General features: G+C 68.9%; 51 protein-coding genes (2 of these 51 only partly in view). 26 read left to right on the top strand and 25 right to left on the bottom strand.

All coding sequences use genetic code 11. The features are described 5' to 3' along the window. Nucleotides 1-188 carry the beginning of a uroporphyrinogen decarboxylase gene (gene hemE, locus PV762_RS12575; protein WP_421035347.1) on the bottom strand. 907 nt of this gene lie to the left of the window's left edge, so the window shows 188 of its 1,095 coding nt (coding positions 1-188); its start codon is at nt 186-188; the stop codon falls past the left edge of the window. Between the two features lie 186 nt (nt 189-374). On the opposite strand from hemE, the gene PV762_RS12570 reads away from it, so the two are divergent. Genes PV762_RS12570 through PV762_RS12560 form a run of 3 tightly spaced genes read left to right on the top strand, consistent with a single transcriptional unit; the run spans nt 375 to nt 2,516 of the window. Next, nucleotides 375-992 (top strand): LemA family protein, encoded by a 618-nt coding sequence (locus tag PV762_RS12570; RefSeq protein ID WP_421035365.1) that lies wholly within the window; start codon nt 375-377, stop codon nt 990-992. Nucleotides 993-1,002: 10 nt separating this feature from the next. Beyond that, nucleotides 1,003-1,968: a TPM domain-containing protein gene (locus PV762_RS12565; RefSeq protein ID WP_421035346.1), complete on the top strand. Its 966-nt coding sequence runs from the start codon at nt 1,003-1,005 to the stop codon at nt 1,966-1,968. After that, on the top strand, nt 1,968-2,516 hold the full coding sequence (locus PV762_RS12560) for a TPM domain-containing protein (RefSeq protein WP_421035345.1): 549 nt from the start codon (nt 1,968-1,970) through the stop codon (nt 2,514-2,516). The genes PV762_RS12565 and PV762_RS12560 overlap by 1 nt, the downstream gene beginning before the upstream one ends. A gap of 146 nt (nt 2,517-2,662) precedes the next feature. Here PV762_RS12560 and PV762_RS12555 read toward each other — a convergent pair whose 3' ends face one another. From PV762_RS12555 to PV762_RS12530, 6 genes are all read right to left on the bottom strand, one after another. Beyond that, nucleotides 2,663-3,499, bottom strand: a complete 837-nt coding sequence (locus PV762_RS12555; RefSeq protein WP_421035344.1) for a LytR/AlgR family response regulator transcription factor — start codon at nt 3,497-3,499, stop codon at nt 2,663-2,665. A 54-nt stretch (nt 3,500-3,553) separates the two neighbouring features. Beyond that, nucleotides 3,554-4,015: a hypothetical protein gene (locus PV762_RS12550; protein ID WP_421035343.1), complete on the bottom strand. Its 462-nt coding sequence runs from the start codon at nt 4,013-4,015 to the stop codon at nt 3,554-3,556. Then, nucleotides 4,012-5,547 (bottom strand): sensor histidine kinase, encoded by a 1,536-nt coding sequence (locus tag PV762_RS12545; protein ID WP_421035342.1) that lies wholly within the window; start codon nt 5,545-5,547, stop codon nt 4,012-4,014. Before PV762_RS12545 ends, PV762_RS12550 begins: the two co-directional genes overlap by 4 nt. Nucleotides 5,548-5,781: 234 nt before the next feature. Beyond that, nucleotides 5,782-6,351, bottom strand: a complete 570-nt coding sequence (locus PV762_RS12540) for a YceI family protein (protein WP_421035364.1) — start codon at nt 6,349-6,351, stop codon at nt 5,782-5,784. Between the two features lie 128 nt (nt 6,352-6,479). Next, nucleotides 6,480-7,115 carry a YceI family protein gene (locus PV762_RS12535; RefSeq protein ID WP_421035341.1) on the bottom strand — a complete coding sequence of 212 codons (636 nt, stop codon included), beginning with the start codon at nt 7,113-7,115 and terminating at the stop codon, nt 6,480-6,482. A 107-nt stretch (nt 7,116-7,222) separates the two neighbouring features. After that, entirely contained in the window at nt 7,223-7,807 is a 585-nt protein-coding gene (locus tag PV762_RS12530) for a cytochrome b (protein WP_421035363.1), read from the bottom strand. A gap of 322 nt (nt 7,808-8,129) precedes the next feature. Here PV762_RS12530 and PV762_RS12525 point away from each other — a divergent pair, with 322 nt between their 5' ends. The 6 genes from PV762_RS12525 (at nt 8,130) to PV762_RS12500 (ending at nt 19,081) form a co-directional block, all read left to right on the top strand. Next, nucleotides 8,130-8,708: an HD domain-containing protein gene (locus PV762_RS12525; RefSeq protein ID WP_421035340.1), complete on the top strand. Its 579-nt coding sequence runs from the start codon at nt 8,130-8,132 to the stop codon at nt 8,706-8,708. Between the two features lie 325 nt (nt 8,709-9,033). Continuing rightward, complete coding sequence (locus PV762_RS12520; protein ID WP_421035339.1) at nt 9,034-10,836, top strand: hybrid sensor histidine kinase/response regulator; 1,803 nt, start codon at nt 9,034-9,036, stop codon at nt 10,834-10,836. Further along, nucleotides 10,796-14,977: an alpha/beta fold hydrolase gene (locus PV762_RS12515; protein WP_421035338.1), complete on the top strand. Its 4,182-nt coding sequence runs from the start codon at nt 10,796-10,798 to the stop codon at nt 14,975-14,977. Before PV762_RS12520 ends, PV762_RS12515 begins: the two co-directional genes overlap by 41 nt. Beyond that, the gene (locus PV762_RS12510) at nt 14,974-16,806 is read left to right on the top strand and encodes an alkaline phosphatase D family protein (RefSeq protein ID WP_421035337.1); all 1,833 of its coding nucleotides are present in this window, start codon (nt 14,974-14,976) and stop codon (nt 16,804-16,806) included. Before PV762_RS12515 ends, PV762_RS12510 begins: the two co-directional genes overlap by 4 nt. A gap of 54 nt (nt 16,807-16,860) precedes the next feature. Continuing rightward, nucleotides 16,861-18,459, top strand: coding sequence for an inorganic triphosphatase (locus tag PV762_RS12505; RefSeq protein ID WP_421035336.1), 1,599 nt, complete (start codon nt 16,861-16,863; stop codon nt 18,457-18,459). Between the two features lie 97 nt (nt 18,460-18,556). Continuing rightward, nucleotides 18,557-19,081 carry a hypothetical protein gene (locus tag PV762_RS12500; RefSeq protein WP_421035335.1) on the top strand — a complete coding sequence of 175 codons (525 nt, stop codon included), beginning with the start codon at nt 18,557-18,559 and terminating at the stop codon, nt 19,079-19,081. Between the two features lie 21 nt (nt 19,082-19,102). Here the strand turns inward: PV762_RS12500 and PV762_RS12495 are convergent, their stop codons facing one another. From PV762_RS12495 to PV762_RS12485, 3 genes are all read right to left on the bottom strand, one after another. Then, nucleotides 19,103-19,837, bottom strand: coding sequence for a site-2 protease family protein (locus PV762_RS12495; protein ID WP_421035334.1), 735 nt, complete (start codon nt 19,835-19,837; stop codon nt 19,103-19,105). Nucleotides 19,838-19,841: 4 nt separating this feature from the next. Then, entirely contained in the window at nt 19,842-20,759 is a 918-nt protein-coding gene (locus PV762_RS12490; RefSeq protein WP_421035333.1) for a DUF2167 domain-containing protein, read from the bottom strand. Between the two features lie 334 nt (nt 20,760-21,093). Continuing rightward, a complete protein-coding gene (locus PV762_RS12485; protein WP_421035332.1) occupies nt 21,094-24,654 on the bottom strand; it encodes an indolepyruvate ferredoxin oxidoreductase family protein in 3,561 nt (1,186 codons plus the stop codon). A 278-nt stretch (nt 24,655-24,932) separates the two neighbouring features. Between PV762_RS12485 and PV762_RS12480 the strand changes: the two genes are divergently transcribed. Next, entirely contained in the window at nt 24,933-25,481 is a 549-nt protein-coding gene (locus PV762_RS12480) for an Lrp/AsnC family transcriptional regulator (protein WP_421035362.1), read from the top strand. A 217-nt stretch (nt 25,482-25,698) separates the two neighbouring features. Here PV762_RS12480 and PV762_RS12475 read toward each other — a convergent pair whose 3' ends face one another. Continuing rightward, nucleotides 25,699-25,986 (bottom strand): hypothetical protein, encoded by a 288-nt coding sequence (locus PV762_RS12475; RefSeq protein WP_421035331.1) that lies wholly within the window; start codon nt 25,984-25,986, stop codon nt 25,699-25,701. Between the two features lie 68 nt (nt 25,987-26,054). Next, nucleotides 26,055-26,255, bottom strand: coding sequence for a hypothetical protein (locus PV762_RS12470; RefSeq protein WP_421035330.1), 201 nt, complete (start codon nt 26,253-26,255; stop codon nt 26,055-26,057). 354 nt (nt 26,256-26,609) lie between these two features. Here PV762_RS12470 and PV762_RS12465 point away from each other — a divergent pair, with 354 nt between their 5' ends. From PV762_RS12465 to PV762_RS12430, 8 genes are all read left to right on the top strand, one after another. Continuing rightward, a complete protein-coding gene (locus tag PV762_RS12465; protein WP_421035329.1) occupies nt 26,610-27,500 on the top strand; it encodes an EamA family transporter in 891 nt (296 codons plus the stop codon). Between the two features lie 26 nt (nt 27,501-27,526). After that, nucleotides 27,527-28,252, top strand: coding sequence for a hypothetical protein (locus PV762_RS12460; protein ID WP_421035328.1), 726 nt, complete (start codon nt 27,527-27,529; stop codon nt 28,250-28,252). A 70-nt stretch (nt 28,253-28,322) separates the two neighbouring features. Next, nucleotides 28,323-29,030: a hypothetical protein gene (locus PV762_RS12455; protein WP_421035327.1), complete on the top strand. Its 708-nt coding sequence runs from the start codon at nt 28,323-28,325 to the stop codon at nt 29,028-29,030. Between the two features lie 116 nt (nt 29,031-29,146). Next, complete coding sequence (locus PV762_RS12450) at nt 29,147-30,502, top strand: glycoside hydrolase family 18 protein (protein WP_421035326.1); 1,356 nt, start codon at nt 29,147-29,149, stop codon at nt 30,500-30,502. Nucleotides 30,503-30,661: 159 nt separating this feature from the next. Beyond that, the gene (locus PV762_RS12445) at nt 30,662-31,009 is read left to right on the top strand and encodes a methylglyoxal synthase (protein ID WP_421035361.1); all 348 of its coding nucleotides are present in this window, start codon (nt 30,662-30,664) and stop codon (nt 31,007-31,009) included. 59 nt (nt 31,010-31,068) lie between these two features. Next, nucleotides 31,069-31,755: a YciI family protein gene (locus PV762_RS12440; protein ID WP_421035325.1), complete on the top strand. Its 687-nt coding sequence runs from the start codon at nt 31,069-31,071 to the stop codon at nt 31,753-31,755. 67 nt (nt 31,756-31,822) lie between these two features. Beyond that, entirely contained in the window at nt 31,823-32,518 is a 696-nt protein-coding gene (locus tag PV762_RS12435) for a helix-turn-helix transcriptional regulator (protein WP_421035324.1), read from the top strand. Continuing rightward, nucleotides 32,515-33,075, top strand: a complete 561-nt coding sequence (locus PV762_RS12430) for a DUF6036 family nucleotidyltransferase (RefSeq protein WP_421035323.1) — start codon at nt 32,515-32,517, stop codon at nt 33,073-33,075. The genes PV762_RS12435 and PV762_RS12430 overlap by 4 nt, the downstream gene beginning before the upstream one ends. Nucleotides 33,076-33,096: 21 nt before the next feature. Here PV762_RS12430 and PV762_RS12425 read toward each other — a convergent pair whose 3' ends face one another. Together PV762_RS12425 and PV762_RS12420 are read right to left on the bottom strand one after the other, a co-directional pair. After that, nucleotides 33,097-34,590 carry a M28 family peptidase gene (locus tag PV762_RS12425; RefSeq protein ID WP_421035322.1) on the bottom strand — a complete coding sequence of 498 codons (1,494 nt, stop codon included), beginning with the start codon at nt 34,588-34,590 and terminating at the stop codon, nt 33,097-33,099. Nucleotides 34,591-34,618: 28 nt separating this feature from the next. Beyond that, the gene (locus PV762_RS12420; protein WP_421035321.1) at nt 34,619-35,281 is read right to left on the bottom strand and encodes a dienelactone hydrolase family protein; all 663 of its coding nucleotides are present in this window, start codon (nt 35,279-35,281) and stop codon (nt 34,619-34,621) included. 121 nt (nt 35,282-35,402) lie between these two features. Between PV762_RS12420 and PV762_RS12415 the strand changes: the two genes are divergently transcribed. Continuing rightward, nucleotides 35,403-36,353 carry a DUF2157 domain-containing protein gene (locus tag PV762_RS12415; protein WP_421035320.1) on the top strand — a complete coding sequence of 317 codons (951 nt, stop codon included), beginning with the start codon at nt 35,403-35,405 and terminating at the stop codon, nt 36,351-36,353. Continuing rightward, a complete protein-coding gene (locus tag PV762_RS12410) occupies nt 36,350-38,014 on the top strand; it encodes a GDYXXLXY domain-containing protein (RefSeq protein WP_421035319.1) in 1,665 nt (554 codons plus the stop codon). The genes PV762_RS12415 and PV762_RS12410 overlap by 4 nt, the downstream gene beginning before the upstream one ends. A gap of 4 nt (nt 38,015-38,018) precedes the next feature. On the opposite strand, the gene PV762_RS12405 is transcribed toward PV762_RS12410, so the two are convergent. Both PV762_RS12405 and PV762_RS12400 read right to left on the bottom strand, forming a co-directional pair. Continuing rightward, entirely contained in the window at nt 38,019-39,131 is a 1,113-nt protein-coding gene (locus PV762_RS12405; protein ID WP_421035318.1) for a Fic family protein, read from the bottom strand. Nucleotides 39,132-39,138: 7 nt separating this feature from the next. Then, nucleotides 39,139-39,363, bottom strand: coding sequence for a hypothetical protein (locus tag PV762_RS12400; RefSeq protein WP_421035317.1), 225 nt, complete (start codon nt 39,361-39,363; stop codon nt 39,139-39,141). Nucleotides 39,364-39,416: 53 nt separating this feature from the next. Between PV762_RS12400 and PV762_RS12395 the strand changes: the two genes are divergently transcribed. After that, on the top strand, nt 39,417-39,698 hold the full coding sequence (locus tag PV762_RS12395) for a DUF427 domain-containing protein (RefSeq protein WP_067279015.1): 282 nt from the start codon (nt 39,417-39,419) through the stop codon (nt 39,696-39,698). A gap of 90 nt (nt 39,699-39,788) precedes the next feature. Here the strand turns inward: PV762_RS12395 and PV762_RS12390 are convergent, their stop codons facing one another. The 4 genes from PV762_RS12390 to apaG all read right to left on the bottom strand — a co-directional run bounded on the left by PV762_RS12390 (nt 39,789) and on the right by apaG (nt 44,646). After that, the gene (locus PV762_RS12390) at nt 39,789-40,769 is read right to left on the bottom strand and encodes a HEAT repeat domain-containing protein (protein WP_421035316.1); all 981 of its coding nucleotides are present in this window, start codon (nt 40,767-40,769) and stop codon (nt 39,789-39,791) included. A gap of 138 nt (nt 40,770-40,907) precedes the next feature. Continuing rightward, nucleotides 40,908-42,110, bottom strand: coding sequence for a murein transglycosylase A (locus PV762_RS12385; protein ID WP_421035315.1), 1,203 nt, complete (start codon nt 42,108-42,110; stop codon nt 40,908-40,910). A gap of 143 nt (nt 42,111-42,253) precedes the next feature. After that, nucleotides 42,254-44,272, bottom strand: coding sequence for a site-specific recombinase (locus PV762_RS12380; protein ID WP_421035314.1), 2,019 nt, complete (start codon nt 44,270-44,272; stop codon nt 42,254-42,256). Further along, nucleotides 44,272-44,646 carry a Co2+/Mg2+ efflux protein ApaG gene (gene apaG / locus PV762_RS12375; protein ID WP_421035313.1) on the bottom strand — a complete coding sequence of 125 codons (375 nt, stop codon included), beginning with the start codon at nt 44,644-44,646 and terminating at the stop codon, nt 44,272-44,274. Before apaG ends, PV762_RS12380 begins: the two co-directional genes overlap by 1 nt. Before the next feature lie 179 nt (nt 44,647-44,825). On the opposite strand from apaG, the gene PV762_RS12370 reads away from it, so the two are divergent. The 4 genes from PV762_RS12370 (at nt 44,826) to PV762_RS12355 (ending at nt 47,545) form a co-directional block, all read left to right on the top strand. Further along, on the top strand, nt 44,826-45,650 hold the full coding sequence (locus tag PV762_RS12370; RefSeq protein WP_421035312.1) for a substrate-binding periplasmic protein: 825 nt from the start codon (nt 44,826-44,828) through the stop codon (nt 45,648-45,650). 75 nt (nt 45,651-45,725) lie between these two features. Further along, entirely contained in the window at nt 45,726-46,412 is a 687-nt protein-coding gene (gene rpe / locus PV762_RS12365) for a ribulose-phosphate 3-epimerase (protein WP_421035311.1), read from the top strand. Nucleotides 46,413-46,440: 28 nt separating this feature from the next. After that, nucleotides 46,441-46,914, top strand: a complete 474-nt coding sequence (locus PV762_RS12360) for a low molecular weight protein-tyrosine-phosphatase (protein ID WP_421035310.1) — start codon at nt 46,441-46,443, stop codon at nt 46,912-46,914. A gap of 22 nt (nt 46,915-46,936) precedes the next feature. Beyond that, entirely contained in the window at nt 46,937-47,545 is a 609-nt protein-coding gene (locus tag PV762_RS12355) for a DNA-3-methyladenine glycosylase I (protein ID WP_421035309.1), read from the top strand. 12 nt (nt 47,546-47,557) lie between these two features. Here PV762_RS12355 and PV762_RS12350 read toward each other — a convergent pair whose 3' ends face one another. The 5 genes from PV762_RS12350 to PV762_RS12330 all read right to left on the bottom strand — a co-directional run bounded on the left by PV762_RS12350 (nt 47,558) and on the right by PV762_RS12330 (nt 55,440). Then, complete coding sequence (locus PV762_RS12350; protein ID WP_421035308.1) at nt 47,558-48,730, bottom strand: hypothetical protein; 1,173 nt, start codon at nt 48,728-48,730, stop codon at nt 47,558-47,560. Between the two features lie 88 nt (nt 48,731-48,818). Beyond that, on the bottom strand, nt 48,819-51,950 hold the full coding sequence (locus PV762_RS12345; protein WP_421035306.1) for an efflux RND transporter permease subunit: 3,132 nt from the start codon (nt 51,948-51,950) through the stop codon (nt 48,819-48,821). A 1-nt stretch (nt 51,951) separates the two neighbouring features. Continuing rightward, a complete protein-coding gene (locus PV762_RS12340; protein WP_421035305.1) occupies nt 51,952-53,253 on the bottom strand; it encodes an efflux RND transporter periplasmic adaptor subunit in 1,302 nt (433 codons plus the stop codon). A gap of 121 nt (nt 53,254-53,374) precedes the next feature. Beyond that, a complete protein-coding gene (locus PV762_RS12335) occupies nt 53,375-54,307 on the bottom strand; it encodes a pseudouridine-5'-phosphate glycosidase (RefSeq protein ID WP_421035304.1) in 933 nt (310 codons plus the stop codon). Between the two features lie 32 nt (nt 54,308-54,339). Further along, entirely contained in the window at nt 54,340-55,440 is a 1,101-nt protein-coding gene (locus PV762_RS12330) for a carbohydrate kinase (RefSeq protein WP_421035303.1), read from the bottom strand. A 198-nt stretch (nt 55,441-55,638) separates the two neighbouring features. Here PV762_RS12330 and PV762_RS12325 point away from each other — a divergent pair, with 198 nt between their 5' ends. Then, nucleotides 55,639-56,506, top strand: partial view of a methyl-accepting chemotaxis protein gene (locus PV762_RS12325; RefSeq protein WP_421035302.1) — the 5' portion only. 683 nt of this gene lie beyond the right edge of the window; 868 of the gene's 1,551 nt are visible here — the first part of the coding sequence; its start codon is at nt 55,639-55,641; its stop codon lies off the right edge, out of view.

Genomic DNA, 56,506 nt, shown 5'->3' with positions numbered 1-56,506 from the left:
TGGAGGGTGACCTCGGTCGCGTAGTCCCGGTTGGTGGCCAGCCCCATGAAGCTGCCGGCCCTGGCGCGGGTGTCGCGGTACTCGGGCAGGTAGCGGCCGGCCTGGCGCATCAGCCAGACGGGCGTGTACTCGGTGGGCTCGCGCAGGCAGGCGCGCAGGAAGACGTCGTTCTGAAGGGGGGCGCTCATGGGGAGGGGATTATGCTCGGACCCTCTTGCCCTTGAATTCCGGGACCCGGCACACGATATGCCGCTGCGCACAAGGAGGATCCGCTGATGATTTCGACACTGTCCCGTCCGTTCAACACCGTTGGCTCGTCGCTTCGCGCGTCCCTTCGCACCACGGCGGCCGCCGCCTTGATCGTGGGCGCGCCGATGGCGCTCACCGGCTGCGGCTACAACGAGTTCCAGAGCCTGGACGAGCAGGTCAACGCGAGCTGGTCCGAAGTGCTCAGCCAGTACCAGCGTCGCAGCGACCTGATCCCGAACATCGTCAACACGGTGAAGGGCGAAGCCAGTTTCGAGCAGGACACGCTGACCAAGGTCGTCGAGGCCCGCGCCAAGGCCACCAGCATCCAGGTCACGCCCGAGCTGGCGCGCGACCCCGCCGCGCTGCAGAAGTTCCAGGCCGCGCAGGGTGAGTTGTCCGGCGCGCTGAGCCGGCTGATGGTGGTCAGCGAGCGTTATCCGCAGCTGCAGGCCAACCAGGGCTTCCGGGACCTGCGCGTGCAGCTGGAAGGCACCGAGAACCGCATCACCGTTGCGCGCAACCGTTACATCAAGTCGGTGCAGGATTACAACGTGCTGACCCGCCGGTTCCCATCGAACCTGACGGCGAAGATCTTCGGCTACGACACCAAGCCGAACTTCACCGTGCAGAACGAGGCCGCGATCTCCGCGCCGCCGACGGTGAGCTTCGACAAGCCGGCCGTGCCCGCCGGGACGGCTCCCGCCACGACGCCGGCACCGGCGGCCTCGCCCGCGTCGAACTGAGGTCCCGCGCATGCGGGCCGTCCGACTCCTGGCGCTGGTCTTCTTCGGCCTGTTGATGAGCGTCGGCCTGCTGCCGCGGGCGCGCGCGCAGGACGTCCAGCCGGTGCCGCCGCTCAGCGGCCGCGTCATCGACCAGACCGCGACGCTCAGTGCCGCGCAGCGCGAGGCGCTCGAGGCGAAGCTCGCCGCGTTCGAGCGCGAAGCCGGCCCGCAGATCGTCGTCCTGATGGTGCGCACGACCGCGCCGGAGGACATCGCCGCCTTCGCGCAGCGCCTCGGCGACCAGTGGAAGATCGGACGGCGCGATGTCGGCGACGGGCTGCTGATCGTCGTCGCGAAGGACGACCGGCGCATCAACATCCAGACGGCCAAGGCGCTTGAAGGGGCGGTGCCGGACCTCGCCGCGCGGCAGATCATCGAGCGCGACATCACGCCCGCCTTCAAGGCGGGCGACTATGCCGGCGGGCTGAACCGCGCGATCGATTCGCTGCAGGCGCGCATCCGCGGTGAACACCTGCCGGCGCCGGCGCAGCGGCCCGCGAGATCCGGCGGCGGCCACAACATCGACATCGGCGAGATCGCCATGATCGCGTTCCTCGCCGTGCCGCTGATGGGCGCGGTGCTGACGTCCATGTTCGGACGCAAGATCGGCAGCCTGTTCACCGGCGTCGGCGCGGGCGCCGTCGGCTGGGGGCTGAGCAACAGCCTGCTGCTGGGCGCGGGCGCGGCGGTCGCGTCGCTGATCCTGGTCGGGGTGCTCGGCATCGGCGCGGCGCGACGGCGCAGCGCAAGCCCGTCCTACGGCGGTTATCGGCGCAGCGCGCACCGGTCGGGCGGCATCGCGCCGCCCATCATCTGGGGCGGCGGCGGCGGCGGTGGCAATGGCGGCGGGAGTTGGGGCGGCAGCGACGGCGGTGGGTTCTCCTCCGGCGGCGGCGGCGACTTCGGCGGCGGCGGCGCCTCGGGAGACTGGTGATGGAACGTCCGACCGATCACGAGATCCGCCGCGCCGGCGACACGAGCCGGCTGGGGCGCTTCTTCCGGCATCGTTTCTGGGATGAGGCCGACGTGCGGCGCGTGCTGCCGGCCGCAGCGCTGGCGCGCCTGTCCGCGCGCGTCACCGAGAGCGAATCGAGCCATGCCGGCGAGATCCGCCTGTGCGTGGAGGCGAGCCTGCCCATCAGCTATCTGTGGCGCGGATTGACGGCGCGGCAACGGGCGCTGGCGCTGTTCGGCAAGCTGCGCGTGTGGGATACGGAGCACAACAATGGTGTGCTCATCTATCTGCTGCTGGCGGAGCACGCCATCGAGATCGTCGCGGACCGCGGACTGAACCGGCGCGTCAGCGCGACGCAGTGGCAACCCATCGTCGAGGGCCTGCGGCAGTCGCTGCGCGGCGGACAGTTCGAGCAGGGGCTGGTGGAGGCGATCCGCGCCGTCGAGGCGCTGCTGGCCCAGCACTTCCCGCCCGAGGCCGGCACCGTGCCGCGCAATGAGTTGCCGGACGCGGTGGTGGTGCTGTAGCGCTGGGGCGCTTCGGTGGCGGACTGCCGCGGACGCCGTCCCTCACCCCCACCCTCTCCGGCAAGCGGGAGAGGGAGCAAGCGTGCACCGAGCCGATGGGATGGCCCGCACTGCGGGAGAGGGTAGGGGTGAGGGTCGTGGAAGCGCTACATGCCCTTGAAGAGGTGTGTGTAGCTGCGGCTGACTTCGAGCTTCTCTTCGAGGCCGCGCACGCCCACGAGCTGGCGGCCGCGGAAGTCGCGGCTGATGCCGTTGATGGCCTTGACGTTGACCAGCGTCGAGCGGTGGATCTGCCAGAACAGCTTGGGATCCAGCTCGTCGACCAGCTCCTTGATCGGCTTGCGGATCAGCGCCTCGACGGTCGGCGTCTGGACGCGCGTGTACTTCTCGTCGCTGATGAAGAACAGCACGTCCTCGACCGGGATCATCTGGATGGTCTGGCCAACCGAGGCCTGGATCCACTGGAGGTACTGCGGCGCCCCGCCGGTGTTGTTCACCCGCGCCGACAGCGAATGCAGCAGCTGCTGCAAGGTGCCGGTGCTCGGGCCTTCCGGCTCGGCCTCGCCGCTGCGCAGCGCCAGACGCTTCTTGATGCGCTCGACGGTGACCAGCAGGCGCTCGCGTTCCGCGGGCTTGAGCACGTAGTCGCACACGCCCTGCTCGAAGGCCTCGACCGCGTACTGGTCGTAGGCCGTGATGAAGACGATCTCCGGCAGCAGCCAGTCGTCATCGTCGGGCAACTGCGCGATCTGCTTGGCCGCCTCGACGCCGGTCAGGCCCGGCATGCGGATGTCGAGGAAGACCAGGTCCGGCCGGTGCTCCTTGACCAGCTCGACCGCCTCCAGGCCGTTCTTGGCCTCGGCCACGATCTGCAGCTCGGGCCAGACCTCGGCGATGCGGCTGCGCAGTTGCTCGCGCATCAGGCGTTCGTCGTCCGCGAGGATGGCGCGCGGGCCTTGGGGGGTGTCACTGGTGTCGCTCATGGGGGGCGATGTTAGGGCAGGTGAAGGGCGGTTCAGGCGGGGATCAGGCGGGGATCAGGCGTGGAGGGACGGCTCGGCCGGCGAGGCCCCCAGGGCCGGCGCACTCGGCGCGGCGGCGGTCTGGACGCGCGGCGCCTTGCGCGGCTTGTCGCGCACGATCAGCCAGACGACCAGGCCGATGAGCAGCAGCGGCGAGCCGACCACGGCGCCGACGCCCGCCAGCGCGGCCAGCGCCACGAGCGCCACCGCGCCCAGGATGAGCAGCGGCAGGCCGAGGCCGAGCAGCAGCACCAGCGGCACGATCAGGCACACCACGACGAAGGCGAGGATCAGGCCGACGCCGGCGCCGAACGCGTCGGCCAGGCCCATGCCGCTGAGGATGACTTCTTCGCCGTCGACGGTGAGGTGCACGCCCGGGACGTCGCCGAGCAGATGGAACACGCCCCAGCCGAGCAGCACCGCGCCGCCGACGAGAACGAAACCGAGGATGAGCAGGGTCTTGAACAGCGTTTTCATGCGTGTGCTCCTTGCGGCCCGGGTTCGGGCGCGTGGTGGGCGGACGTCCGGTACGGGACGGTGATGATCACGACGGTGCCGGAGGGCTGGTTCTCGGCGACGGTGACGCTGGCGGCCTTGCCGTAGAGCAGCGAGAGCCGTTCGCGGATGTTGGCCAGGCCGACGCCGGTGCCCGAGGTCGCGGCGCGGCCGAAGCCCAGGCCGGTGTCGGCGACGGTGACCTGCAGCTTGCCGTGGACGATCTCGGCCTTGAGCAGCAGGCTGCCGCCTTCGGCCTTGGGTTCGAGGCCGTGCTTGATGGCGTTCTCGACCAGGCTCTGGATCATCATGGGCGGGAATTCGGCGGAGAGCAGGCCGTCGGGCACCTCGATGCGCGACACCAGGCGCTCTTCCATGCGGACCTGCAGGATCTCCAGGTAAGGCCGGATCACGGCCATCTCGCGGCCCAGGTCGCGCACGCCGCCGTTGGCGTTGGCCTCGCGCATCGTCGGCATCGAGGCCCGCAGCAGCGCGATCAGGTTCTTCTGCATCTGCGAGGCGCGCGGCGGGTCGGTCTCGATCAGGTGGTCGATGGACGCCAGCGTGTTGAACAGGAAGTGGGGCTCGACCTGCGCCTGCATCGCGGCCATGCGGGCCTCGACGACCTGGCGGCGCAGCGATTCGGCCTCCGCGGTCTCGGTGGCCTTGGCGGCCTTCACTTCGGCCTGCAGCCGGCCCTTGTAGGTGGCCTTCAGCAGCGCCGAGGCCAGCACCACCAGGATGGCGAGCTTGTCGAGGAAATCGCCCAGGTGCACGGTGCGGTACCGGGTCTTGCGGGAGGTCTCGCGCTGGACCTGTTCGAGCTCGTCGCGCGCTTCTTCGGCGTCGGCCTTGGCCTGGCGCGCTTCTTCGGCGGCTTCCTCGAGCGCGCGTCTGGCTTCGGCCGCGGCTGACTTCACCGCCTCCTTGATGGCCTCGCGCTGCTTCTCGTTGGGGATGCGGATGTCGACCGAGGGCAGGGTGGGATCGACGGCCCCTTCGGCATCGGCCGCGGAAGCGGCGCTGGCCGCGGCAGCGACCGGATGGCGCGGCACGATGCGCACGCCGCGGCTGTCGATCTGGACTTCATAACGCAGGCCTTCGCCTTCGACCGCCTCGGACGCGCCGTGCGCGGCCTGGGAACCGGCCTCTTCGGCGTCGGCGGGTCTCGTGGCCTTCTCGACCTTCTTCTGCGCCTCGGCCACCTTCTTCTCGACCTCCGCGGCGCGCTGCTTGTCGCGGCGGTCGCGTTCCGCGTCGCGATCGCGGCGCAGGTCCTTGGGCGGATGGATGGTCTCGGTCGTCTCCACCGGCAGTTGCCAGCTGAAGGAGAAGGGCGGCAGCGTCTGGAGGATGTTGGCGCCGATGACCAGCATCACCGCCAGCAGCGTGAAGCGCTTCCAGGTGATGGTCACCAGCCAGCTGCCGTAGGCGTGGAAGACCTGCTCGGCAGTCTTCATGAAGCTCTGCCAGCGCTGGCGAGGGGTGGGGGAGGCGGGAGTCGGCGCGTTCATGGGAGGACCTGTCGTATGCCTCGCACTGTACGCAAGAGCCCGGCACCCCCGGGGCAGCGGGCGACGTGCCGTGCGGACGGCGGGATGGACTGCACCGATCGGCGACAGGCCGGAAGCCCGAACTGACCATGCGCACCGGATCGGGGCGGAAGCCACGGAACGCCACGGATGCCGGAAACGCGAAAGGCCCGCTTTCGCGGGCCTTTCAGCATTGGCGCGAGGAATCGGCGGGGATTACTGCTTGATCGCCTCGACCTGGATCACGACCTTCACGTCCTTGGGGAAGCCGTAGGACACGCCGTAGTCGGCGCCGAACTGGACGCGGTCGAAGGTGGTCTCGAAGTCGCCGCCGCAGACTTCGCGCTTGAGCATCGGGTTCTCGTAGCAGTTGAAGTTCACCGCCTTCAGGGACACCGGCGCGGTCTTGCCCTTCAGCGTCAGGTTGCCGTCGATCGACGTGACCTTGTCACCGCTGAAGTTGAACTTGGTGCTCTCGAACTTGGCGCTGGGGAACTTGGCCGAGTCGAAGATCTCCGCGCTCTTCAGGTGGCTGTCGAACTTCGAGAAACCGGTGTCGATGCTGTTCATGTCGATGGTGATCTCGACCTTGCCCGTCTTGGCGGCCTTGTCCAGCTGCACGGTGCCTTCCTTCTTGTCGAAGCGGCCGCGGTTCGTCGAGGTGCCGAAGTGGCGCATCTCGAAGGTGGCGTAGGTGTGCGTCGGGTCGATCGCGTAGGTCGCGGTCTCGGCTTGCGCCAGGCCGGCGACGGCGATCAGGGAGGCGAGCAGCAGGGCTTTCTTCATCATGGTGGTGGGTCCTTGTGGAACAGTGATGGAACCGCGGCGGGTACCGCGGCGGGGAAGGAACCGGGCGAAGGACCCGGACCGGTCGGAGAAATCGGGGGAAGCGGGTGATCCGCGGCGACGTCGGCTTACAGCGGGCCCATGCCGGTGACGGCGAGCTTGAACTTCACCTGGACGTCGTTGGCGACGATGGAGGTGTCCTTCCATTCGCCCTCGCCGATCTTGAGGTCCAGGCGCTTCATCGCGAAGGCGCCGGTCGCCGTCGTCGTCCCGCCGGCCTGGGCCAGGGCGAACGGCACGACCACGTCCTTGGGCTGGCCCTTGATCGTCAGCTTTCCGGTGGCTTCGAACTTGCCGCCGCCCAGCGCCTTGATCGCCGTGCTCTGGAAGGTCGCCGCCGGGATCTTCTTCGCATCGAACCACTCGGGCTTGACCAGCTCGGCGTCGGTGGCGGCGTCGCCGATGGTTGCGCTGGCCAGCTCGATGGAGAGGCTCACCTTGCCGGCCGCGGCGTTCTTCGGATCGAAGGCCAGTTGCGCGTCGAACTTCTTGAAGTGGCCGTCCACCGGCACGCCCATCTGGCGGAAGGTGAAGGCGATGTCGCTCTGGGCGGGCACCAGCTTCGGCGCCGCCGTCGCGGCCGCCGTGGCAGCGGGCGCGGCCGCCGGCTTGGTCTGCGCCATCGCCGGAGCGGCCAGGAACAGGGCGGCACTCAGCACCGACAGGGCGGTGATCGAGAGATGGGTGGCCATGCGTGCGGTCATGAAGTCCTCTGGAGGTGGTCGTTGTTCGGGGTCAGGCCTTGCCGGCCGGGATGTCGAAGGTGCCTCGGGGGTCCCGTTCTTGGGGAGGTCCGATGGAGCCGAGCCGCTCAGGCGCGGCCCGGGAGCATGCGCCGCAGCAGGCCGTCCTTGTCGAGGACCACATGCTTGACCACGGCGCCAAGGTGGGCAAGGACCAGCAGGCCCAGGCCATAGGCGAAGCACTGGTGCAGCTGCTTCAGCGATTCGGCCAGTTCCTTGTCCTTGCCGACGAAGTCCGGCAGCGGGAGCACGCCGAACCACACGATCGGGAAGCCCGCGGCGGAGCTGTAGGCCCAGCCGCTCAGCGGCACCGCGAAGAAGGCCGCGTAGAGCAGCCAGTGCACCGCATGGGCGCCGAACTTCTGCCAGCCCGGCATCGGCAGGTCCGCCGGCGGACGGTGCGTCAGGCGCCACAGCAGCCGCAGCGCGGACAGCGCCAGGATGGTCACGCCGGCCCACTTGTGCCAGTTGAACAGCTTCAGCCGCGTCAGCGAGAACGGCAGGTCGGCCATGTACCAGCCTACCGAGAAAGTGCCGATGATCGCGATCGCCAGCACCCAGTGGAAAAGCATCGCCAGGCCGTCGTACCGGGTCTTGCCCACGGCGATGACCGCCGCCGGGGGAGCGGAGGCCACGGGGGCCACCGGAGGCATCGGCCTGGCTGCCGACGTCGCGGCCACGGCGGGCGCCGCGGCGTCGAGCGTCTCGGCGGGCAGCGTGGGCTGCTGGTCGGGGTCGTTGTTCTGGTTGTCGTGGGCAGTCATGTCGGGCTCGCGTCCTTGGGAAGACCTGGGGCGTCGGGAGGTCCGGAATGGAACGAAGTGTCCGCGTGTGCCGTACATCGTCGGTTCACCTTAACTGAGGCCACTGTTCATCCAATTTGAATGGGAGACCCGGTCACGCTTCACAGATCCGTCATGGGCGGGGTCGAGACTGGCGCCCGCTCCGCCCTTGGAGCGATGGCTGGGAGTTGCCATGGACCTGATCGCCAAGATCGAGGCGGTGTTCCACCGCCGCGGACACCTGCAGTACGGCGACGAGCGCCGCGAACCTGTCACCGCGCTGGAACACGCGCTCCAATGCGCCCAGCTCGCCGAGTGGGCCCACGCGGAGCATAGCCTTGTCGTCGCCGCGCTGCTGCACGACATCGGCCAACTGATGGACGGCGGTTCTGCCGACCCTCTGCGGGACGACGAGCACGAGTTGACCGCGCTGCCGCTGCTGCGCGCCGGGGGCCTGGGACCGGACGTCACGGAGCCGATCCGCCTGCATGTCGCGGCAAAGCGGTACCTGGTCAGCACCGATCCGGCCTACGGCCCGGGGCTGTCCGACGCCTCGCGCCACAGCCTCGCGCTGCAGGGCGGGCCCATGAATGCCGAGGAGCGGCTGCTGTTCATGGCCCATCCGCAGGCGAGCGCCTCGCTGCAGTTGCGCCGCTGGGACGACCTGGCCAAGCGGCCGGGGATGCGCACGCCGCCGCTCGGCTACTACCTGGTGCTGCTGGAAGAACTGCTGCGGGAGGCCCGGATTCCAGAGCGGGTGCGTATCGCTTGAGCCTGGCGCCAGGCTCGGACGCAAGGGAACGACGTAAAAGAATGTCTCCCTCTTGAGGGGGATATCGAAGCCCCCGCCGCCTTTGCATACTGGATCCCGATCGCGCGCTGCCTGGACCTCAGCGTCGTGATCAAGGGGAGGAGTGCTATGCCGACCTACCAAAGCCCGCAAGGGTGGCGGTGGTCGGCATAGTTTTATCTGCGTGGCGCATGGCGAACGCTTGGGCGGGAAGGGAATCGGCAAGATATATTGCCCGCCAAGACAAGCTTTACAAAATCCATGCAGTTCCCTTCGCGGCAGCGGCCAGGCGCTGCCTGTTCCGGTCATGCCGGGTGAACGCAGCGCCGAGCAGGCGAGCGTCGAACTCGAACTGCTGCGCCTGATCGGCAAGCAGGGCCGTCGCGTCCCCTACCCGGTGAGCATCGCCGCGCTGATGATGGCGGTGATGGCGGCCAGCGTGATGTCGCCCTGGCTGGCGTACGGGTGGCTGGCGCTCGTGTTCGTGGTGCTGGCGACGCGCTGGGCCGTGCTGGGCCGGCTGCCGGAGATGCAGGACCGCCCGCTCGAACAGCGCATGGACTGGGCCGTGTGGCTGAGCCTGGCCAACGGACTCGTCTTCAGCGCGTCGCTGGTCGCGACGCCCCACTTGAGCGACTTCCAGCGCATGGTGCAGACCATCGTGCTGCTGGGCCTGTGCGCCGGCGCGGTCGCCACGACCGCCGGGCACCGGGTCGTGTTCCAGGTCTTCCTCTGGCCGGTGACGCTGGCCACCGCGCTGTCGTGGGGCCTGTTCCACCGCGCCGGCGCGGAGCACCGCTGGCTGGACTGGGTGCTGTCGGCCCTGATCGTCTTTTTCGGCCTGATCCTGACCGGCCTGGCGCGCGACACCTATCGCGTCTTCGCCGAGTCGGTGCTGATCCGGCTGCAGCAGAACAAGAGCAACCAGCAGCTGCGTCAGGCGCTGTCGCAGGCCGAATCCGCGATGGCGGCGAAGACGCGTTTCCTTGCCTCCGCCAGCCACGACCTGCGCCAGCCGATGCACACGCTGTCGCTGTTCGGCGCGGCGCTGGACAAGCGGCCGCTCGACGACGAGGGCCGCGTCATCGTCACGCAGATGAACCTGGCGCTGCACTCGCTGTCCTCGCAGATGGACGCGCTGCTGGACATCTCCAAGCTCGACGCCAACGTCGTGCCGGTGAACAACCAGGTCTTCGCGCTGCAACCCTGGCTGGGCCGGCTGCAGCGGGAGTTCCAGCCCGCGGCGCTGCGCAAGCACCTGCTGCTGCGGCTCGACTGCCCGCCGGAGGCCTGCGTCGAGAGCGATCCGGTGCTGCTGGAGCGCGTGGTGCGCAACCTGATCGACAACGCGCTCAAGTACACGGCGCGCGGGGAGGTGGCGATCGAGGTCAACCGCGGCCAGGACGAGGAGGTCTGGCGACTGTCCGTGCGCGACACCGGCATGGGCATCGCGGAACACGAGCAGCAGCGGATCTTCGACGAGTTCTACCAGGTCGGGAACCCGGAGCGCGACCGCACGAAGGGGCTGGGGCTGGGGCTGTCGATCGTCACGCGTCTGGTGGACCTGCTGGACCTGCACCTGGCGCTGCGCTCCGCGCCGGGGCACGGATCGAGTTTCATGCTGAACGTGACCGCGGCCGACATCGCGCTGGTGCGGCCCGGTTCGACCCCGACGCAGGGGCCCGCCTTGCCGCCGATCCGCGTGCTGGTGATCGACGACGAGGAGCCCGTGCGGGTCGCCATGCAGGCGCTGTTGACGGCGCACGGCTGCCAGGTGCTGCTGGCCGGCACCACGCGCGAAGGCCTGCTCAAGAGCATGGGCCAGCAGCCGGACCTGTTGCTGACCGACTTCCGGCTGCGCGGCGGCGAGGACGGCATCAGCGCGGTGCGCTCGCTGCGAAGCGCGTTCCCGGGACTGCCCGCGCTGATCGTGAGCGGCGACACTGCGCCCGAGCGTCTGCGCGAAGCCCACGAAGCGGGACTCACGCTGCTGCACAAACCCGTCACCGAGGACCTGCTCATCAACGCGATGCAGGCCGCGCTGGCTGAATACCGCAGGGAGGGGGTCGATGTCTCGTCCGTTCGAGGAGGCGCCGGAAGCCCCGTCTGACGCAGCGTCCAAGCACGGGCCGTCGTCGAGACCTTCGGGCACGCGCTGGCTGTCGCGGCCGCTGGAGGATTGGATGTCGGAGCGGCTGACGGTCCCGGCGCCGGGTCCGGCGGTCGTGGACGTGCTGATCGTGGGCAGCGGTTACGGCGGCGCCGCGGCGGCGCACGCATTCGCCGGACGTCGCGACGCGGACGGCCGGCGCCTGAGCGTGGTCGTGCTCGAGCGGGGCCGCGAGTATCTGCCGGGCGCCTTCCCCAGCCGCTTCGCCGACCTGCCGGGTCACGTGCGGCTCGCGCGGCCCGGCGCGGACGCCCCGATGGGCCGCCGCGAAGCACTTTTCGATCTGCGCCTGGGTCCGGATGTGTGCGTGGCGCTCGCGAACGGATTGGGCGGCGGCTCGCTGATCAATGCGGGCGTGATGGAGCGGCCCGATCCGTCGGTGTTCCGTGAGCCGGGGTGGCCGCAGGTCTTTCTGAACGAGGACATGGCGCCGTGGTTCGAGCGGTCCGAACGGCTGCTCGGCGTCCGCGACGAGGCCGGCGACAACACGATCGAGCGCCTGCGCGCGAACGCCGGGTTCAAGCCGCGCCGCCTCGAGGCGCTGCGGGCGCTGGCGGGGCAGCCGGCGCCCGGTGCGTCGCCTGGTGCCTCGCTCAAGGCGTCGCCCGTGCGCGCCGCCCGGATCCAGGTGGCCATGGACGCACGTCCGCGGGGTGCGGCTGGCTGGGCCCATTCACCTTGCCTCGCCTGCGGCGACTGCGCGACGGGCTGCAATCACGAGGCCAAGCAGTCGCTGGACACTGGGCTGCTGCTGCAGGCCTGGCGGCAGGGCGCGGAACTGGTGTGCGGCGCGAGCGTGGAAGCGCTGGCCGTCGCGCCGGGTCTGGGGTGGCGCGTCCTGGTGCAGCACACCGACGAGCTGCTGCGCCGGCGGCAGGGCGAGCCGTTCGAGGTGCTCGCGCGGCGCGTGGTGCTGGCCGCCGGCAGCCTGGGGTCGACGGAGATCCTCATGCGCTCACGGGATCGCGGGCTGACGCTGTCGCGGCTGGTCGGGCACGGGTTCTCGGCCAACGGCGATGTGATCGCGGTCGGCCACGACGGGTCGCGCACGGTCCATGCGGTCGCCGACGAGCACCGGACGCCCGCCTCGCGCCAGGTCGGTCCGACGATCACGGGCGTGTGGGCCGCGGGACCGGACCACGTCATCCAGGATCTGGCGATTCCCGGCGCCTTGCGGCCGGTATTCGAAGAAGGCTTCGCGCTGGCGGCGACGCTCGACGCGCTGGCGCGTCCGAACGCCGGACCGCACGAGGAGCGGGCCGATTTCGACGACCCCTTCGCCATCCGGCCGTCCGTGACCGACCGGCAACTGCCGCTGGCGATCATCGGTCGCGACAGCGGCACCGGACGCCTGATGAGGCGGGATGGCTTCGAGGAACCCGGCGGGCTGCAGGTCGACTGGCCCGCGCTGCGCGACGAGCCGGCGGTCGCGCGTCGTCATGAGGCGCTGGAGCGCCGCTTGCGCGCCCAGGGCGCGCGGCTGTTGCGCAACCCGTTGTGGCAATTGCTGCCGCCGGAGATGGCCTTCCTCACGAACGATGCGCGCGGGCCCATGCTCAGCGTGCATCCCCTGGGCGGCTGCGCGATGGGCGACCGCGGCAGCGACGGCGTGGTCGACGCGATCGGCCGCGTGTTCTCCGGCGACGGCGACGCGGTGCACGACGGGCTGGTGGTGCTCGACGGCGCGATCGTGCCGGGCTCGCTCGGGATCAACCCGGCGTTGACGATCTGCGCGCTGGCGCTGCGGGCGCTGGACCGGTTGGGCGCGCTCTGGCAACTGGAGGCGGCGTCGCCCGACGCGGTGCGACGTGAACCCGTTCGTCCGGTCTTCCGGCAACCCGCACCGTCGCCGTCGCCGTCGCCGGTGGGCGCCCGCGACGACGGAGCGGGTGGCGTGGAGCATGACGCGCATGGCGCACATGACGCACATGACGCACATGACGCGCGTGACGCGCGTGACGCGACGGTGATCGAGGTCCGGGAGCGCCTGGGCGGTTTCGTGCGCTGGACGGGTGCGCCGGGCTCGCCGGTGAAGTACCTGGAACTCTGCGTCGTCTTTCAGCCCAAGGCCGTCGTGGACCTGTTGAGACCCGGCCCCGAGCGGCGCCTGGTCGTGGCGCCGGGCAGCCGGCTGCGCGTGTTCGAGGCGCGTGAGCGGCGGCCCGGCTGCTTCGAGATCGTCGGACCCCGGCCGGGCGATGGCCGGCTTTGGCCGCACGAGGAGCGCGGGGACGAGCAGGCGCTGTTCACGGCGCCGCTGGCGCAGGGCGAGCTGACGCTGTTCCAGCGCGAGGAATCCGGATCGCTGAGACGCCACCTGCGAGGCCTCTGGGCCTGGGCGATCAACCGGGGCGTGCGCGATTCCTGGCAGGGCATGATCGACTGGGCGGGGCGGCGATCGCCACCCAAGGCGCCGGGCGAGGCGCGAGCGGGACTGCGCGCACGGGCCGTCAACGCCTGGCACCTCGCCGGACACGCGGGGGAAGCGCGGGTGATGCGCTACCAGGTGCGCATCGATCCGGACGCCGACCTGCCCGACTGGGCGGCCGCGCTGCGCGACCAGCCGCTGAAAGGATGCAAGCGCATCAGCTACACGCGGCGCGGCAACCCGTGGACGCAGCTGAGTCGCATGACGCTGGCGCCGATCGCCGGCATCGCGCCGCCGCCGGGTGGGCGGGAGGTCGCGCTCGCGCTGGACATGCACCATCTCGCCCGGGAGCGGATGCCGCTGCTGCGCATCCGGCAGGCTCGGGATATTCCTTCCGCGGCACGCGACATCGGCGCGCTGATGGCCTATATCGCGCGCATGACGATCGGGCTGCACGCCTGGACCTTCCGCAAGCCCGACGAGGCGCCGCGCCGGCGCATCTCGCGCCTGCCGGGCGCGGTGCCGGGACTGCCGGATCCCGTCGTGATGGAGATGGCCGCCGGCCGCTGGGGCGATGCAGGCGCGCAGCGGCAGGACCTGACCCGCCCGCCGCGGGAGGACGACGACCGGCCGGTGCTGATCCGGCTCACGCGCTACGGCCGGCCGGGCGGCGAGCCGGTGCTGCTGATCCACGGCTACAGCGCCAGCGGCACCACCTTCGCGCACCACTCGGTGCGGCCGGGGCCGGCGAAGCTGCTGTGGGACGCGGGTCACGACGTCTGGGTGCTGGACCTGCGCACCAGCGCCGGGCTGCCGACGGCCCGTCTGCCCTGGACCTTCGAGGAATCCGCCTTCAACGACATCCCGCTGGCCGTGGACCGGGTGCTGCGGGAGACGGGGCGCGAGCGGCTGAACGTCCTGGCCCACTGCATGGGCTCGGTGATGCTGCACATGGCGCTGCTGGAACCGCGCGAGCAGCCGTGGGAGCGTCACTTCGCGCTGCGTGCCGCGCTGAAGGACCGGATCTCGAAGCTGGTGATCTCGCAGGTCACGCCGCTGATGGTGATGTCGCCGACCAACAGCCTGCGCGGCGTGCTGATGCAGTACCTGCGGCCCTACCTGCCGCTCGGCGACTACGCGTTCCGGCCGGCGGGCGATCCGACGCTGTTCGACCATCTCCTCGACCGGCTGCTGGCCAGCCTGCCGTATCCCGACGCGGAGTTCGACCTGGAGAACCCGCCGCCCTGGCCGCCGTGGCGGATGCGTCGCACGCCCTGGACCGCGACGCGGCATCGCATGGACCTGCTGTACGGGCGCGATTTCGCGATCGCGAACGTCGATCGCGCGGTGCTCGACGTCATCGACGACCACTTCGGGCCGTTGAACATGGACACCGTCGCGCAGGCGATCCATTTCGCACGTTGCCACGAGATCACCGACTGGCAGGGCGCGAGCATCTACCTCGACAGCCTCGCGAAGAGTCTGGTGCTGCTGAAGGCTTTCCCGGTGCTGTCGCTGCACGGCGAGGACAACGGGTTGTGCAGTGCGGACAGCGCCGAACTGCTCAAGGGCTATTACGACCAGGCCGCGCCGGGTCGCTATCGCTACCGCGTGATCGCGGGCCATGGCCATCAGGACTGCCTGATCGGACGCCACGTCGCGACGCAGGTGTTCCCGCACGTGCTGGCGTTCCTCGCCGAGGAGGCGTCGTGAGCGGGGTTCTGGCATCGGCACGCAGGAGCACGGCGGCCGACGCCTTGCTGGTCGGCGCGGAGGCGCCTGGACATCGTGTCGAGCGCGCGGCGCCGGAGGCCGGGCGGGTGCCGCTGCTGACGGCGCTGCGTCCGGAGCGCGGCTGGCCGCACTGGGTGCTCTGGGTGCCGATGCGGTGGCGCGGCGCCTGGGCCTATGAACGGCTGCCGCTGCCGTGGCGTATCGAGCCCTTCGTGCCGCCCGGGCTGGGGCAGCCGGGCGCGCCGTGGCGGATCTCTCTGCCCGTGGAAGCGTTCCCGCCGCCGCGCGAGTCGCGTGGCGTCAACGACACGGACAACGACAACGACAACGACAACGACAACGACAACGACATCGATGCCGATGCCGATGCCGATGCCGATGCCGATGCCGATGCCGATGCCGATGCCGATGCCGGTGACGGCGAAGGCGAAGGCGAAGGCGAAGGCGAAGGCGACGGTGCCGTCGACATGTCCGGCCTGCTGCTGGTGGCGCTCTACCTTGAGCCGCGCGCGCTCGCGATGGAGGGCGCGCATCGCGGTGTGATGCACGAACTCCGCGACCAGGATCTGCAGGCGCAGGTCGAGGGCGCGCTGGCGCAGCTGCTGGATCTGCCGCCGCATCGGTGGGCGCATGGCTTCGTGGCCTCGCCAGACGAGCCCGTCGAGGGGGGCGTGTGCTTCGCGCTCGCGGCGTGCCAATACCCGCCGGGGCTGCTCGATGCGAGCCCGGGCTGGGAACTGGACGCTTCGCAAGCGGGCCCGGGACTGGCGTCGCTGGCCCGGCTGCATCGATTCACGCGCACGACGGCGCGGGGCAGGGCGTGTTCCCTGGTGCTGCTCGCCGGCGACCAGATCTATGCGGATGCGAGCGGCGGCCTGGCCGACTCGCGCAGCGGCATCGAGCGATATGCACGCGGCTACGGCGAGTTCAAGGCGGGGCCGGCGCGGCTGCTGCCCCCGACGGTCGCGCGAGTCGTTCACGGCATCGACGATCACGAGATCGCCGACAACTGGGAGCCGAGCCCCGGCGCCAGTCATGACGGCAACGGGCCGTGGTTCGACGCCGCGCGCCAGGCGGCGTGGGATCACCGATGGGAAGCCGGCGCGCGGGTGGGCGGGCCAGGACTGCTGTGGCATGACTTCGACTGGCGCGGCGCAGCGTTCTTCATCGCCGACGCGCGCTGCGAGCGCGAGTCTCGCCGCGTCGCCAATTGGGCGAGCGCACGGCTGTGGTCGACGGCGCAGCGCGATGCCTTCGGCGAGTGGCTGTCGCGCGGCGCGGACAGGCCGAAGTTCGTGCTGAGCGGCTCGCTGCCACTGCCGCGGCGTCGCACGACGGTGGAGCATGCCGCGAGCTGCTTGCGCTCCGATGCGTGGGACGGCTATCCGCACAGCCTGCACGAGTTGCTCGGCGCGGTGTGGCGGTGTCGCGCATCCGGCCTGGTGTTCTTGTCGGGCGACGAGCATCGCTCGGGCTGGGTGAGCGCGGAGATCTCTGCCGTCGATGGCGATGATCGCGATGACGGCGCGCCCGTGCGGATCCACTCGGTCCACAGCTCCGCGCTGTATGCGCCGTGGCCGTTCGCGATCACGGCGGTCGAGGAACTCGCCGCGCCCGATGCCTTCGAGTTCGACGGACCCGATGGGCGACGCCTGAGGTGCGTGGTCAGCGCCTGGTCCGACCATCCTGGCGACGGCTTCGCGGTGCTGCGCGTGCGCGGCGGCGAGGTCGAACTCTGGTTTGACCGAGTCGGTCAAACTTCAGGTGCGCCGGATGGGGTGTTGTCATCCGGAAATGCTGATGCTTGATGCTCGAAAGCTGACGACCCGGTGTCCGCCAGCCCTCGCATGCGACACTGCTGGATGACCGAAATCGAACTGCGTTTCCAGATCCCCGAACCGCAATGGCCTGTCGTGCGGCGCTGGGTCGCGGGGAGCGGCAAGTCCGTCGCGACGGAGGAGCGCCTGCAGGCCTCGTACTTCGATACGCCCGAGCGCGACCTCGCGCGCGCCGGCTTCGCGCTGCGGCTGCGCCGCGAAGGCGACGTGTGGGTGCAGACCCTCAAGGGCGCGGCGCCCGACGGCATGACCCGACTCGAACACAACGTCCCGTTGGGCGCGGACGTCCCCGCGCTCGACGTCGCCCGTCATGCGGACCATCCCGCCGGGCAGGCGCTCCAGGCCCTGCTCGCCGAATTGCCGGGGGGGGCTCTGCAGGCGCTGTTCCGCACCGACATCACGCGACTCACCCGTCCGTTGAAGACGCCTCATGGCATGGTCGAACTTGCGCTCGACCATGGCGCGCTGCTCGCCGGGGAGGGCGACGCGCTGCGCAGCACGCCGGTCGCCGAACTCGAGATCGAATTGAAGAGCGGCGAAGCGCGTGCCGTGCTCGAGACCGCCCGTTCATGGGCCGTCGAACGCTTCGGGCTCTCGTTGGAGCTGCGCACCAAGGCGCTGCGCGGCGACCTGCTCGCGCGCCAGCTCGACTGCGCACCGGTCGCCGACTCCCACGCCATCCACTGGACCGGCGACATGACGCGCGACGACGCGCTCCACGTGCTGCTGCGCGAATGCCTCGAGCCGGTCCTCGGCAATGCCTCGCAGATCGCAAGCGGGCGTCATCGGCCCGAACACCTGCATCAGATGCGCGTCGGGCTGCGTCGCCTGCGTGCCGGACTGCGGCTGCTGGCGTCGGACGACGATGTCGCCCTGCACGCGCTCGCCGACGGCGCCGGGCAACTGTCGCGACGACTCACCGCGGCACGCGATGCGGATGCCCAGGCCGAGGCCGGATGGCGCCTCGGGATGCTCGCCGCCTGGCGCGTCGAGCGTCCGTCCGCTGCGTCCGAGGCATCGCCAACGCCACCCGTCGACGTCGCCGGCCTCCTGCTCGATCCCCAGGTCCAGGGCTGGATGCTCGCCGTCATCGGCTGGCTCGCGCGTCCCGCGCCGGAACAGGCACCCGAAGCGTCGCAAGGACTGACCCTCGTGCACGGGACCATCGCCCAATGGTGCGTCGCCACGGACCAGCAGATCAAGCGCTTCGAACGCCTCGATGTCGAGGGGCGCCACCATCTGCGCCGCCGCCTCAGACGCCTGCGGCTCGCGATGGAACTGGGCTTCGCGGTCCCCGGCGGTGCCGACGGCGGCAAGCTGTCCAGGAAGGAGATCGAGGCGCGCGCCCGTCGGCTCGCGCGCGTCCACGAGGCGGCCCAACGCCTCGGCGCGCTGAACGATCTGGAAGTCGGCTTGACGCAGGCGCGCGAACAGCTGGCGCTTGCCATGGCGCGCGGCGACGTCCCGGCCGCGGCGCAGGCGGGTTTCTCGCTGGGATGGTTGCGGCCGCGGCAGAAGCAGGCGCTTGTGAAGGCGTCCAAGGCGGTGAAGGCCGTCAAGGTGGGCGGGTGGGGCCGCGCCGCCAAGCGTACGCGGCGATCGAAGGACCGCAAGCAGGACTGAAGCGCTTGGGCCCCTTGGCTTCACTGAGGATCACGCCCCCCGCTCCCTGCCGAGGCGGGGGGAGGAGATCCCCTCTTCAAGTCACTTCGAGGCCCTCATGCCGCTGATCCATTCCCTGCCGTTCACCGAACTTCCTCCGCGTCCCGGCGACGATGTCCCGGATCGCGCCCGGATCCCCGCGCTGCTCGCCCTGGCGGTCGATCCGGACCGGCTCTGCTCGGCGCAGGCGCTCGCCGCCAGAAGATTCCTGGACCCTGATGGCGAGGTCTATCCTGCCGATGGGTGCGCCATCCTGCTGAGCCTGCTGATGCGGGAGGCGGGCTTCGATCTCCAGGAACGGTGCTGGGCGATCGACGTCCCGGCGATGCTGCTCGCGCGCGGGTGGGTCGAGGTCCCGCCCGGCGACCAGCGCGCCGGGGACATCGGCAGCACCTGCCGCGAAGAGGCGCACCACGGCGAGGACCACGTCTTCCTCGTCGTCCGCTGCGTCAACCAGGACGAGATGATCGTCGTCGACAACCAGGCCGCCTATCCGCACTTCCGGTGGGCGAGCGGACAGGGCGGAAAAACGCCGGCGGCGATGTTCTATCGCGCGCCGGCGGCGTCGGTGTCGGCGGACTGAGCGTCCGGCGTCACGGCGGCGTCAGGCGTCGTCGCCGAGATGACGCGCCGCGCCCAGCATCTCGTGGACGTCGTGCGTCATCACCGCCAGGAAGGCGGCCAGGCCGATGTAGTAGGCCGCGTACTCCCACTTCACGCGGGTTGGGACGGCGTAATACGTCTGCGCCTCTTCGCTGTCGGAGCGGTACTTCCACGCTTTCATCAGCTGCGGCGCGGCCAGCAGCGCGATCAGCAGCAGCATCGGGCTGGGCCGGTAGAGGAACAGACCGACCAGCACCGGCACGCCCGCGAACCAGATCCGCGGTGACAGCACCGCCGTGATCCGGCCGCCGTCGAACGGCGACAGCGGAATCAGATTGAACAGGTTCAGGAAGAAGCCCGCATACGACACCGCCAGCAGCCAGTCGAGGTTCCAGCTGCGCGCCAGCAGGTAGCAGACGGTCGCGCCCACGGTGCCCAGCAGCGGACCGCCCAGGCCGATGTAGGCCTCGGTCTGCGCGTCGTGGGGCATCTCCTTGAGTTCGATCCAGGCCCCGACAAAGGGGATGAAGGTCGGCAGGCCGACGTTCAGGCCCTTCTGGCGCGCCGCGACGTAGTGACCCATCTCGTGCACGAACAGCAGCGCGATGAAGCCCACCGCGTAGCGCCAGCCGTAGACCCAGGTGTACAGGATCACCGACAGCAGCATCGTGCCGCCGCTGAGCAGCAGCTTGCTGAACTTGACGCCGCTGAACAGCAGGAAGAGCAGCTTGGTCATCGTCTCAGGACTCTGCGGACTCGCTCTTCTTGCGGCCGAACAGCTTCATGAACGCGCCGCCGAAGCCGACGACCGCGAGGATGATGATCTTGGCGAACTTCAGGAAGAACGCGCCGATCACTGCCAGCAGGCCCAGCTTCTTCGCGCCCACGCCCAGCACCAGCGCGGCCAGGCCGTACTCGGCGACCTTGTCCGTGCTGCTGTTGAAGTCGGCGTAGCGCTTGCCGTCGTTGAACTCCAGCGCGCCGAGCAGCTGCTGTGCATCGCCCTTGTACTTCGGCAGTTCGTCCAGTCCGGTGACCAGGTTGAGGCTCATGTAGCCTTCGCGGCCCAGCGCATAGGTGTTGTAGTTGACGCCCTGCGGTTCATTGGCCGGCGCGCCGACTTCGCGCGACTTCATCGCCCACACCAGGCGGTGCGAGTCCGCCGCGTAAGTCGGTTCCTGCGCCCAGCCGGTGATCTCCAGCGCGCGGCCGCCCATCTTCTTGCGCTCGTCGTTGCTGGCCTCGGTGCCTTCCTTGAAGCTCTTCAGCATGTCCGCCGAGTCCCAGTGCTTCGCGTCGTCGTCCTTGATGTAGCCCGACTTCTCGAAGCGCAGCGTCGCGAACCAGTCGCCGTCGCCGCGCGGGAACACCACGCCTTCCAGGTCGCTGTAGTCGCCGGGATTGCCCATCGCGCGCATCAGCTTGGCCGCATGCGGCTGCGGCACGTACACCTTGCCTTCGGGAAGATGCAGCACGGCCTGGCTGGACAGCTTCACGTCCTGCGGCCCCTTCACGATGTCGTTCTGCGCGGCGACGAGCACCTTGGCGAACTCGTTCTCGCCGGACTGCGCCGAGGCCGGGCCGGTCGCGACGAACATCGCGCCGAACAGCGCGAAGGTGAGGGCTCGCAGCGTGCGAGCGAAGGGGGTGGTGGTCATGGGAATCCCTCGAAATTAGGTCGAACTTGGCCTCTGGCGGGCCGAAGGGTGCGAGTCTATCGATGTGAGTCGTCGGGAAATCCGCACTTCCCCCATCCGGGGGCATGAAAAAGCCAGCGCAGTGACCAAAGACATACAGCCCGCCCGGAGACCCCGTGCGGGCTGTATCGATGATTGCCAAGGCCCAAGGCCCAAGGCCCAAGGCCCAAGGCCCAAGGCCCGAGGGCAGCGAGCGGGGGTGGGGCCGGAGTAGGGCTTGGGGTTCGCGGACGCGAGGCCCCATGCCCTGCGGAGAGCCCGCGCTTGGCCTACCGTCAGTAGTGGCCGTGGAGCGTCACGCCACGGCTTGCCACTGCTTCTGCAGCTGGTCCCATTTCAGGCGTGCCGCCTTCAGATGGCGCTCCTTCACGTGGCCGTAGCCGCGGATGTCTTCCGGGATGCGGGCCAGCTCGACGGCGGTCGACAGGCGCTCGGTGGTGAGGCCCTTCGCCAGGATCGATTCGATCGTCGCGCGGTAGTCCTTGATCAACTGGCGTTCCGTCTTGCGCTCTTCCGTATGGCCGAACGGATCGAAGGCGGTGCCGCGCAGGCCCTTCATCTTGGCCAGCATGCCCATGGCTGGGCGCACCCAGCTGCCGAAGGCGCGCTTCTGCAGATGGCCGTGGTCGTCCTTCTTGGCGAGCATGGGCGGTGCCAGGTGATGCACGACCTTGAAGTCGCCTTCGAACTGGCCCTTGATCTTGTCCAGGAACTTGGTGTCCGTGTGCAGGCGGGCGACTTCGTACTCGTCCTTGTAGGCCATCAGCTTGAACAGGTAGCGGGCGACGGCTTCCGTCAGACGCGTCCCGCCCACCGGCGCTTCCGCCTGGCGGACCTTCTCGACGAAGGCGCGGTACTGCTCGGCGTAGGCGGCGTTCTGATAGTCGGTCAGGAACTCGACGCGCTTGGCGATCAGTTCGTCCACGCCCTGGCGCTTGACGAAGTTGATCACCTGTTGCGCCGCGAACAGCGACTGCACCGCGGCCAGGTCGTGCGCGCAGCGACGGCCCCATTCGAAGGCGGCCTTGTTGTTGTCCACCTGCACGCCGTTGAGCTCGATCGCGCGCATCAGCGCGGCGTGGCTCAGCGGCACGCGGCCCTTCTGCCACGCGAAGCCCAGCATCAGCGGGTTGGTGTACAGCGAGTCGCCCAGCAGCTTCACCGCGACCTCTTCCGCGTCGAACATGCCCAGGTGCGAGGCGCCCACGGCCTTCTGCACCGCGGCCTCGCAGGCTGCGCCCGGGAAGGACCAGTTGGCGTCGTTGACCAGCGTGGCGGTCGGCGAACCGTGCGTGTTCAGCGCGACGAAGCTGCGGCCTTCACGCATCACGGCCAGCGTCGTCTTGTTGGCGGCGACGATGGAATCGCAGGCGATGACCAGGTCGGCCTCCGCGGTGCCGACCTTGGTGCAGTGGATCGCGTCCGGGGTGTTGGCGATCTGGATGTGGCTCCAGGTCGCGCCGCCCTTCTGCGCCAGACCGGCGGCGTCCTGCGTGATCACGCCCTTGCCTTCCAGGTGGGCGGCCATGCCGAGCAACTGGCCGATGGTGATCACGCCGGTGCCGCCGACGCCGGCCACGACGATGCCCCAGGCCTCGACCGCGTTCGGGATCGTCGGCTGCGGGATCACCGGCAGCGACGCGTCGAACGGGCTGATGCGCTTGTCCTTCTTCGGCTTCTTCAGCTCACCGCCTTCGATGGTGACGAAGCTCGGGCAGAAGCCCTTCACGCAGCTGAAGTCCTTGTTGCAGGTGTTCTGGTTGATCTGGCGCTTGCGGCCGAATTCGGTCTCCAGCGGTTCGACCGACAGGCAGTTCGACTGCACCGAGCAGTCGCCGCAGCCTTCGCAGACCAGCTCGTTGATGACGGTGCGCTTGGCCGGATCGACCAGCTTGCCGCGCTTGCGGCGGCGGCGCTTCTCGGTCGCGCAGGTCTGGTCGTAGATGATGACCGTGGTGCCGGGGATCTCGCGGAACTGGCGCTGCAGCGCGTCCAGCTCATCGCGGTGGTGCACCGTCACGCCGGGCGCCAGCGGCTTGCCGTCGTACTTCTCGGGCTCGTCGGTGACGATGATCAACTTGGCGACGCCCTCGCTGACCAGGCTGTTCATGATCTGCGTGACGCTGTGGCCCTCGGGGCGCTCGCCGACCTGCTGGCCGCCGGTCATCGCGACCGCGTCGTTGTAGAGCACCTTGTAGGTGATGTTCACGCCCGCGGCGATGGACTGGCGGATCGCCAGGATGCCGCTGTGGAAGTAGGTGCCGTCGCCGAGGTTGCTGAAGATGTGCTTCTCGTCGGTGAACGGCGCCTGGCCGACCCAGGGCACGCCCTCGCCGCCCATCTGGGTGAAGGTCGCGGTGTTGCGGCCCGGCATCCAGGTGACCATGTAGTGGCAGCCGATGCCGCCCACGGCGCGCGAGCCGTCCGGCACGCGCGTGCTGGTGTTGTGCGGGCAGCCGGAGCAGAACCACGGCGTGCGGTCGGCGCCGCCGGCGGTCTTCTCTTCCGACTTGAGCGACTGCTCCTTGGCGTCGATCAGCGCGACGCGCGCATCCAGGCGCGCGGCGGTGTCGGCGTCCACGCCCAGCTTCTTCAGCCGCTTCGCGATGGCGCGCGCGATGATGGCCGGCGTCAGGTCGGCCTGCGGGCGCAGCAGCCAGTTGCTGCTCGGGTTCGGGTGGCTCCACTCGCCGCCGCTGCGGTCGCCGTCGGTCTCGTCGAACTTGCCGAGCACGTTCGGGCGCACGTCGGGACGCCAGTTGTACAGCTCCTCCTTGAGCTGGTACTCGATCATCTGGCGCTTCTCCTCGATGACGAGGATCTCCTGCAGCCCGGTGGCGAAGTCTCGGGTGATGGTCGCTTCCAGCGGCCACACCACGTTGACCTTGTGCAGCCGGATGCCCAGGCGGCGGCAGGTGTCGTCGTCCAGGCCCAGGTCGTGCAGCGCCTGGCGGGTGTCGTTCCAGGCCTTGCCCGAGGCGATCAGGCCGATGCGGTCATGCGGCGTGGCGATGACGTTGTGGTTGAGCTTGTTGGCGCGGACGTAGGCGAGGGCGGCGTACCACTTGTGGTCCATCATCCGCGCTTCCTGGTCCAGCGGCGGATCGGGCCAGCGGATGTGCAGCCCGCCCGGGGGCATCTGGAAATCTTCGGGCATCAGGATCTCGACGCGGTCGGGATCGACGCTGACGCTGCTGGACGATTCGACGATCTCCTGGATGGTCTTCATGCCCGACCACAGGCCGGAGAAGCGGCTCATCGCGAAGGCGTGCAGGCCCATGTCCAGGATCTCCTGGACGCTGCTGGGGAAGAACACCGGGAAGCCGACGGCCTTGAAGACGTGGTCGCTCTGGTGGGCGGCGGTGGAGCTCTTGGCGATGTGGTCGTCCGCGGCGATGGCGATCACGCCGCCGTGCTTGGATGTGCCGGCCATGTTGGCGTGCTTGAACACGTCGATGGAGCGGTCCACGCCCGGGCCCTTGCCGTACCACATGCCGAAGACGCCGTCGAACTTCGCCTTCTCGGGGAAGAGCGCGAGCTGCTGGGTGCCCCAGACGGCGGTGGCGCCGAGTTCCTCGTTGACGCCGGGCTGGAAGACGATGTGCTGCTTGGCGAGGTGCTTCTTCGCGGCCATCAGGGCCTGGTCGTAGCCGCCCAGCGGGGAGCCGCGGTAGCCGGAGATGAAGCCGGCGGTGTTGAGGCCGGCGATGGCGTCGCGGGTGCGTTGCAGCATCGGCAGGCGGACCAGCGCCTGGACGCCGCTCATGAAGGCGCGGCCCTCGTCGAGTGCGTACTTGTCATCCAGCGTGACCTTCTCGAGGGCGCGCAGGATGTGTTCGGGCAAGGGGGCGTTCATGCGGGGAGTCTCCTGATGGGTGGCTGACGTCCGGTCCCCGCTTGTGGCGAGGCCGTGTGCCTTGGCTGCCGTCGCGCCAAGTATGGCGGCGCGCGGAAAACGCAGAGAACAGTGTAGGAAACATCGCCCAGCGAGTGTTTGCTAGTTCTGCGCCGGCGAGGGTCGTTTGAGCAAGAATCTTTCCCTGAATGACGAAAGGGATTCGAATGGCATCGAAAAATGGCGCCTCAGGGAAAACCATGAGGGCGGCGGCGGGTTCCGCGGGCGGCGACGAGGGGCTGGACCGGGGCGCGGACCGGGGCGCCGATCGGGGTGAGGACGCGGGCGGATCCGGTGCTCCGGCAAGCGGCGAACTCGACCGCTATCACGTGGCGATCCTGGGCGAGCTGCAACGCGAGGCGCGCCTGTCCAACGCGGAGCTGGCGACGCGCATCGGGCTGTCGCCGGCGCCGACCTGGCGGCGCGTGCGGTGGCTGGAGGAGCAAGGCTTCATCACCGGCTACCGCGCGGAGATCGACCGGCGCCGGCTCGGCCTGGGCGTGCTGGCCTTCGTGCGCGTGGACGCGGACCGCAACAACGGCGCCGCGACCAAGCAGCTGGAGGAGGCCATCCGGCAACTGCCGGAGGTGATCTCGTGCCACTACATCAGCGGCGCCGGGACTTTCGAGCTGGAGGTGATGGCCACCGACCTGGATGCATTCAGCCGGTTCTCGATCGACACGTTGCTGAACCTGCCGAACGTGAAGGACATCCATACCAGCTTCTCGCTCGGAGAGGTGAAGGCGGGCGGGGCGTTGCCGCTGGGGCATTTGAAGCCGAAGGGGTAACTCCTCGTCGGAGTCAACGCCAGAGCGTATTGAGGAGTCGTGACAGAACGGCCAGTGTGATTGCCAACACAAGAACGAAGAGTATGCATAGAGCTGGTTCTGGCCAAACTCCGGACGACATTCTGTATTCGGTGGCCCACAAGAGCAGCGTGAGGAGCGTCGTGCTGCGACGCCACTCTTTTGAGAATTGTTTCATCCTTTTGTCTCCCCAGAATATTCAGATCTCAAACCATCCAACACAGAGGGCACTGATGATCAGAACCAGTGAAAGGAAGCTCAGGGCGACCCCGATCGCCGAAGTTTCAAATCGCTCCCGACCCTTGAGAAACTGGCCAAAAGCGATTTTTCTCGATGGGTTGGATAAGTTTGAAGCTGAGATCAGCCCGGCGCATGCAGATAGCGCAGCGAGCCCCATGGCGGGACGTCGATTGGAAAAGAAGTACCAGGCCAGTGCGAAATTGAGAATCGCGATGGAAAGGTAAGCAACGCGGAAAATATTATCCATGAGATTGGAGCCTCGATTGGTTTGAGGAAGGCGTCCCTCCCTCGAGTCGCCGACAACTTCAAAGACCCTTAGAACAGGTTGTAGTCAGCCAGGTTGTCGCCCTGGTGTGTAGCCATGTCGGCCAAAACGCCACCGAAGCCATAGCCGGCTGCACCTGCGGCCATGACGGCACCCCAGCCGGCGGTATCGGCCATCACGATGGCCAAGGGTGCGAGCAGGGCGATACCGCCGCTGACCTGTTCGAGTTCGTGTGGTTGGAGTTCTTCCATTTTCATCCTTCAGACTTTCAAGGATCGCCTTCCCAGCGATCGGGGGCGGCCCGTTCTCAAATGACGAGTCGCGGTCCGAAATTAAATGGGTCGAAAGGATGTTTTAACTGGTAGAAGTTCCATCATGAAAATAGGTCGGCTGAAGAGCGGTGGTTTGACTATTGATAATTGCTGAAAATAACAAGAGCTGACTAACTGAATTAAGGGATTCCAATGGCTTGGCTCTCTTCTGTGGCGTGCCGCAGTGATGCGTGGCGCCTTCCGCTGTACCGGTCGCATCCCCAAGCCCCTGTACCGGCTCCATGGAGATCTCAGCAGGCATAGTCGACGATCCCCCCTCGCTCCCCGGCCGCCATGACGCTACCGCTCCGACATTTCCTGCTTGCGCTGTCCGTGGTCGCCATCTGGGGAAGCAACTTCGTCGTGATCCGCTGGGGCCTGAACGCGTTCCCGCCGCTGCTGTTCGCGGCGCTACGGTTCACCTTCGCCGCGCTGCCCGCGATGCTGCTGCTGCCGCGACCGAAGGTCGGCTGGCGCAACCTCGCGGCCTACGGCGCCTTCGTCGGCGTCGGTCAGTTCGCGCTGCTCTATCTGGCGATGCGCTCGCAGATCTCGCCGGGGCTCGCCTCGCTCGTCATCCAGACCCAGGTCTTCTTCACGCTGCTGCTCGCCATGCGCATGAGCGGCGAACGCGTCCAGGGCTTCCAGTGGCTCGCCCTCATCACCGCCGCGGCCGGCATCGGCGTCATCGCCTCGCACACCGACGGCACGACCACGGTGCTCGGCCTCGGGATGGTGCTGCTGGCCGCGCTCTGCTGGTCCAGCGGCAACATCGTCGGCAAGCGCGCCGGCGCCGTGAACATGCTGGGCTACGTGGTGTGGAGCAGCGCCTTCGCCGCGCCTGCGCTGTTCGCGCTGTCCTTCATCGTCGAGGGCCCGACGCAGATGGGCGAGGCGATCCAGCACGCCGGCGTCGGCGCCTGGGCCGCGGTGCTCTGGCAGTCGGTCGGCAACACGCTCTTCGGCTACGGCGCGTGGAGCTTCCTCCTCTCACGCCATCCCGCCGCGACCATTGTCCCGATGGCGCTGCTCGTCCCCGTGTTCGGCATGAGCTGCTCGGCGCTGCTGCTCGGCGAAGGCCTGCCGCCGTGGAAGCTGATGGCGGCAGCGCTGGTCATCAGCGGGCTCGCGATCAACCTGCTGTGGCCGCACGTGCGCGGCGTGCTGCGCGCCGCCAAGGCATGAGCATGGACGCGGGCACGAGCATCGGCATGCACGCCCATCGTCGGATGGCCCATGCGTTCGTCGCGGTGGCCATGGCGCTGCTGGGCGCGCTCACGCCGCTGGGCGCGAGCGCACAGTTCGTCCCGCCGGAGAAGGGCAAGGCCCCCGCGGCGATTCCCTCGGTGCGCGACCAGGAGATCGCCCAATGCCTTCCCGGCGAAGTGCAGACCTGGGGCGACGGTCGCGACCGTGCGATCGCGACGCGCTCCTTGCGCTTTGCCTATCGCCACGACAACGCGCCGCCCTGGTTCAGCGAATCGCAGGTGATGGCGCTGGTGAGGCGCTCCGCCGAGGCCTGGTCCGCCTGCGGACTGAAGCTCGCCGTCATTGCCGTGCCCAACGGCCAGGTGCCGCCCGAGGACGCCATCCAGATCCTCTGGAGCGACGTCGGCAGCCGCGGCCAGTTCGCGCTGGCCAACGTGACGGCGCGCAGCCTGTCGATCGGTCCCGGTCTCTTCGCGCTGCTGCGCGAGCGCAATCCCAAGCACCCCGCCGACCAGACGCTGCAGATGGTGCTCTCGCACGAGATGGGCCACTTCCTCGGCCTGATGGCGCATTCGAAGCGCTGCGTCGACACGATGTCCTACTACGACAACGGCAAGGGCGAACGCTGCGCGCTGCGCGATCCGAAGAGCTGGGGCAGCGTCGTCGAGTACCGCTCCATGCTGCCCACCGCCTGCGACATCGACCGCTGCAGAGCGCTGAACAAGTAGGCGCCCGGCACGAGGGCGCTGAACGCGTCGGCGTTGAACACATGACGTCCTCGCGGCGTATGCTGGCGCGATGAACTCGCACCGCCGCCTCGCCGTCCTTGCCGTTGCCGCGCTCAGCGTCGGCGCCTCCGTGATGACGCCGGTCCACGCGCAGGGACCGAAGCAGAACCTGCAGGTCGAGATGCGCTGGGTCGAATCCGAACTCAGCGGGTCCACGGTCGCCGGCATCCGGGACGGCAGCACCGTGGTCAGCACGGGCGGCAGCGTGTCGGCGCGCGGCGGCGTGGCGCTCTCTACCGAGAACCGCGAGCAGCGTCAGCAGCTGTTCCCGCGCCTGCTGGTGCTCAACGGCTCGCAGGCCTCGTTCACGATGACCGAGTCGACACCCATCCAATGGGTCGACGTGGCGATGGATCGCCAACAAGGCGAGCGCGACCGCGTGGTCGTCGTGCCGCGGCAGGGCATGGCCGAGCGCGTGCGCGGCATCGTCGTCCGACCGAAGTGGCCGGGCGGACGCAGCCCGGTGGATGTCGAGGTCCGTGCTTCGGACCAGTCGCAGATGCCGCAGGGAGGCGCCTACGGCACCTCGCTGCCCGACGGCCAGCAGCGCCCGAGCACCGACGTCCTCAGCACCGTGCAGGCGCCGCTGGGCATCTGGGTCACGATCGCGCGCACGGGCAGTGTGACCTCGAGCGCCAACCGCAACACCTACAGCACGCGGGACGCGGAGGTGCAGAAGCTCCGCGAACTGCAGCTTCGGGTCGACGTGGCGCCATAAGGCGAAGTGGCTCCATAAAGGTTTCTCCGAAGTCGCTGCATCGGTCAAATTGGTATTTGACTGGTGTTATTTTCCGGAGTGATCCGCTAAGCTGCGGCGTCCATTGGAGGCCCCGCATGTCCGTTCGCGTACTGTCCCGCATCCCGACCCCGTTGACTGCCGCGATCGCTGCGCTCGGCGCGATGGCCGTCTCCGCCGCCATCGCCGCGACGCCAGTTGCCGATGCGAAGGCCGATCAGAAGGCCGGCCAGAAAGCGGATGCCCCGGGCTACCCGCTCTTCGGCGCCAAGCCGGTCGAGTTCGAGCGCACCGGCGGGAAGATCGTCGGCATCTACGTGCCCAACTGGGAGCCGGTCGAGCTGATCGAGCACGTGCCCCCGCAAAACCTGACCCACGTGCTCTACGCCTTCCTGCGCCTGTGCGGGCCGGGCCAGTTGGCGAAGGACGCCGCGAAGTGCGTCGGCAAGAAGGATTTCGAGATCGGTACCGGCCCGATCGATACGCGCTTCAACGACGCTTTCGCCCGCTACAAGCAGCGTGCGCCGCACCTGAAGATCGTCGCATCGGTGGGCGGCTGGGGCGGCTCGGATCCGATCTTCCATCTGGTCGGCGACCCGGCGAAGCGCGCGGTGTTCGCGGCGTCGGCGCAGCAGTTCCTGCGCGACCATCCGGCCTTCGACGGCATCGACATCGACTGGGAGCACCCCGGCAACAACGGCGCTGCGAACGGCGTGCAGCTCGGCAGTCCGCAGGATGGCCAGTCCTACGCCGAGTTGATGACCGATCTGCGCAAGGCGCTGGACGCGTTGACGGCCGAGACGGGACGTCCCTATCTGCTGACGACGGCCGTGAACCCGATGGATTCGATCGTCGGCAAGATCAACTTCAAGGATGCGTCCAAGCCGCTGGATCTGGTCTTCATGATGACCTACGACTTCTACGGCATGTGGTCGCCGGTCGCGGGCCATCACACGACGCTGCGCGCGTCGTCGCCGCAGGCGGACGACAGCCTGGAGCGCGCCGTGGCCAACCTGGAGAAGGCCGGCGTACCGCGCTCGAAGCTGGTGGCCGGCGTCGCGATGTATGGCCGAGGCTTCACCGGGGTGAGCGAGACGAAGGCAGGCGCCGCGAAGACTGGCGCCTATCCGGGCGGCGAGGGCGCGCAGGGTTATCGCGAGATGGCCGGCCGCATCCTCGATGCGAAGGGCAACGGCCGCGCCGGCTACCAGTCGGTCTGGGATCCGGGGACGCAGTCGTGGTCGCTGTTCAACCCGACTCAGAAGCTCTGGATGGGCTATGACGATCCGCGCGCGGTGCTGGCCAAGGGCCGCTTCGTGCGCGACCACGGCCTCGCGGGCGTCTTCGCCTGGGAACTCAGCCAGGACAACGGCGACCTGCTCAACGCGATGAACCGCGGCGTCGGCAACGTGCCGCTGGAGACGCGGAGCACGCAGAAAGAACCGCGCCGGTAACTCGCGCGTGCAGCCTCCGGGCCTACGATGGCAACCATGACCGACGCCACTGCTCCCACCCCCCCGCTGGCTTCCGCCGCCGCCCTGCCGGGTTCCGCGACGGCGACCGGTGCGCGCCTGCGCATCGCCCTGATCGCCCACGACGGCAAGAAGGACGAGATGGTGATGCTGGCGACCGAGTTCGCCGGTTTCCTCGGCGGCTGCGAGCTGGTGGCGACCGGCACCACCGGCACGCGGCTCACGGCCGAGGTCGGCCTGACGGTCGAGCGGATGCTGTCCGGCCCGCATGGCGGCGACCTGCAGATCGGCGCGCGTCTCGCGGTCGGCCTGATCGACGCGGTCGTCTTCCTGCGCGACCCGATGACGCCGCAGCCGCATGAACCCGACATCAACGCGCTGGTCCGCGCCTGCGACGTGCACAACGTCGCCTGCGCCACCAACGTCACCAGCAGTCGCCTGATGCTGCGTTCGCTGCAGGTGCTCGGCATGGGCGGCGGCCGGGAGTAGAGTCGTCCATCGACGCCGATGGTCGCTCGACGGCCCGGTGAACGACCAAGGAGACTCCGATGCAACGACGTTCCCTGATCGCCACGGCGGCCGCGATGCCTGCGCTGTCCGCGCTCGCGGCGCTACCGACCCACGCACAGACCCGCCCTCAGATGATCGCCGCCGAGCAGTACTGGTTCATCTTCCTCGAGACCGGCAAGCCGGTGCCCGACGACAAGGCCGCCGTGGCGGCGATGCAGACCGGGCATCTGGAAAACTTCAAACGGCTCTTCGCGGACGAAAAGCTCTTCGCGGCGGGACCGTTGCGCGATCCCTTGAAGCAGAAGCGCGGCATCGTCGTGGTCAAGGCGCCCAACCGGCAGATCCTGCTGAGCTACTTCGAGCCCGACCAGTACATCCGCGAGGGTTACATGGTCGTCAACGCGCAGCCGGCGACCGTGCACCAGGCGCTGCGCCACACCGGCATCGATCCCGACGGGATCGAGGAGAACCGCATCGTGCTGTTCAGCCGCGCGGAGGCGAAGGACAAGGACGCGGTGCCGATCTTCCTGCAGCGGGCGCTCGACGAAGGCGTCATCGGGGCCTGGTACTCGCTGGAGGACGGACCGATCGGCGAGGTGGTGTTCTCTCGCGGCACCGACGAGACGGCGTTGCGCAAGACGATGGCGGAGTACCCCGGGCTCTCGGATCAGCGGGTGACGATGAAGATCTGGGGGCAGTGGTTGGGGAAGGGTGTGCTGCGGTAAATTGATGGTTGCTCAATTGGTCATCAAAATAACCAAAATCTTATGTTTTGGTTAATATGTTGACCAAATGAGCGCTCACCAAGCCACCGAGATCCTTGATCGCCAGTTGCTGCTTCAACTGGGTGAACGCCTGCGCCGTCTGCGCAAGTCGCAAGGTCTTGGCACCGTCGACATGGCCGCGAGAGTGGGCGTCACGCGCAACACGCTGCGGGCCGTGGAAGCCGGAGATCCGGCGACGTCCATCGGCACCTACCTGCGAGTGATGTCCGTGCTGGGGGTCAGTGGTGAACTTGCATTGCTGGCTGGCGACGTCCTGCAGCCGCCACCTGCGGACTCAGCGGCCGCGAGATCTCGGCGAGAGGCTCCGGCCGTGCGCGTGGAGGTCTCGGCCAGCAATGCGAAGCATCGCCTCCAGGATCTGCAGAGCATCACGATGCATCAGGAGGCCGTGCGCCTGGCCAAGGCCGATCCTGCGTTGATTCAGAAGGCGCAAGCCACGGTCGAACGTTGGCTGTCTTCTGGCGATGCTCGTTCTGCCACGCTATGGCGCGAGTGGCAGGACATCCTGAGTGAAGGCGCGTGGCGCAAGGTGCTTGGCGCCACGCGACGCGCGCAACAGCTTCGACAGACATCCCCTCTGGTCACGATCCTCCCGGAGGAGGTGCGACAACGCATCTTGAGGCAAGTGAACCAACTGAAGAACGGCGTCATCCTTGACTCTGGCGTCGGCACTCCGCCGGCAGAGTCGTCAGAGACACCATGACGCGACAAGAGCTGGAACACATCATCCGCGCGAGCGGCGACATCACGGATCAGTACGAGTTCGTGATCGTGGGGAGCCAGTCGATCCTCGGCACGACGGCGACGCCTGAAGCGGTCTTCACGGTCTCCATGGAAGCGGACATCTATCCCCTCCAGGCGCCGGAACTGGCGGACATGATCGATGGCGCCATCGGTGAAGGATCGCCGTTCCACGACAGCTATGGCTACTACGCTCAAGGCGTCGGACCGGACACGGCGATCCTGCCGAGGGACTGGATGACGCGAGTACGTCGAGTGCAGAACGCCAATACGAATGACCGGGTGGGCTACTGCCTGGGCATCGTCGATCTGTTCCTTGCCAAGGCCGCTGCCGGTCGGGACAAGGATCGCGAGTTCTGCGCGGCGCTGTTCGAGCACGGATACGTGACACCGGAGGCGGCACTCGCCCTCACTGGCGAGATGCCACTCGACGAGGCGACGCACCGGCGCCTGCGCGCGACGATCCGTCGCTGGGCACAGGCGGCCCGCGACGCGGGGCACGCTCTGCCCGATGCATGAGACGCCGCTCCGACGAAGTTCTCAGCGCGCCAGCGGCAACGGGTAACTCGCCAGACTCGCGTGGCCCGACTTCGACACGGCCTGCACGCCGAAGATCAGGTTGTCCTTGGACAGCGGCAGCGTGACCTTGGTGACGTTGCCGACGTCCTTCGCGCCCTCCCAGGCCTGCGATTCGCTGCGGCGCCAGACGATGCGATAGCCCGCCAGCTCGGGATCGACGTTCGCGGTCCACAGCAGCGTCGTGTCGTTGGTCAGCTCGCGCGCATCGATGCGCGCACCCTTCACCGGCGACGGCGCCCAGGCCAAGGTCGCCAGACCCGCGAGGTTCACGCGCGCCACATCGGCCACGTAGCCGAAGTCCACGAACTCCGGCAGGTCGCCGTAGACGAGGCCCCCCTCGGTGCGCAGGTTCTGGTGCTGGTGACGGAAGTCCTCGAAGGGCTCGGTGAAGCGCACCGCCGCGTAGCCGCGCTCCAGGAAGGGAAGATGGTCGCCGCCGCGCAGGTAGCGGTCGCGGCGCTGGATCAGGTCGATGCGGAAGCCGGGCAGGTAGCGCTCGCCCTCGGCCTTCAGGTGACGGCCGAACTGCTGCGTGGGCAGCTCCTCGCCGCCGCCGGCCACCGCCAGCGGCTGCAGCTGCGCGCGGATCGCCGCGTTGGTCTTGACCTCGTCCTCGTTGGCCGGGCTGTTGGCGTTGGCGTTCACCAGCAGGCGCAGCAGCGGATCGAAGCCGTCGGCGAAGAGGCGCAGCCGCTTCGGATCGTGCTCGCCCTTGTCGCCGCGCGAGCTGCCGACGATGTCGTTGGTGATCATGCCTTCGACATTCAGCCCTTGCGCGCGGGCGCGCCGGGCCCAGTGGCGGGCGCCGAGCAGACCTTGCTCCTCGCCGGGAACGGCCATGAACACCAGGGTCGCGTCGAAGCGCTGCCTGGCCGCCGCGCAAGCCATCTCCATGACGGCGGCGGTGCCGGAGGCGTCATCGTTGGCGCCGGGCGCTTCGCCCTGCGCATCCATCACGTCGCTGTTCCGGGAGTCGTAATGTCCGCTGACCACCAGGATGCGCTCTCGCGGCGTGCCGGCCGACGCGCCGGGCAGCGTGGCCACGACGTTCACCAGCTCCGTCGGCGCCGAGAGGCGGTTGCCCGCCGGTTCGATGAACGCGTCCATCGTGACCTGCAGGCGGCCGCCGGTCTTCGCGCTGCAGTCCTTCAACTGCCGCTCGATCCAGCGCCGCGCGGCGCCGATGCCGCGCGTGTCGCTCTTCGTGTCGGACGCGGTGTGGCGCGTGCCGAAGGCGGCCAGCTTGCGGATGGTCGACTCGATGCGCTCGGCGGAGATGTCCGCGAGCAGCGGCGCCACGCGCGGATCCAGCGGCGGGGCGGCGGTCTCCGCGGCGGCGCGCGCCGTCGCCGACGCCGGCCCGGAGGCCGGGGTGGTCTGTGCGAAGGCGGAGGAAGCGATCAGCGCCCAGACAGCGGCAGCGGTGGGGAAGAGGCGGCGGCGATGGAGGGTCATGGGTGCGGGCGGTCAGGGGGCCAGTCGATCAGGCGAGGTGTTGCTTGAGGAAGTCCAGGGTGCGCGACCAGGCCAGTTCGGCGGCGGCCTCGTCGTAGACCTCGGGGCGGGTCTTGTTGGAGAACGCGTGATCCGCGACGTAGCGGTGGATGGTCGGGTGCTTGCCGGCGGCGTTCATCCGGGCTTCGAGCGCGTCGACTTTCTCCGGCGTGCACCAGTCGTCGCGCGTGGCGAAGTGGCCGAGGAAGGGCGGGGCGATCTTGGCCGGGTCGGCGAACTCGGCCGGCGGGATGCCGTAGTAGCAGACCGCCGCCTGCAGGTCCTTGAGGTTCACGCCGGCGAGGATGGTCAGTGCGCCGCCCATGCAGTAGCCCATCACGCCGACGTTGCCGCAGCCGAGGTGTTCGCGCAGATGCGTCAAGGCGCCTTGCAGGTCCTGCCCGGTGGCGTCGGCGAAGTCCAGGCCGTCCATCAGGTGGCTGGCCTCGTCCGCGTCGGCGGCGATGCGGCCGCGATAGAGGTCGGGGGCCAGCGTGGTGATGCCGGCGGAGGCCAGGCGCTCGGCAATCTCCTTGATGTGGGGTTTGAGGCCCCACCATTCCTGGATGAGGATCATGCCGGGCGCGCCGTCGCCGGCGCTGGCGAGGTACCCGGCGGTGGTGCCGCCGTCAGGGCGTTCGAAGTCGATCATCTGTCCCAGGTGGAGCTCCCAGTGTCGAAAGGGGAAGAAGCGGAGGATGAGGAAGAATCGGCTCCCTCGAAGCACATCACCGGCGACGCCCGCGGGCGGTCGCATCCTGAGGGAGGAACCCGTGAGTCTGCACGAGCAGTTGTACCAATGGACGGCCAGTCAGGGCCTGGATGCGACCAGCGCACGGCGCTTGCGGGCGCTCAGCGGCGTCGATGATCCGCCGGACGATCCCTGGACGCCGCTGCGGGTCGGCGCGGGCGCGCTGGCGGCAGGGTTGATCGGTTTCGGACTGATCCTGTGGGTCGCGGCGAACTGGGACGACTTCGGGCGGTTCATGCGCTTCGGACTGCTGCAGGCGGTGCTCGCGGTCAGCCTGATCGCGGCGGCGACGCTGCGTCCGTGGCGCGCACCGCTGGCGCTGGTGGCCTTCCTGACGTTGGGCGGCCTGCTGGCCTTCTTCGGCCAGACCTACCAGACCGGCGCGGACCCCTGGCAGCTGTTCGCGCTCTGGGCCGCGCTCGGGCTGCCGATCGCGTGGGCGGCGCGCTCGGACCTCGCGTGGACGCCGTGGGCGCTCGTGGTCGCGACCGGGATCGGCCTCTGGATGGAAACCTTCGGCGGGCACTCCTGGCGCTTCGATGCATCCACGGTGCCGGTGCATGCGATCGGCTTTGTCGCCTACGGCGTGTTGTGCGCCGGGCTCGCGCTGCGACCGGATGCGCTCGCCCAGCCCTGGGCGTGGCGCCTGGCGGTGCTGGCATCGGTGATCGCGATCTCGGGGACGGCGCTGGGCGGACTGTTCGCGAGGGACGTGGCGCCGCAGTTCTTCCTCGGCCTCGGGGTGATGGCTGTCGGCCTCGTGCTGGCGTGGCGCCGCGGCGAGGTCTATGCGATGAGCGCGCTGGCACTGGCGGTCGATACCTTGCTTGTGGCCGGATTCGCGCGATGGATCGCCGATGGGAAGGGGGACGTCGGCGGCTACTTCCTCATCGCGCTGGTGGCGTGCGCGCTGCTGGCCGGCAGCGTCAGCCTGATCATGCGGCGCCTGCGTTCCGCGGAGGCGCGGGCATGAGCGGCGGGACCTGGATCGAACAGGCCCGGGCAGAGGGACTTGCGCCGGCCGATACGCCGGAAACGCCGCGGCCCTGGCCCGTCGTGCTGTTGACGGCGCTCGGGGCCTGGCTGGCCGCGGTGCCTTTCCTGGCCATGTTCTTCGCGCTGTTCGGCTCCGCCATCGAGCGCGAGGGCGTCGGCTACTTCTTCGGCGTTTCGTTGATCGTCCTGTCGGTGCTGATGCTGCGATCGCGCGGGATCGCGCTGTTCCTGGAACAGGCCGCCGTGCCCCTGCTGATCACGGGGCTGGTGCTGCTGTTCTTCGCGCTGGGGAAAGACCTGCCCCCGGCGGGACTCGATGTCGTCGCGCTGCTGCTCGGTGTCGGACTGGTCCTGCTGCTGAACGCGTCGTGGATGCGGGTGCTGCTCGGTGCGGCGATGGCCGCGCCGTTGGCGCATCTCGGCCATCTGGTGTTCAAGGAAGTGTTCTCGCTCACCTGGTATGAACGGCATGGCGGGATCGGCTGGGCGTTGGCCACGCTGTTGCTGCTCGTGGGCGTGGCCTTGCTGGCGCTGCAGCATCAGGCCGGACGGCACGCGCCGTCAGCCCGTCAGGCTGCGTTGCTAGAACCGGTACTGACCGGCTGGTGGGTGGCGGTGCTTGCGGCTTTTGCCATGGCGGCAGGCTGGTCGTTCGCGGCAGGCGCAGCGTTCGGAAGCCTCTTCCGGGGCGCGACGCCGGGACTGGCGGCATCGGACCTGACGCTGATCTGGGCGTCGAGGATCGTGTCGGTGTTGCTAACGGTGGTCGCGGCCGGGTGGCTGTGGCGTCGGTGGCGTCCTGCGGGCTCCGCGCGCTTGGCTCCGCCGCTGTTCGTGGTGGTGGCGCTTGCCACGCTGATGCCGGCGCTCGGCGGCATCCTGCTGGTGCTGGCGCTCATGGCGTCGACACGCCGCTGGCGCCTTGCTGCGCTGGCGGGCGCAGCAGCTGTGTGGGCGATCGGGGCGCTGTACTACGAATGGCAATTGCCGCTCGCTCACAAGTCGTTGGCGCTGGTCGCCGCCGGCGCGGTGCTGGCGGCCTGGGTGCGTTGGCTGGCCTGGCATCCGGCCTTGTCATCGGCGGAAGAGGGCGCGCGTCCGGCACTGGCATTGCGCGGCGCGAGGGCGGTGCTGATCGGCGCGGGTGTGCTGGCGCTGATCCTCGTGAACGTCCTGATCGCCGCGCGCGAGCGGACGATCGCCGAGGGCCGGCCCGTCTTCGTCAAGCTGGCGCCGGTCGATCCGCGCTCGCTCATGCAGGGCGACTACATGTGGCTGAACTACGACCTGCCATCCGTCGGCGGACGCAATCGTGCGGGAGCGTTCGACTGGACCTCGCGCGCGGGAGACGCGCCGCCGTTGTGGGGACGTCGACCGCTGCTCGCTGCGGTGGTCGATGCGCGCGGCGTCGTGCTGTCGGCGAAGGCCCTCGATCCCGATGAAGCGCCTCCGGCCGGCACGCAACTGCTGGAGCTCACCCCCAAGGACGGCCGATGGACCTTCGTCTCCGACGCCTGGTTCTTCAAGGAAGGCGAGGCCGACCGCTGGCAGCCGGCCAAGTACGGGGAGTTCCGCGTGACGCCCGACGGCAAGGGCCTGCTGGTGCGGGTGGTGGGGGAGGATCTGAAGCCGTTGTGAGCGATCAGGCTGGTGCTGGGCCCCAGCCGTCGATGGCGACCTGATAGTGGGTCGACCTGCCGGCGCCAAAGCGCCGCAGACACCCGAGCGCTTCCAGCTCCAGCAACTCCCGGGAAGCGGTGGCGCGCGAGGTCTCGCCGATCTGCTCGTACTTGCGCGTGCTCATGCCGCCTTCGATTCCCGCGGGTCCCGCGTCGATCAGCGTGTTCAGCATGGCGCGTTGGCGCGGCCCGATGTCGTGGCTTTCATGTTGTGCCCAGAAGCGGGACTTGGCCAACCTCTCGTCGATGGCTTGCGTTGCGCGTTCGCACGATGCGCGCACCTGCTCCAGAAACCACACGACCCAGGCTTTGACAGGTGCTTCACCGTGCTGGGTTGCCCGGAGCCCCTCGTAGTACTCGCCACGCTTTTCGAGCAGACGCTCCGACGTGCGGACCAGACGCGTGGCGGTCCCCATCTGCCTGGCCATCAGCAGATCGATCAGCGCTCGGCCAGCCCGACCGTTGCCGTCCTCGAAGGGATGGATGGTTTCGAACCATAGGTGTGCCACGGCTGCGATCACGAGCGGATCCAACGTCTTCGGCGCGTTGAACCATTCGATGAAAGCTCGCATCTGTGCCGGGACGAGTTCCGGTGGCGGTGCGGTGTAGTGGACGGTCCGATTGCCAGGAGGTCCGCTCACGATGTCCATCCCGTCGAGACGGTATTGCCCCGTCAAGATCGGTTTGGCGTCGAGATAGCCGCGTGGGAACAGGGTTGCCTGCCAGAGGCAGAGCCGCTCTTCGGTGAGCGGTTCGTCGGCGCGGCAGACGGCGTCGTCCATGACGTCGAGCAATCCCTCCACATGGGGTGGGGAGGGTGCCCACAAGGGCTTGTGCCGTCGCACGCGGTGTTCGACGGAGTCACGCAGCGATTTCGGGTCGTAGCGCTCGCCTTCGATCAAGGCCGTCGCCAGTGCGTTCCCGCACCAGCCTTCGATCTCCAGCAGGAGTCGATCTGCTGGTGAGACGGCCGAGAGCGCGCCTTCCGCCGCACCCACCGCCCGCCAGGTACGCGAGACGATGGGGCTGAGAATCGCCTCGAATTCTGAGTTGATCTGAACGGGAAATCGCCTCATCCAGGGGTCACTCGTCCAAGCCTTCCGGCTCCCCGCCGTCCACCATCAGGTCGATGAGTTCCTTCAGGAACGCGAGGGCTTCCTCGGAGGTGGCAAAGTAGTACTCCCCGCCGAGGTCGGCGGCGTCGCCGTCCGGGCCGACGTGGACGACGGACCAGCCTTCCGCGCCGCCCCCGATCGCGCAGATCCCGAAACTGCCGGGCGCCAGGTCTCTCGCGGAGCCGGCGGTCACGAAGATGTCCTTGCCCCGATGGGCGAAATAACGTTTGAGCACGAGGAGTTGGAATGAAGGCAATCTGGAACGGCGAAGTCATCGCCGAAAGCGACGACACCGTGGTGGTCGAGGGAAATCATTACTTCCCCGTCGCCTCGCTGAAGCGCGAGTTCACCACGTTCAGCAATCACCGCACGTCCTGCCCCTGGAAGGGCCAGGCGCACTACTTTAGCCTGATGGTCCACGGCGACATGAACCCGGACGCCGTCTGGTATTACCCGGAACCCTCGGAGGCCGCCGCCGAGATCAAGGACCGCGTCGCCTTCTGGAAAGGCGTCCAGGTCACCGAGTAAAAACGATCGCGCCGCCCAGCTTCCCAGCCGGCGGCGCGACAGTCCTGCGGTCAGGCGACCGCAGGATCAGAACATCAACGGATCAGCGGATCACAGGTACAGGCGGATGATCTGCGCCGTCCAGATCGCTTCCTTGCTGCTGTCACCGGTCTCCCAGCGCTTCAGTTCGACTTCCAGGTAGGCGCGCGAATCCGGCGTACCCAGGTCGCCGATGGACTTCAGCGCCATCGCGCGGTCCGCCCACACGCCGTCGCGACGCTCATACAGCGTCTTCAGCATGCCCATCTGGCCGGTCGCGCCCAGCGTGCCGACCGACGAGATCGCAGCCAGTCGCACGTACTCGTCGCCGTGACGGGTCAGCTCGACGATGCGGTCCACCGCCTTCGGGCTGTTGCTGAAGCCCAGCGCGTACACGTCCAGGTAGGCGTCGCCGGCCAGCTTGTCGCTGGTCAGCTTGTCCAGCAGGCGCTGCACTTCCGCGTCGCTGGCCTTCCAGCCGTAGGCCTGCGCCGCGATCTTGCTCGCCAGTTCCTTGACGGCCAGGCTCAGCGGCTGGTTCATCGTCGGTTCGATGACTTCCTCGAAGCTCCACACCGGCACCTTGCCGCGCTTGACGAAGCTGGTCACGCGCTTCTTGCCCGACGGCGTGTCGATGTCGGCCGACAGGTAGGTGAAGGTCACGAACGGCGAGAAGCCGTTGGAGCGGTGGTTCAGCATCCGGAAGCTCTGCAGCGACAGCGCCGGCTGACCGGTCTCGCCCGTCTTGACCTTGGCGTTGATGCCGCGCGAGGCCAGTTCCGCCTGCAGCGTCTCCGCCAGGAACACCGGGGCCTGGATCGGACCTTGATCGGTGCGCAGGCCGGCGGGCAGGATGCCGGTGCTGAAGTCGCGCTCGGCGCCCTTGCGCAGGTCCACCACGGTGATGGTGGTGTCGGCCGGCGCCTGGCCGGTGCCCTTCAGGCCGGACGGCGCCGGCGTCTTCACGAGATAGCTGGCCGGCGCGCAGGCGCTCAGCAGGGCGGCCACGCCGACGGCGGCCAGCGCGCGCCAGGCCGTAGAAGTACGGATCATTGAGTTTCCCTCGAGAGATCGTTTGGTTGTTGTCGCGCGGTCCGATCGCACAGGAAAACCCGAACGTTCGCATCGCGGCGCGCGATCCTAGCGTCGCCCGTACCGCCATGCCATCCCCCCTCGTTGGGTAAGGCAGGGTCAGCTGTTGCGCGGCCACAGCACCCACAGGCGCAGCGGCTGCTTCATCCGGCCGGCCTGCGTCTCGGCCGCCTCGCCCCAGCCCCAGAAGTAGTCCGCCCGCACCGCGCCGACGATCGCCGCGCCGGTGTCCTGCGCCATCACCAGCCGCCGCATCGGCGTCGTCGACAGCGGCTCGGTCGTGTCCAGCCAGACCGGCGTGCCGTAGGGGATGCTCGCCTTGTCCACCGCGATCGAGCGCCCCGGCGTCAGCGGCACGCCCTGACCCCCGCGCGGGCCGACCGCCAGATCGGGCAACGGTTCCTCGCGGAAGAAGACGTATCGCGGGTTCGCCCACATCGCCTCCTTGAGCCGCTGCGGATTGCGGCGCCCCCAGTCCTTGATGCCCGGCCACGACGCCTCCGTGGCCCGCAACTCGCCCTGGGCGATCAGCCACTGGCCCATCGACCGGTAGGGCTGCTCGTTGTGCGCCGCGAAGGACAGCCGCACCCAGCGGCTTCTGCCGTCGCGTTCGGTCACGCGCAGCCGGCCGCTGCCCTGGATCTGCATCACCAGCGCGTCCAGCGGGTCCTGCACCCAGGCCAGGCTGAGCCGCGACAGCGCCGCGTTGCTCTCGATCTGCTGGCGCGTGTCGTAAGGCTTGCGCTGTGCCAGGTCTTGCGGCGGGGCCAGCAACGGAACGCGGAAATCCCCCAGCGCCTGGCGCCGCGCCGCGAGCTCGGGTTCGTAGTAGCCGGTCGCCACGCCGTCGCGCTGACCGTCCGGCGACTCGACACGATAGGGCTGCAGGTGCTTCATCAGCCAGACCATGGCGTCCCAGTCGCTGCCCGGCTTGTAGGCGCGGGCCTGCGCGCAGATCGCGCTCCAGCCGGGCATGGGCTTCTCGCAGCCGCGCAGCAGCGCGGGCCACCATTCCAGGGCGCGGTCCTCGCCCCAGCCGGGCAGCTCGCTCCACAGGGCCGCGACCCAGCGCGAGCGTTCGCGTCGAAGGACGCGCCGGCCGGCGCTGTCGTCCTGGCCGTTGAGCAGTTTCTCGGGATCGATCGTCGATGCCGCCGCAGCGGTCGCGGGAACGAGAAGTGCCGCGGACAGGGCGCCGGACAAGGCGCCGGACAAGGCGGCGGATGCGGCGCCCAGCGCGCCTAGAATCGCCAGCGCCGCGTTCCAGCGGCGAGTTCTGCAACGGATCGGGCCACGAATCATGGGCGTGATTTTGCTGGAGGCGCTCGGCGCCCTCGCGCTGCTCATCTTCATCGTCTGGTGGACGATGTTCTCCGGCCGCAAGCGCGGAGAGCGTCCCGACGACAGCGACGCCGGCTGAGCGACGCCGCGTCCGACCTGTCGCCTCACCCCTTCGGCGGGACCAGGAAACTCATCGGCTGACGGCGCATGCGGGCCCAGATCGCCCCGCGCACGCGCTTCTGATCGGCCAGCCGGATCCCGCGGGAGCGCAGCGCCACCTTGAACGCCAGGAAGAAGCTGACGCCCACGTTCAGCACGCCGGTCCCCAGGATGCTGATCACGCAGAGCCAGAACGGCCAGTGCTTCAAGACGTCGAGTCCCAGCGCGCCGGCCGCGGCGGCCAGTTGGCCGGTGGACAGCGTGACGTGGCGGACCTCGATCGGCAGGCCGAAGAAGCCCAGCAGCGCCGGCACCAGGCCGAGCATCAGGCCCAGGCTGATGTTGGCGGTCAGTCCGGAGATGTTGTCGCGCCACCAGCGGGACCAGCGCGCCGCCCGGCTTGCGCCCAGCCGCGCGACGATGCGCGGGTTCCACGCGATTGCGCTGTCCAGGCGGTGGAAGACGAACCAGTTCTCGACCCAGCCCGCGATCAGGCTGGACGCGAACAGCAGCACCCCGGTGAAGGCGGCGAAGAGCAGCGACGGCCCCAGCACCGTCAGCGAATGCAGCACGTGCTCGGCTTCCTTGGCGCCGACCAGCGGCTTGCCGAAACTCAACCATGCCGCCAGCTGCACGACCAGCACCATCGGCGCCGCCAGCGCGAGGTTGCCGATGATCCCCGCCGTCTGCGAGCGGAACAGGTGCGCGACCTCGTCGACGAAGGCCTGCAGGCCGGGCTCGCTGTCGATGTGGCGGAGCTTGTCGGCCAGCGCGGGCGCGGTCATCGCAGGCTGCTTGGTCGCGACGGTCCAGTGCAGCAGCAGGATGAGCACGAAGCTGCCCGCGTAGTTCACGCCGGACCAGAACCCGCCCCAGAACGCGGACAGGCCCAGCGCCATGATCGCGAACTTCATGAAGGTCGTGCCCGCGATCACCAGCCCGCCGCCGCCGGCGCGGCGCAGCATGTCGCCGTATTCCTCGCGGTTGCGGGTGATGTAGTGCTCGCCGGTCTCGGCGCTGCGTTCGGCGACTTTGCGCGCCAGCAGCGAGTAGTGCCGCGCGAACAGCGTGCGGATGCTGCGCCGGTCGTGCACGACCGCCACCAGCGCCGCCACCAGCCGCAGCAGCTCGCGCTGCGGGTGATCCGCCAGCAGCACCGCCAGCAGGTCCTCGACGCGGCGCAGCCGCGCCTGCATCTGCTCGACGCCGAACATCAGGTCCACCGAAACACCGTGTTCCTCGAGGTGATCCGGCACGGAGCGCACCGCCGCCCGGCATTCGTCGAGCAGGCCGCGCAGGTATTGCAGTTGGCCGGGGAGGGCGGCCCGGTCGTTCTCGACGAGCGCATGCTCGACCTGCTCCCAGGCCGTGGCGAGGTTGCGGAACGGCCGGCGCGCGAGCAGCAGCGGATCCATGCGCACGCGCAGCGCGCCGGACAGGCCGGCCGAGCGCACCGAGCTCACCAGCACCGTGATCGCGGCGCGCATCTCCTCGCGCCAGTCGCCTTCCGGCGCGCCGGCGAACAGCAGACCCAGCCGCTGCAGCAACTCGTCGTCGACGGCGGCGATCCACTGCTCATCGGCCTCGTGCGGGAACAGCAGCTCGAAGAGTTCGGACAGGTCCTTGGTATCCGCGCTCAGCGGCAGCAGGCGCCGGCGCAGCCGGCCGAGGAATTCGTTCCACAGCGCCATGCGCGGGGCGAAGCCGACCTCGGCGAACAGGCTGATCGCGTCGACGTCGGCCCAGACGCTGGCGATGACCTCGGCAAAGGCCTTCGCGTGATCCGGGTGGCGCTCCAGCATGCGGAGCAGGTAGCGGAGGCGGCGGATCGGCAGCGGGGCTGACGGCGCCGCGGGCGCCGCCGGTTCGTCACCGGCCGGCGCGGGCGCCCGGTCGTCCTTGAGCGGCGCGTGGCGCAGCCATTCGATCAATCGCACCAGCCAGAGGTTGCGCTCGGCGAGCGGCGCTTGCGGATGCGCCGCGTTCAGCAGCGCGGTGAGGTCCCAGCCCTGGCGTCGGAACATCAATGCAGGGATCCGGAGTCGGCCAGCAGGAACTCGGGCACGTCGGCGTGGAAGACCTCGGCCTTGTCCGTGACGCACAGGAAACGGCCGCTCATCGTGCCGTGGCGGGTCGCGATCTGGGCCCAGGAGCTGTACTGGAAGCGCTCGCCCGGCTGCAGCAGCGGCTGGTGGCCGACGACGGCCAGCCCATGCACTTCCTGCACCTTGCCGTTGCCGTCCACGATGGTCCAGTGGCGGCCGATCAGCTGGGCGGTGACGTCGCCCCGGTTCTCGATCGTCACGGTGTAGCCGTAGGCAAACTCGTTGCGGTCCGGGAAGGTCTGGTCGGCGATCGGCTCGACGGCCACGCTGCAATGGAAGTGCGGATGTGCCATCGGCGGATTCTAGGGAATCTCCCGGGCCCGTCGTGGGCTATGCTGGTTACCGCACAGAGCAGAACCAGAACCCGCTCGAACGGACCACCAACGCGACCGGCACGCCTCCGGCGCCATCCGTCATGGAGACAAGGGCAGGACACCCGACGGCAGTTCCCCGACCCAATCGACGCCAGGCCATGGCGCGCGGCTGCGCGCTGGTCGGCGTGGCCGCCGCCGTCGGCGTCGATCTCAGCGGGGTCGCGGCGAATTCGGCGATGGCGGCACCGTCCGGGCCTCCGACGCCCGCGGCGTCGGGCGCCGGGGCGACAGGATCGATGACGCTGCGCAGCGCCGCGCAGGCGGGCGCGCCGGCCAAGTACGCGTCGGGCGATCCCCAGCGTCCCGGCCTGTGCGGCGAGATCGCCGCCGCCGTGATGCGGACCGATCCGGACCTCCACATCGAGGGCCTGCACCGGCAGGTGCCGCTGCGGCGCCTGGAGCTGATGCTGAGCAACGGCGATCTCGACGTCTTCTTCTGCCTGCTCAAGTCCGAACACCGCCATGCGCTGATGCGTTACCTGCCGGTGCCGCTGTACCGCATCTCGCATGTGCTGGCGATGCGCGCCGGCGACGAGCGCGCGCCGCGCACCTGGGACGAATTGCGCGCCTTCGCGCGCCGCCAACCCCTGCTGCTGGCGCAAGGCACCAAGCTGGCCGCGACGCTGCAGGAGGCGGACGTGGCTTTCATCGAATCCGCGCGCAGCGACAAGGAAGCGCTGCAGATGCTGGTGCGCGGCCGCGCCGCGGGCGTGTACGGCCAGGATTTCAACCTGCGCCAGGCCGCGCGCGGCGCGGGCCTGGACTCGCGCGTGCGCATCGGGCCGCAGGTCTTCGAAGAGGAGACCCAGTACGTCGTCGTCTCCCGCCAGTTGCCCGAGGCGGTGGTGGAGCGGCTCACCGACCGCCTGCGCCAGATCAGCGCTTCCGGCGAGATCGCACGGCTCTCGGAGCGTTACCGCTAGCGGGCGCGCCGACGCACGACAGCCTTTCTACAATCGTCGTTTTTCCCCGCCAGCGGCTCTGCCGCCCGCCCCGCCATGAATCCGCCCACCTACCGCATCGCCCCCAGCATCCTGTCCGCCGATTTCGCCAACCTGGGCGAGGAAGTCCGCAACGTGCTGGCTGCCGGCGCGGACTGGATCCATTTCGACGTGATGGACAACCATTACGTGCCCAACCTGACCTTCGGGCCGATGGTCTGCGAGGCGCTGAAGAAGCATGCGGTGAAGCCCGACGGCACGCCGGCGCCGATCGACGTCCACCTGATGGTGCAGCCGGTGGACAGCCTGGCGCAGGCTTTCTGCCGCGCCGGCGCGAACCTGGTGAGCTTCCATCCCGAAGCCAGCCAGCACGTCGACCGCACGATCCAGCTGATCAAGTCCGAGGGCGCGCAGGCGGGTCTGGTGTTCAACCCGGCCACGCCGCTGGACGTGCTGGAGTGGGTCATCGACAAGGTCGACCTGGTGCTGATCATGAGCGTCAACCCGGGCTTCGGCGGCCAGAGCTTCATTCCCGGCGCGCTGAAGAAGCTGCAGCAGGCCAAGGCGATGATCCTGGCCAGTGGCCGCGACATCCGCCTGGAGATCGACGGCGGCGTGAAGGTCGACAACATCCGCGAGATCGCGGCCGCGGGTGCGGACACCTTCGTGGCGGGCTCGGCGATCTTCGGCAAGCCCGACTACAAGAGCGTCATCGACGCCATGCGCGCCGAGCTGGCGCTCTGAGCCCGGAAGCCCGGCCGCGTTGATCCCGGTGACCCGACTGCTGCTCGTCTGCGCGGCCAACCTGTGCCGCTCCCCGATGGCCGAGGCGGTGCTGCGCCTGCGCGCCGGCGAACTCGGCCTGACCGAGGTGCACTCGGCGGGGGTGTTCGCGTCCTCGCGCGCGCATCCGGTCGACAAGCGCGCGCTGGCCGTGCTGGAACAGCGCGGCTACGGCATGGACCGGCGCTGGCGCTCGCGGCAGGTGAAGACCGGCGACTTCGACCGCTACGACCTGATCCTGGCGATGGACCGCAACGTGCTGCGCGGCCTGAAGGCGGCGAAGCCCGCGGTCTCGCCGGCGAAGCTGGGGCTGTTCCTCGCCGGCATGAACGGGCTGGGCCTGGACGAGGTGCCCGATCCTTACTACGGCGCGGGCAACGGCTTCGTTCATGTGCTCGACCTGATCGAGGCTCGCGTCCACACCTGGCCGAGGGACGAGGCGGTGTTCTACAAGGCGGGCTGAGTCCAGACCCGGAGAGGCGGCGATGAGCGATCGATTGGCGCAGGGCCCCGACGGCCAGTGGCGATGCAAGTGGTGCGAGGCCCCCGGCTTCGACATGTACCGCGACTATCACGACAGCGAGTGGGGCTACCCCGTCCACGAGGACCGGCGGCTGTTCGAGAAGCTCTGCCTGGAAGGATTCCAGTCGGGCCTGTCGTGGCGGACCATCCTCGCCAAGCGTGAGAACTTCCGGAAGGCGTTCAAGCAGTTCGAGATCGCCAAGGTCGCGACGTTCGGCGAAGCCGACGTCGCACGGCTGCTCACGGACGAGGGCATCGTTCGCCACCGCGGCAAGATCGAAGCGGCGATCCACAACGCGTCCCGCGCGCTGGAGCTGCAGAAGGAAGCCGGCTCGCTGGCGGCGTTCTTCTGGCGCTTCGAGGATCCGGAGGAGGGCGGCAATGTGCGGGCGACGTCGGAGACGTCGGTGAAGCTCTCCAAGGAACTGAAGAAGCGCGGCTGGAAGTTCGTCGGACCGACGACCGTCTATGCGTTCATGCAGGCGATGGGGCTGATCAATGACCACGCGCCGGGATGCATCGGTCGTGAGGCCGCGGCGCGCGAGCGCAACGCGTTCAAGCCGCCGCGCTGAACGTCCGCGCGCTCATGGCGCGCTCCCTGCAGTCACCAGCCGCAGGTCCAACGGGCGCACCGCGGCATGCCGCGCACGGATGCGCGACCACGATACTGGTCCGCCGCGGATCAAGCCGGCCTCGCCGAGTCGATCCACGAAATGGCGTTCGATCCCAGCGGTGTCGCTCCTCGGACCATAGACACCGGTGTTCGCGCATTCCTGCAACAGGGCCTCGAGCGGCGGCGGATCGCCGAACTCGGCCATCAGCGTCGCCGTGCACCTCTGGACGCGTTCGCCGAGACCCTTCGGTGTGCCCGGGCCCGGCGTATCTTCCTGCCGCATCGCCTCCTGGAAGCGCGAGAGGTACTGCTCCGCCATGAGGCGCACGACGGCGTCGGGATGGCATTGGCCGAGCAGTCGATTGAGGGCATCCGTGATCAGCGACGGCGGGAAGCGCGATGCGTCGGGCGCGAATTCGTCGGGAGCCGTTCGCCAGGCAAAGCCCATCTTCCGAAGCAGGACGGACTGCAGGCCGGCCACGAGATGCCGGTGCGAGCCGGGCGCGTTTTGAAGCTCCTGCGCGTAGTGCTGGTCGATGACCTCGATGGCGACTTGTTCGACGACGCGCCCCGTGAAGGTGCGGAAGCTCCCGCCTAGATGGAGACGGCCTGAACCCAGCCGTGATTCCGTCGTGACCAGCGCGCTCAAGGCGCCGGGGGCGCAATCGTCCAACTGCGTCGCGAGTTCCTCCAGTGCGGTTGCACAGGTCTCCCGAGGCAGCTGCCGCTGCTGTACGTGCTGGACGATGCGGACGAGGGCTTCGGCGCCGCCTCTGTACAGAAGGTGCGCGGTCGCGCCATAGGCGGGATTGGTGCCGGCAGGATCGACGGTGGTCACTCGTTTGCCGAACATCATCAGCTGTCGAGCACCGGGTCTCCCGGCGAGCTCGGTGAGGAGCACCCAAAGGTGGTCGTCGAACTGTGTCGCGAAATGGCGGAAGTCCCGGCTCGTCGCGAACGCCTCCGGATTCCCGTGACGGGCGGGGTCGTACCACCATCCGCTCGCTGGCGGCGGATCGACGCTGCTGGATCCGAACACGCCCAGCTCGTGCGGGCCGGCCTGGAGGCTGGTGGGAGGAGACGCGTCCGCGGTGTCGATCTCCGAGAGGAACTTTGATGAGAAGGAGTGGGGGCCGATCAGCATCGCGCTTGAGTTGTCTCCCGACGTCCTGCGTTCCCTGTTCGCTCCGTGGGCGCGCCGCGACGGCCGTCCCGGCGCGTCCGCGAGCGCGTCAATCCGCGTGGCCTGTAGCCGGGTGATGGGGATGCTCGGTCAACCGCGTCTGCGCCACTTCCCGCGTATCCGGGCCCTTGCCGCTGAACCGGTCCAGCGCCAGGTAGATCACCGGCGTGATGTAAAGCGTCACCGCCTGCGACAGGATCAGTCCGCCCACCACCGCCAGCCCCAGTGGCTGGCGCAGTTCCGCGCCGGCGCCCAGCCCCAGCGCGATCGGCAGCGCGCCCATCAGCGCGGCCAGCGTCGTCATCATGATCGGGCGGAAGCGCAGGATGCAGGCCTCGCGGATCGCCTGCCGCGGCGTCATGCCGCCGTTGCGCTGCGCGTCGAGCGCGAAGTCGATCATCATGATCGCGTTCTTCTTCACGATGCCCACCAGCATCAGGATGCCGATGGTCGCGATGATGGTGAGCTCCATGCCCGCGAGCTGCAGCGTCAGCAGCGCGCCCACCGCCGCGGACGGCAGCCCCGCCAGGATGGTCAGCGGGTGGATGTAGCTCTCGTAGAGCGCGCCCAGCAGCACGTAGATCACCGCGATCGCCAGCACGATCAGCAGCAGCTGTCCGCCTTGCGAGTCCTTGAACACCGCCGCGTCGCCGCCGTAGCTGGTGATGATGGACGGCGGCAGGCCGACGTCCTGGGTGAACTGGTCGATCTTCGCCGTCGCGTTGCCTAGCGGCACGTCGGGCGCGAGGTTGAAGCTCAGCGTGATCGCCTGCAGCTGGCCCTGGTGGTTGACCGCCGTCGGGCCGAGCTCGCGCTTCACGCTCGCGAAGGCCGTCAGCGGCACCATCGTGCTGTTCCGGCCGCGCAGATAGATCTTGTCGAAGGCATCCTCGCTGAGCCGGTCGCTGTCGGTCGCCTCCATGATCACCTGGTAGGTGTTGCTCTCCGCGTAGATGCTGGAAACCTGGCGCTCGCCGAAAGCCGAGTACAGCGCGTTGCGCAGGTCCTGCATCTGCACGCCCAGCAGCGTGGCGCGCTCGCGGTCGATCACGAGGTTGGCCTGCAGCCCGCGCAGCTGCGAGTCGCTGGTGACGTCGCGGAACACCGGGTCGTTGCGCAGCTTGTCCTGCAGCTTCACGGCCCAGGTGTTGAGCTCGCCGGTGCTGACCGACTGCAGCGTGAACTGGTAGCGGCTCTTGGACTGCCGGCCGCCGAGCTGCAGGTTCTGCACCGGCCGCAGGTAGACCGCGATGCCGGGCACGCCGCGCAGCTTCCTGCGCAACTGCTCCAGCACCTGCGGCATCGCCGGACGGTCGGCGCGCGGCTTCAGGTTGATGAAGAGTCGCCCCGTGTTGACGTTGCCGCCGCCCCCGCCGCCGCCCACCGCGGCGGAGACCGACGATACCGACGGATCGTCCTGCACGATCTTGGCCACACGCTCCTGCAGCACCGTCATCGCGGCGAAGGAGATGTCCTCGGCCGCTTCGGTGCTGGCCTGGATCTGGCCGATGTCCTCTTCCGGGAAGAAGCCCTTGGGGATGACGATCCAGAGCCACGCGCTGGCGATGAAGGTGGCCAGCGCCACCACGCCGACGACCCAGCGGCGGGCCAGCGCCCAATCGAGCGAGGCGGTGTACTTGTTCAGCACCCAGCCGAAGCCCGCTTCGAAAGTGCGGCCGAGCGCGTTCTCCTCGACCTCATGGTGGCTGCTGAGGAAACGGCTGCACAGCATGGGCACCAGCGTCAGCGACACGCCGGCAGACACGCCGATCGCCAGCGAGACGACGACGGCGAACTCGTGGAACAGCAGGCCGATCACGCCCGGCATGAAGAAGATCGGGATCAGCACGGCGATCAGCGAGATCGAGATCGACAGGATGGTGAAGGCCATCTCGCGCGCGCCGCGGATCGCGGCGTCGAAGGGCGCCATGCCGTCCTCGACGTGGCGGTAGATGTTCTCCAGCATCACGATGGCGTCATCGACGACCAGGCCCACGGCCAGCGTGATGCCCAGCAGCGAGATGTTGTCCAGGCTGTAGCCCAGCGCGAACAGCAGCGTCACCGCGCCGATCAGCGAGATCGGCAGCGACAGCGTCGGGATCAGCGTCGCGACCATGCGGCGCAGGAACAGGAAGATCACCATCACGACCAGCGCGACCGTCAGGGCGAGGGTGAAGTAGACGTCGTGCAGGCCTTCGCGGATCGACACCGAGCGGTCGTTGAGCGTGCTCATCTGCACCGAGGCCGGCAGCTGCGCGGCGAAGCGCGGCAGCATCGCCTTCACCGCGTCGACGACCTTCACCGTGTTGGCGTCGGGCTGGCGCTGCACGGCCAGCACGATGGAGCGCTCGCCGTTGAAGTTGGAGAAGGACTTGACGGTCTCGTAGCTGTCCTCGACGTCGGCGACCTCGCGCAGGAACACCGGCGCGCCGTTGCGCGTGGCCACGACGATGCCGCCGAAGGCGTTGGCGTCGCGCAGTTGCTTGTTGGCCTGGATGGTCAGCGTCTGGCGCGCGCCGTCCAGCGTGCCCACGGGCGTGTTGGCGTTCGCGCCCTTGATGGCGGCCTGCAACTCGTCGAGCGTGATGTTGCGCTGCTGGAGCAGCTCGTTGCGCGCCTTGATGCGCACCGCGAAACGCTTCTGGCCGTAGATGGACACCTGCGCGACGCCGTCGATGGTCGACAGGCTGGGGGTGATGAGGTTCTCGGCGTAGTCGTTGAGCTCGGACAGGTTGATCGAGGGCGAGGTCAGCGCCACCAGCAGCACCGGCGCATCGGCCGGGTTGACCTTTCGGTAGGACGGCGGCGTCGTCATCTCGACCGGAAGCGCGCGCAGCGAGCGGAACAGGGCGGCCTGCACGTCGACCGCGGCGGCGTCGATGTCGCGCGCGGCGTCGAACTCCAGGGTCAGCGAGCTGTTGCCCAGCGTGTTGGTCGAGGAGATCGTCGTGATGCCGGCGATGGTGGAGAACTGCTTCTCCAGCGGTAGCGCGACGGAGGAGGCCATCGTCTCGGGGCTGGCGCCGGGCAGCGTGGCTTGCACATTGATGACCGGCGTGTTGAAGCTGGGCAGCGCGGCGACCGGGATGCGGCTCCAGGCGGCGATGCCGGCGACGACCAGCGCGACGTTCAGCAGCACGGTCATGACCGGCCGGCGGATGAAGAGTTCGGTGAGATTCATGTCAAGGCGCCGCGATGTCGGTGACAGAGGCGCCGCCGCCCGCGGCGGCCGAGGCCGCGGCCAGGCGCGCGGCGGCCGCGGGATCCACGGCGGCGGGCTGCGTGCGCAGCGGGGTGCCGGGGCGCAGGTTCTGCTTGCCATCGAGCACCACGGTCGCGCCCGCATCGACGCCGTCCACGACGGCCATCTCGCCGAAGGTGTAGCGCAGCTTCACCGGCTTGAGTTGGGCCGTCTTGTCGGGGCCGACGACGTAGACCTGGCGGTCGTTGCCGCGCAGGATGATCGCGGCCTGCGGGATCACGATCGCGTCCTTCATGCTGCGCAGCGTCATGCGCACGCGCAGGTACTGGCCGGGCCAGAGCTTCTGCGCGTCGTTGGTGAACTCGGCCTTCAGCTTGATGGTGCCGGTGCTCGCGTCGACGAGGTTGTCGACGAAGGTGAGCTTGCCGCTGGCCACGGATTCGACGGACTTGCCGCCCTTGCTGTCCTGGCGGGAGGGACCGCCTTCAATCGACGGCAGGACGACCTGCACCTCGGGGGGCGTGACCTGTGCGCCGGTGGCGCCCGGGCGCATCGCGTCGAGCACGGGCGCGAGCTCGGTCTCGGGCAGGTTGAAGCTGATCGCGATCGGATCGATCTGGACGATGTTGACCAGCGGCGTGCCGGTGGCGCTGGCCTGGACCAGGCTGCCGGGCCAGACGTTGACGGCGCCGGCGCGGCCGGAGAAGGGCGCGCGGATCTCGTTGTAGCTGAGCGCGACGGACGCGGAGTCGACGGCGGCCGCGTCCGCGTCGATCAGGCTGCGCCCGCCCTGCAGACTGGCCAGTGCGGTGTCGACAGCGCTCTGCGCGACGAAGTGCTGCGCCAGCAGGTCCTTGGCGCGCTCGTACTGGCGCTGCAGGTCGCCGAGGGCGGCCTTGTCGCGGGCGAGCTGGGCCCGCGCCTTGTCGAGGTTGGCGCGGTCCGCGCGTTCGTCGAAGCGGAAGAGGACCTGGCCCCTGGTGACGGTCTGACCGTCGTGGACGAGGACGTCGCGGATGGTCGAGGTGGTCTGGGCGCGCAGGTCGACCTGGTTGATCGGGGTGACGGTGCCGGAGGCTTCGACGGTCACGGGGACGTCGCGGCGCTGCGCGGTGACGACGCCGACGGTCTGCGCGCCGGCGGGGCCCGAAGCGCCCGGTGCGGCGGCGGTGGGACCGGCCCCGCCGCCTTCACGGGACGCGGCGCGCGACTTCCACCACCAGCCCCCGCCCGCCACGAGCAGGACGACGATCAAGGACAGGACAAGGGGCTTGCGGCGCATGAACAGGATCTCCAACGACTCTCTTCGAGGGGGCGCGGAAGAGTAGGTCCGGCCCCGGCATCGAATATTTCGTTCAGGTTAATCCTGTGCGCAGATGAGGAAAAGCTGTGCGATTGGAACGTCAGCCAGCCTGGAGTGCCTTGGCCAGCGCCGCGCCGACCACGGCGTTGTGCTTCACCAGCGCGATGTTGGTGGCGAGGCTGGCGCCCCCGCTGAGGTCCTTGATCCGGGCGAGCAGGTAAGGCGTGACGGCCTTGCCGCTGATGCCCTGGGCGGCGGCTTCGTTCAGCGCCTGTCCGACGAAACCGTCGATGACGGCCCGGGGCATTTCATGCGCCGCCGGCACCGGATTGCTGATCACCGCGCCGCCGCTCAATCCGAGCGCCCACTTCGTGCGCAGGAAGCGCGCCTGGTCCGCGGGCGCGTCGATGCGGAAGTCCGCTTTCAATCCGCTGTCGCGCGTGTAGAACGCGGCGAAGTTCTCCTGGCCCACCGACAGCACCGGCACGCCGTGCGTCTCCAGGTATTCCAGCGTCAGCGCCAGGTCGAGGATGCTCTTCGCGCCGGCGCAGACGACCGCCACCGGCGTGCGGGCCAGTTCCTGCAGGTCGGCGGAGATGTCGAAGGAGGTTTCCGCGCCGCGGTGCACGCCGCCGATGCCGCCGGTGACGAAGACCTCGATGCCGGCCAGCCGCGCGCAGATCATCGTCGCGGCCACCGTGGTGGCGCCGACGCGGCCCGTCGCCAGCGCGAAGGGCAGGTCGCGGCGGCTCAGCTTCATCGCGTCGGGGGACTGGCCGAGCAGCTCGAGCTGCGCGTCGTTCAGCCCGACGCGGATCTTCCCGTCCAGCACCGCGATCGTCGCGGGCACGGCGCCGTGCTCGCGCACGATCGTCTCGACCTCGCGCGCGGTCTGCACGTTCTGCGGATAGGGCATGCCGTGCGAAATGATCGTGGACTCCAGCGCCACCAGCGGCCGGCCTTCAGCGCGCGCGGCGGCGACCTCGGGCGAGAAGTCGATGAGGTGCTGATCGATCAGGTCTTGCGTGTTCATGCGGGTGCTTTCGAGTTCGAAGAATGGGTCGGTCAGACGAGCAGCGCGGGACTCAGCGCCTCGCTGACGGTGGCATCGCTCTGCAGTGTCAGCGCCGCCAGCTGGAGGCCGAGCGCGCAGGCGCCGCGCAGGTCGTCCGGGTCGCGGTGCAGCGCGGCGGCGATGCCGGCGGTCAACGCATCGCCGGCGCCGGTGACCTCGCGGATCGAGGCGGGCTCCAGCAACGGAGGCGGGAGCAGGACGAGCCCGTCGTCCTCTGAAAAGCGGACGCCCCGCGAGCCGTCGCTCATCACGAGCCGCTGCAGTCCCGCGTCCCGCAGCGATCGCCACGCGGCGCGCAGGGCGTCGTCGTCGGGCAAGGCACGACCCACGAGCGTCTCCAGCTCGCCGCGGTTCAGCACCAGCAACGCCACGCCCCGCAAGTCGGCGCCGAGCCGAGCCATCTTCGGTTCGGACACGGCCACCAGCAGCAGGCGCTGATCGCGCAGGCGCGCTTCGGCGCGGAGCTCGTCGAGCGTCTCGCGCGGCAGGTTCAGGTCGGCGACCAGCCATCGCGCCGGCGCGCGCTGCGGCGCGGTCTGACGCAGGAAGGCGGGATCGAGCCGGTCGGTCAATTCCATGTGCGCGAGCGCGAGCAACAGCTCGCCGTCGGGATCCAGCACCGCCGTGTAGCTCCCTGTCGCCGCGTCGGCTGCCTGCAGCGAGCCGGCGCAGTCGACGCCGAGCCCCTGCAGCTGAGTCAGCAGCGTCTGCCCGGCGGCATCGCGGCCCACGGCGGTCAGCAGGTGCACCGGCAGGCCGAGCCGGGCGAGGTTCTCCGCGATGTTGCGCGCAACGCCGCCCGCCGATTCATGCTGCCGCGCCGGATTCGAGCTGCCCATGCGCAACGGGCCGAGCGCGCGCAGCTTGCGGTCCAGGTTCGTGCCCCCGATGCAGACGATGGGCTGACGCTGAGGCAGCACATAGGCTCGTCCGAGGATGCGCCCCTCGCGCGTCAACTGCCCCAGATGGCCGGCCACGGCGGAGCGCGACAGCCCGAGCCGCTCCGCCAGCTCCTGCTGGCCGATGAAGGGGTTGGCTTCGACCAGCGCCAGCAATTGTTCCTTGGAGGACAGTTCCTTGAAGATCGTCATGGCGGCGGATTCTAGAGAGGCCTTCTTCTTCATGCAAACATATGTTCAAGCGACAGACATTTGTTCATCTTGACGGCTATGAACGTCAAGGAAATGCAAGGGACTCGCGCGATTAGCGAACTTTGCATACGCTCCATGGGCTCCCACAGACCGGTCACGGCGGGGAGCGCGCCGCATCCAACAGTCAAGGAGGACGCCATGCGGAAGAACTTGCCCGTCACCCAGCGCCAGTACGACTTCCCCGCCGACGCCACGCTGATGTCCACGACGGACACGAAGAGCCGGGTCACCTACGCCAACGAGGCCTTCGTCGAAGCGAGCGGTTTCACGACCGAGGAACTGCTGGGCCAGCCCCACAACATCGTCCGCCACCCCGACATGCCGCCGGAGGCCTTCGGCGACATGTGGGCGACGCTCCAGGGCGGCGAGTCCTGGACCGGCCTGGTGAAGAACCGCCGCAAGAACGGGGACCATTACTGGGTCCGCGCGAACGCGACGCCGGTGATGCGCAACGGCCAGCCGGTGGCCTACATGTCGGTGCGCACGCGGCCGTCGGCCGAGGAAGTCGCCGGCGCGGAGCGCCTCTACGCCGACATGCGCGAAGGTCGCGCGAAGCACCTGCGCATCCACAAGGGCGTGCTGGTGCGCACCGGCGCGATGGCGTGGACCTCGATGCTCAAGACCATGCCGGTGCGGTGGCGGGTGCGGCTGCCGCTGCTGGCGCTGACGCTCGCGGCGATCGTGTCGGCGTGGATGAGCGCCGCGACACTCGCCGCCGCGGCCCTGTGGATAGGCGCCTTCGTGGTCGTGTCGCTGCTGGCGATATGGTTCCTGGAGGCGCAGGTCGTCGGACCGCTGGAGTCGCTCGCGCGGCACGCGAAACGCGTGGCCAGCGGCGACACGCGGGACCCGCTGCAGATGGACCGGGTCGACGAGATCGGCATGGCGCTGCGCTCGCTCAACCAGCTGGGACTGATGTTCCGCTGGGTGATCGACGACGTCGCGGCGCAGGTGGTGACGGTGCGGTCGTCGAGCGGCGACATCCTCACCGGCAACAACGAGATCA

The sequence above is a fragment of the Mitsuaria sp. CC2 genome (assembly GCF_048957715.1).
Classification (GTDB): domain Bacteria; phylum Pseudomonadota; class Gammaproteobacteria; order Burkholderiales; family Burkholderiaceae_C; genus Roseateles.
The sequence above is the reverse complement of the archived record's forward strand: the minus strand, read 5'-3'. Positions and strand labels throughout refer to the sequence as shown.

Bases quoted from the DNA above. Each gene is read 5' to 3' on its own strand.
- PV762_RS12530 (WP_421035363.1), bottom strand. From the start codon at position 7,807: ATGCCTCCGGTGGCCCCCGTGGCCTCCGCTCCCCCGGCGGCGGTCATC.
- PV762_RS12565 (WP_421035346.1), top strand. From the start codon at position 1,003: ATGCGGGCCGTCCGACTCCTGGCGCTGGTCTTCTTCGGCCTGTTGATG.
- PV762_RS12385 (WP_421035315.1), bottom strand. From the start codon at position 42,110: ATGATTCGTGGCCCGATCCGTTGCAGAACTCGCCGCTGGAACGCGGCG.
- PV762_RS12330 (WP_421035303.1), bottom strand. From the start codon at position 55,440: ATGACGATCTTCAAGGAACTGTCCTCCAAGGAACAATTGCTGGCGCTG.
- PV762_RS12380 (WP_421035314.1), bottom strand. From the start codon at position 44,272: ATGTTCCGACGCCAGGGCTGGGACCTCACCGCGCTGCTGAACGCGGCG.
- PV762_RS12425 (WP_421035322.1), bottom strand. From the start codon at position 34,590: ATGACCCTCCATCGCCGCCGCCTCTTCCCCACCGCTGCCGCTGTCTGG.
- PV762_RS12545 (WP_421035342.1), bottom strand. From the start codon at position 5,547: ATGAACGCGCCGACTCCCGCCTCCCCCACCCCTCGCCAGCGCTGGCAG.
- PV762_RS12350 (WP_421035308.1), bottom strand. From the start codon at position 48,730: ATGCTGATCGGCCCCCACTCCTTCTCATCAAAGTTCCTCTCGGAGATC.
- PV762_RS12345 (WP_421035306.1), bottom strand. From the start codon at position 51,950: ATGAATCTCACCGAACTCTTCATCCGCCGGCCGGTCATGACCGTGCTG.
- PV762_RS12335 (WP_421035304.1), bottom strand. From the start codon at position 54,307: ATGAACACGCAAGACCTGATCGATCAGCACCTCATCGACTTCTCGCCC.
- PV762_RS12495 (WP_421035334.1), bottom strand. From the start codon at position 19,837: ATGACCAAGCTGCTCTTCCTGCTGTTCAGCGGCGTCAAGTTCAGCAAG.
- PV762_RS12520 (WP_421035339.1), top strand. From the start codon at position 9,034: ATGCCGGGTGAACGCAGCGCCGAGCAGGCGAGCGTCGAACTCGAACTG.
- PV762_RS12355 (WP_421035309.1), top strand. From the start codon at position 46,937: ATGAGCGATCGATTGGCGCAGGGCCCCGACGGCCAGTGGCGATGCAAG.
- PV762_RS12340 (WP_421035305.1), bottom strand. From the start codon at position 53,253: ATGCGCCGCAAGCCCCTTGTCCTGTCCTTGATCGTCGTCCTGCTCGTG.
- PV762_RS12405 (WP_421035318.1), bottom strand. From the start codon at position 39,131: ATGAGGCGATTTCCCGTTCAGATCAACTCAGAATTCGAGGCGATTCTC.
- PV762_RS12395 (WP_067279015.1), top strand. From the start codon at position 39,417: ATGAAGGCAATCTGGAACGGCGAAGTCATCGCCGAAAGCGACGACACC.
- PV762_RS12505 (WP_421035336.1), top strand. From the start codon at position 16,861: ATGACCGAAATCGAACTGCGTTTCCAGATCCCCGAACCGCAATGGCCT.
- PV762_RS12445 (WP_421035361.1), top strand. From the start codon at position 30,662: ATGGTGATGCTGGCGACCGAGTTCGCCGGTTTCCTCGGCGGCTGCGAG.
- PV762_RS12390 (WP_421035316.1), bottom strand. From the start codon at position 40,769: ATGATCCGTACTTCTACGGCCTGGCGCGCGCTGGCCGCCGTCGGCGTG.
- PV762_RS12460 (WP_421035328.1), top strand. From the start codon at position 27,527: ATGCACGCCCATCGTCGGATGGCCCATGCGTTCGTCGCGGTGGCCATG.
- PV762_RS12440 (WP_421035325.1), top strand. From the start codon at position 31,069: ATGCAACGACGTTCCCTGATCGCCACGGCGGCCGCGATGCCTGCGCTG.
- PV762_RS12560 (WP_421035345.1), top strand. From the start codon at position 1,968: ATGGAACGTCCGACCGATCACGAGATCCGCCGCGCCGGCGACACGAGC.
- PV762_RS12455 (WP_421035327.1), top strand. From the start codon at position 28,323: ATGAACTCGCACCGCCGCCTCGCCGTCCTTGCCGTTGCCGCGCTCAGC.
- PV762_RS12535 (WP_421035341.1), bottom strand. From the start codon at position 7,115: ATGACCGCACGCATGGCCACCCATCTCTCGATCACCGCCCTGTCGGTG.
- PV762_RS12410 (WP_421035319.1), top strand. From the start codon at position 36,350: ATGAGCGGCGGGACCTGGATCGAACAGGCCCGGGCAGAGGGACTTGCG.
- rpe (WP_421035311.1), top strand. From the start codon at position 45,726: ATGAATCCGCCCACCTACCGCATCGCCCCCAGCATCCTGTCCGCCGAT.
- PV762_RS12435 (WP_421035324.1), top strand. From the start codon at position 31,823: ATGAGCGCTCACCAAGCCACCGAGATCCTTGATCGCCAGTTGCTGCTT.
- PV762_RS12490 (WP_421035333.1), bottom strand. From the start codon at position 20,759: ATGACCACCACCCCCTTCGCTCGCACGCTGCGAGCCCTCACCTTCGCG.
- apaG (WP_421035313.1), bottom strand. From the start codon at position 44,646: ATGGCACATCCGCACTTCCATTGCAGCGTGGCCGTCGAGCCGATCGCC.
- PV762_RS12485 (WP_421035332.1), bottom strand. From the start codon at position 24,654: ATGAACGCCCCCTTGCCCGAACACATCCTGCGCGCCCTCGAGAAGGTC.
- PV762_RS12420 (WP_421035321.1), bottom strand. From the start codon at position 35,281: ATGATCGACTTCGAACGCCCTGACGGCGGCACCACCGCCGGGTACCTC.
- PV762_RS12570 (WP_421035365.1), top strand. From the start codon at position 375: ATGGCGCTCACCGGCTGCGGCTACAACGAGTTCCAGAGCCTGGACGAG.
- PV762_RS12465 (WP_421035329.1), top strand. From the start codon at position 26,610: ATGACGCTACCGCTCCGACATTTCCTGCTTGCGCTGTCCGTGGTCGCC.
- PV762_RS12550 (WP_421035343.1), bottom strand. From the start codon at position 4,015: ATGAAAACGCTGTTCAAGACCCTGCTCATCCTCGGTTTCGTTCTCGTC.
- PV762_RS12475 (WP_421035331.1), bottom strand. From the start codon at position 25,986: ATGGATAATATTTTCCGCGTTGCTTACCTTTCCATCGCGATTCTCAAT.
- PV762_RS12515 (WP_421035338.1), top strand. From the start codon at position 10,796: ATGTCTCGTCCGTTCGAGGAGGCGCCGGAAGCCCCGTCTGACGCAGCG.
- PV762_RS12450 (WP_421035326.1), top strand. From the start codon at position 29,147: ATGTCCGTTCGCGTACTGTCCCGCATCCCGACCCCGTTGACTGCCGCG.
- PV762_RS12470 (WP_421035330.1), bottom strand. From the start codon at position 26,255: ATGGAAGAACTCCAACCACACGAACTCGAACAGGTCAGCGGCGGTATC.
- PV762_RS12430 (WP_421035323.1), top strand. From the start codon at position 32,515: ATGACGCGACAAGAGCTGGAACACATCATCCGCGCGAGCGGCGACATC.
- PV762_RS12500 (WP_421035335.1), top strand. From the start codon at position 18,557: ATGCCGCTGATCCATTCCCTGCCGTTCACCGAACTTCCTCCGCGTCCC.
- PV762_RS12555 (WP_421035344.1), bottom strand. From the start codon at position 3,499: ATGAGCGACACCAGTGACACCCCCCAAGGCCCGCGCGCCATCCTCGCG.
- PV762_RS12540 (WP_421035364.1), bottom strand. From the start codon at position 6,351: ATGAAGAAAGCCCTGCTGCTCGCCTCCCTGATCGCCGTCGCCGGCCTG.
- PV762_RS12370 (WP_421035312.1), top strand. From the start codon at position 44,826: ATGGCGCGCGGCTGCGCGCTGGTCGGCGTGGCCGCCGCCGTCGGCGTC.
- PV762_RS12525 (WP_421035340.1), top strand. From the start codon at position 8,130: ATGGACCTGATCGCCAAGATCGAGGCGGTGTTCCACCGCCGCGGACAC.